The organism is Psychrobacter fulvigenes, assembly GCF_904846155.1.
GTDB lineage: Bacteria > Pseudomonadota > Gammaproteobacteria > Pseudomonadales > Moraxellaceae > Psychrobacter > Psychrobacter fulvigenes.
In genome coordinates, this window is sequence record NZ_CAJGZP010000001.1 from 1,844,720 (window position 1) to 1,902,390 (window position 57,671).

General features: G+C 43.8%; 49 protein-coding genes and 3 pseudogenes (2 of these 52 running past the window's edge). 26 read left to right on the forward strand and 26 right to left on the reverse strand.

All coding sequences use genetic code 11. The features are described from left to right. From JMX03_RS07870 to accC, 3 genes are all read left to right on the forward strand, one after another. Positions 1-1,297: the 3' portion of an MATE family efflux transporter gene (locus JMX03_RS07870; protein ID WP_201595921.1), read on the forward strand. 71 nt of this gene lie to the left of the window's left edge; the window shows 1,297 of its 1,368 coding nt (coding positions 72-1,368); its start codon lies beyond the left edge, outside the window; it ends in the stop codon at positions 1,295-1,297. A 336-nt stretch (positions 1,298-1,633) separates the two neighbouring features. Then, entirely contained in the window at positions 1,634-2,062 is a 429-nt protein-coding gene (accB, locus tag JMX03_RS07875; RefSeq protein WP_201574631.1) for an acetyl-CoA carboxylase biotin carboxyl carrier protein, read from the forward strand. A gap of 115 nt (positions 2,063-2,177) precedes the next feature. Beyond that, a complete protein-coding gene (gene accC, locus JMX03_RS07880) occupies positions 2,178-3,539 on the forward strand; it encodes an acetyl-CoA carboxylase biotin carboxylase subunit (RefSeq protein WP_201574630.1) in 1,362 nt (453 codons plus the stop codon). Between the two features lie 188 nt (positions 3,540-3,727). Here the strand turns inward: accC and JMX03_RS07885 are convergent, their stop codons facing one another. Further along, positions 3,728-4,345 carry a hypothetical protein gene (locus tag JMX03_RS07885; protein ID WP_201595923.1) on the reverse strand — a complete coding sequence of 206 codons (618 nt, stop codon included), beginning with the start codon at positions 4,343-4,345 and terminating at the stop codon, positions 3,728-3,730. A gap of 364 nt (positions 4,346-4,709) precedes the next feature. Further along, complete coding sequence (leuA, locus tag JMX03_RS07890; RefSeq protein WP_201595925.1) at positions 4,710-6,494, reverse strand: 2-isopropylmalate synthase; 1,785 nt, start codon at positions 6,492-6,494, stop codon at positions 4,710-4,712. Positions 6,495-6,698: 204 nt separating this feature from the next. Here leuA and JMX03_RS07895 point away from each other — a divergent pair, with 204 nt between their 5' ends. Next, positions 6,699-7,187 carry an Lrp/AsnC family transcriptional regulator gene (locus tag JMX03_RS07895; protein WP_201595927.1) on the forward strand — a complete coding sequence of 163 codons (489 nt, stop codon included), beginning with the start codon at positions 6,699-6,701 and terminating at the stop codon, positions 7,185-7,187. A 57-nt stretch (positions 7,188-7,244) separates the two neighbouring features. Here JMX03_RS07895 and JMX03_RS07900 read toward each other — a convergent pair whose 3' ends face one another. The 6 genes from JMX03_RS07900 to JMX03_RS07920 form a co-directional block, all read right to left on the reverse strand. Continuing rightward, on the reverse strand, positions 7,245-8,519 hold the full coding sequence (locus JMX03_RS07900; protein WP_201595929.1) for a YbfB/YjiJ family MFS transporter: 1,275 nt from the start codon (positions 8,517-8,519) through the stop codon (positions 7,245-7,247). 90 nt (positions 8,520-8,609) lie between these two features. Continuing rightward, complete coding sequence (locus tag JMX03_RS07905; protein ID WP_201595931.1) at positions 8,610-9,962, reverse strand: ABC1 kinase family protein; 1,353 nt, start codon at positions 9,960-9,962, stop codon at positions 8,610-8,612. Positions 9,963-10,011: 49 nt separating this feature from the next. Next, positions 10,012-10,845 carry a HesA/MoeB/ThiF family protein gene (locus tag JMX03_RS07910; protein ID WP_201595933.1) on the reverse strand — a complete coding sequence of 278 codons (834 nt, stop codon included), beginning with the start codon at positions 10,843-10,845 and terminating at the stop codon, positions 10,012-10,014. A gap of 21 nt (positions 10,846-10,866) precedes the next feature. Further along, positions 10,867-11,766: a peptide chain release factor N(5)-glutamine methyltransferase gene (gene prmC / locus JMX03_RS07915; RefSeq protein WP_201595935.1), complete on the reverse strand. Its 900-nt coding sequence runs from the start codon at positions 11,764-11,766 to the stop codon at positions 10,867-10,869. Between the two features lie 74 nt (positions 11,767-11,840). Then, positions 11,841-12,425, reverse strand: a complete 585-nt coding sequence (locus tag JMX03_RS15325) for an MFS transporter (protein WP_406947697.1) — start codon at positions 12,423-12,425, stop codon at positions 11,841-11,843. Further along, a complete protein-coding gene (locus JMX03_RS07920; protein WP_406947698.1) occupies positions 12,422-13,744 on the reverse strand; it encodes an MFS transporter in 1,323 nt (440 codons plus the stop codon). Before JMX03_RS07920 ends, JMX03_RS15325 begins: the two co-directional genes overlap by 4 nt. Before the next feature lie 464 nt (positions 13,745-14,208). Here JMX03_RS07920 and JMX03_RS07925 point away from each other — a divergent pair, with 464 nt between their 5' ends. From JMX03_RS07925 to JMX03_RS07935, 3 genes are all read left to right on the forward strand, one after another. Continuing rightward, a complete protein-coding gene (locus JMX03_RS07925; protein ID WP_201595937.1) occupies positions 14,209-15,138 on the forward strand; it encodes a LysR substrate-binding domain-containing protein in 930 nt (309 codons plus the stop codon). 339 nt (positions 15,139-15,477) lie between these two features. Continuing rightward, entirely contained in the window at positions 15,478-16,497 is a 1,020-nt protein-coding gene (locus JMX03_RS07930; protein WP_201595939.1) for an LLM class flavin-dependent oxidoreductase, read from the forward strand. 30 nt (positions 16,498-16,527) lie between these two features. Beyond that, positions 16,528-16,683 (forward strand): hypothetical protein, encoded by a 156-nt coding sequence (locus tag JMX03_RS07935; protein WP_201595941.1) that lies wholly within the window; start codon positions 16,528-16,530, stop codon positions 16,681-16,683. A gap of 242 nt (positions 16,684-16,925) precedes the next feature. On the opposite strand, the pseudogene JMX03_RS07940 reads toward JMX03_RS07935, so the two are convergent. From JMX03_RS07940 to ispF, 6 genes and pseudogenes are all read right to left on the reverse strand, one after another. Further along, a pseudogene (locus JMX03_RS07940) lies at positions 16,926-17,954 on the reverse strand (ornithine cyclodeaminase family protein). 151 nt (positions 17,955-18,105) lie between these two features. After that, positions 18,106-19,065, reverse strand: coding sequence for an AEC family transporter (locus tag JMX03_RS07945; RefSeq protein ID WP_201595943.1), 960 nt, complete (start codon positions 19,063-19,065; stop codon positions 18,106-18,108). 160 nt (positions 19,066-19,225) lie between these two features. Further along, a complete protein-coding gene (mnmG, locus tag JMX03_RS07950; RefSeq protein WP_201595945.1) occupies positions 19,226-21,121 on the reverse strand; it encodes a tRNA uridine-5-carboxymethylaminomethyl(34) synthesis enzyme MnmG in 1,896 nt (631 codons plus the stop codon). Between the two features lie 259 nt (positions 21,122-21,380). Beyond that, entirely contained in the window at positions 21,381-21,920 is a 540-nt protein-coding gene (locus JMX03_RS07955) for a hypothetical protein (protein WP_201595947.1), read from the reverse strand. Positions 21,921-22,190: 270 nt separating this feature from the next. Then, positions 22,191-22,541: a Grx4 family monothiol glutaredoxin gene (grxD, locus tag JMX03_RS07960; protein ID WP_201574614.1), complete on the reverse strand. Its 351-nt coding sequence runs from the start codon at positions 22,539-22,541 to the stop codon at positions 22,191-22,193. 172 nt (positions 22,542-22,713) lie between these two features. Next, positions 22,714-23,223: a 2-C-methyl-D-erythritol 2,4-cyclodiphosphate synthase gene (gene ispF / locus JMX03_RS07965; RefSeq protein WP_320158303.1), complete on the reverse strand. Its 510-nt coding sequence runs from the start codon at positions 23,221-23,223 to the stop codon at positions 22,714-22,716. A gap of 132 nt (positions 23,224-23,355) precedes the next feature. Here ispF and mnmA point away from each other — a divergent pair, with 132 nt between their 5' ends. From mnmA to JMX03_RS07980, 3 genes are all read left to right on the forward strand, one after another. Then, positions 23,356-24,558: a tRNA 2-thiouridine(34) synthase MnmA gene (mnmA, locus tag JMX03_RS07970; protein ID WP_227695483.1), complete on the forward strand. Its 1,203-nt coding sequence runs from the start codon at positions 23,356-23,358 to the stop codon at positions 24,556-24,558. 297 nt (positions 24,559-24,855) lie between these two features. Then, entirely contained in the window at positions 24,856-26,259 is a 1,404-nt protein-coding gene (purB, locus tag JMX03_RS07975; protein ID WP_201595951.1) for an adenylosuccinate lyase, read from the forward strand. Positions 26,260-26,286: 27 nt separating this feature from the next. Next, the gene (locus JMX03_RS07980; protein WP_201595953.1) at positions 26,287-26,922 is read left to right on the forward strand and encodes a DUF2238 domain-containing protein; all 636 of its coding nucleotides are present in this window, start codon (positions 26,287-26,289) and stop codon (positions 26,920-26,922) included. On the opposite strand, the gene JMX03_RS07985 is transcribed toward JMX03_RS07980, so the two are convergent. Next, a complete protein-coding gene (locus JMX03_RS07985) occupies positions 26,919-27,104 on the reverse strand; it encodes an NF038104 family lipoprotein (protein ID WP_201595955.1) in 186 nt (61 codons plus the stop codon). The two genes, JMX03_RS07980 and JMX03_RS07985, sit on opposite strands and share 4 nt — an antisense overlap. Before the next feature lie 169 nt (positions 27,105-27,273). Between JMX03_RS07985 and JMX03_RS07990 the strand changes: the two genes are divergently transcribed. From JMX03_RS07990 to JMX03_RS15330, 3 genes and pseudogenes are all read left to right on the forward strand, one after another. Next, complete coding sequence (locus tag JMX03_RS07990; protein WP_201595957.1) at positions 27,274-28,446, forward strand: cupin domain-containing protein; 1,173 nt, start codon at positions 27,274-27,276, stop codon at positions 28,444-28,446. Positions 28,447-28,751: 305 nt separating this feature from the next. Next, positions 28,752-29,498, forward strand: a complete 747-nt coding sequence (locus tag JMX03_RS07995) for a hypothetical protein (RefSeq protein ID WP_201595959.1) — start codon at positions 28,752-28,754, stop codon at positions 29,496-29,498. Between the two features lie 712 nt (positions 29,499-30,210). Beyond that, a pseudogene (locus JMX03_RS15330) lies at positions 30,211-30,984 on the forward strand (carbonic anhydrase). A 146-nt stretch (positions 30,985-31,130) separates the two neighbouring features. Here JMX03_RS15330 and JMX03_RS08010 read toward each other — a convergent pair. Both JMX03_RS08010 and JMX03_RS08015 read right to left on the reverse strand, forming a co-directional pair. Then, positions 31,131-31,655, reverse strand: coding sequence for an Rrf2 family transcriptional regulator (locus JMX03_RS08010; RefSeq protein ID WP_201595963.1), 525 nt, complete (start codon positions 31,653-31,655; stop codon positions 31,131-31,133). A gap of 113 nt (positions 31,656-31,768) precedes the next feature. Next, on the reverse strand, positions 31,769-33,010 hold the full coding sequence (locus JMX03_RS08015) for an NnrS family protein (protein ID WP_201595965.1): 1,242 nt from the start codon (positions 33,008-33,010) through the stop codon (positions 31,769-31,771). A 312-nt stretch (positions 33,011-33,322) separates the two neighbouring features. Between JMX03_RS08015 and JMX03_RS08020 the strand changes: the two genes are divergently transcribed. Continuing rightward, entirely contained in the window at positions 33,323-33,805 is a 483-nt protein-coding gene (locus JMX03_RS08020) for a carboxymuconolactone decarboxylase family protein (protein ID WP_201595967.1), read from the forward strand. Between the two features lie 222 nt (positions 33,806-34,027). Here JMX03_RS08020 and tnpB read toward each other — a convergent pair whose 3' ends face one another. Then, positions 34,028-35,179 carry an IS200/IS605 family element RNA-guided endonuclease TnpB gene (tnpB, locus tag JMX03_RS08025; RefSeq protein WP_201595969.1) on the reverse strand — a complete coding sequence of 384 codons (1,152 nt, stop codon included), beginning with the start codon at positions 35,177-35,179 and terminating at the stop codon, positions 34,028-34,030. A 186-nt stretch (positions 35,180-35,365) separates the two neighbouring features. Between tnpB and JMX03_RS08030 the strand changes: the two genes are divergently transcribed. The 10 genes and pseudogenes from JMX03_RS08030 to JMX03_RS08075 all read left to right on the forward strand — a co-directional run bounded on the left by JMX03_RS08030 (position 35,366) and on the right by JMX03_RS08075 (position 44,490). After that, entirely contained in the window at positions 35,366-35,596 is a 231-nt protein-coding gene (locus tag JMX03_RS08030) for a hypothetical protein (RefSeq protein WP_201595971.1), read from the forward strand. A 130-nt stretch (positions 35,597-35,726) separates the two neighbouring features. Continuing rightward, the gene (locus JMX03_RS08035) at positions 35,727-37,028 is read left to right on the forward strand and encodes an IS4 family transposase (protein ID WP_201597916.1); all 1,302 of its coding nucleotides are present in this window, start codon (positions 35,727-35,729) and stop codon (positions 37,026-37,028) included. Positions 37,029-37,254: 226 nt separating this feature from the next. After that, positions 37,255-37,881: a TetR/AcrR family transcriptional regulator gene (locus JMX03_RS08040; protein ID WP_201595973.1), complete on the forward strand. Its 627-nt coding sequence runs from the start codon at positions 37,255-37,257 to the stop codon at positions 37,879-37,881. Positions 37,882-38,279: 398 nt separating this feature from the next. Continuing rightward, positions 38,280-39,497 carry an iron-containing alcohol dehydrogenase gene (locus JMX03_RS08045; RefSeq protein ID WP_201595975.1) on the forward strand — a complete coding sequence of 406 codons (1,218 nt, stop codon included), beginning with the start codon at positions 38,280-38,282 and terminating at the stop codon, positions 39,495-39,497. A 203-nt stretch (positions 39,498-39,700) separates the two neighbouring features. Next, entirely contained in the window at positions 39,701-40,750 is a 1,050-nt protein-coding gene (locus tag JMX03_RS08050; RefSeq protein ID WP_201595977.1) for an NADP-dependent oxidoreductase, read from the forward strand. A 263-nt stretch (positions 40,751-41,013) separates the two neighbouring features. Continuing rightward, the gene (locus tag JMX03_RS08055) at positions 41,014-41,895 is read left to right on the forward strand and encodes an IS982 family transposase (protein WP_201595979.1); all 882 of its coding nucleotides are present in this window, start codon (positions 41,014-41,016) and stop codon (positions 41,893-41,895) included. A 32-nt stretch (positions 41,896-41,927) separates the two neighbouring features. Then, a complete protein-coding gene (locus JMX03_RS08060) occupies positions 41,928-42,605 on the forward strand; it encodes a type 1 glutamine amidotransferase domain-containing protein (protein ID WP_201595981.1) in 678 nt (225 codons plus the stop codon). 52 nt (positions 42,606-42,657) lie between these two features. Further along, a pseudogene (locus tag JMX03_RS08065) lies at positions 42,658-42,900 on the forward strand (glutathione S-transferase N-terminal domain-containing protein); the annotation flags it as partial. A 57-nt stretch (positions 42,901-42,957) separates the two neighbouring features. Further along, positions 42,958-44,045, forward strand: a protein-coding gene (locus tag JMX03_RS08070) for an IS3 family transposase (RefSeq protein ID WP_201595983.1) whose coding sequence is annotated in 2 segments (ribosomal slippage) — positions 42,958-43,210 and positions 43,210-44,045 — 1,089 coding nt in all. Because the reading frame shifts where the segments join, the coding sequence is not laid out codon by codon here. Between the two features lie 58 nt (positions 44,046-44,103). Beyond that, complete coding sequence (locus JMX03_RS08075; protein ID WP_227695485.1) at positions 44,104-44,490, forward strand: glutathione binding-like protein; 387 nt, start codon at positions 44,104-44,106, stop codon at positions 44,488-44,490. A 124-nt stretch (positions 44,491-44,614) separates the two neighbouring features. Here JMX03_RS08075 and JMX03_RS08080 read toward each other — a convergent pair whose 3' ends face one another. From JMX03_RS08080 to cysS, 7 genes are all read right to left on the reverse strand, one after another. Then, positions 44,615-45,955, reverse strand: coding sequence for a D-arabinono-1,4-lactone oxidase (locus JMX03_RS08080; protein WP_201595985.1), 1,341 nt, complete (start codon positions 45,953-45,955; stop codon positions 44,615-44,617). Beyond that, entirely contained in the window at positions 45,943-47,190 is a 1,248-nt protein-coding gene (locus JMX03_RS08085) for an alanine racemase (RefSeq protein WP_201595987.1), read from the reverse strand. The genes JMX03_RS08080 and JMX03_RS08085 overlap by 13 nt, the downstream gene beginning before the upstream one ends. A gap of 335 nt (positions 47,191-47,525) precedes the next feature. Next, positions 47,526-48,179: a pyridoxamine 5'-phosphate oxidase gene (gene pdxH, locus JMX03_RS08090; protein WP_201577230.1), complete on the reverse strand. Its 654-nt coding sequence runs from the start codon at positions 48,177-48,179 to the stop codon at positions 47,526-47,528. Between the two features lie 47 nt (positions 48,180-48,226). Further along, the gene (gene glmM / locus JMX03_RS08095; protein ID WP_201595989.1) at positions 48,227-49,603 is read right to left on the reverse strand and encodes a phosphoglucosamine mutase; all 1,377 of its coding nucleotides are present in this window, start codon (positions 49,601-49,603) and stop codon (positions 48,227-48,229) included. 192 nt (positions 49,604-49,795) lie between these two features. Next, positions 49,796-51,268, reverse strand: a complete 1,473-nt coding sequence (gene guaB, locus JMX03_RS08100; RefSeq protein WP_201574592.1) for an IMP dehydrogenase — start codon at positions 51,266-51,268, stop codon at positions 49,796-49,798. Between the two features lie 409 nt (positions 51,269-51,677). After that, positions 51,678-53,756, reverse strand: a complete 2,079-nt coding sequence (locus JMX03_RS08105; protein WP_227695487.1) for a mechanosensitive ion channel family protein — start codon at positions 53,754-53,756, stop codon at positions 51,678-51,680. Positions 53,757-53,861: 105 nt separating this feature from the next. Next, positions 53,862-55,322, reverse strand: a complete 1,461-nt coding sequence (gene cysS / locus JMX03_RS08110) for a cysteine--tRNA ligase (protein WP_201595991.1) — start codon at positions 55,320-55,322, stop codon at positions 53,862-53,864. 228 nt (positions 55,323-55,550) lie between these two features. Between cysS and JMX03_RS08115 the strand changes: the two genes are divergently transcribed. Continuing rightward, on the forward strand, positions 55,551-56,210 hold the full coding sequence (locus JMX03_RS08115) for a cob(I)yrinic acid a,c-diamide adenosyltransferase (protein WP_201595993.1): 660 nt from the start codon (positions 55,551-55,553) through the stop codon (positions 56,208-56,210). Between the two features lie 89 nt (positions 56,211-56,299). Here JMX03_RS08115 and JMX03_RS08120 read toward each other — a convergent pair whose 3' ends face one another. Then, entirely contained in the window at positions 56,300-57,253 is a 954-nt protein-coding gene (locus JMX03_RS08120) for a hypothetical protein (protein ID WP_201595995.1), read from the reverse strand. A gap of 325 nt (positions 57,254-57,578) precedes the next feature. Here JMX03_RS08120 and JMX03_RS08125 point away from each other — a divergent pair, with 325 nt between their 5' ends. Next, on the forward strand, positions 57,579-57,671 hold the 5' end (the start) of the coding sequence (locus JMX03_RS08125) for a glycerophosphodiester phosphodiesterase (protein WP_201595997.1). The gene runs 684 nt beyond the window's last position; 93 of the gene's 777 nt are visible here — the first part of the coding sequence; the start codon lies at positions 57,579-57,581; its stop codon lies off the right edge, out of view.

Sequence of the window (57,671 nt, forward strand, 5' to 3'; positions counted from 1 at the left end):
CTTGATTACCCAGTTTTGCCAAGCAGCACTTGGCGTCGTTGATGCCATCATGGCAGGACAAGTCTCAGCACTCGATCTGGCTGCTGTCGCGGTTGGCTCTGGTATTTGGCTGCCGCTATTTTTATTAGCCACAGGCATCTTAATCGCGACCACACCTTTGATTGGTGAGGCGATAGGTCAAAACAAACACAGTCAAGTACCACATATTACCCAACAATCAATCTGGGCGGCTGGAGTCATTGGTATCGCTGGGTTTATCATCGTCAACCTTATGCCAAATGTACTTGGGATTATGGGTGTACCTGACAATATTCGACCCATAGCCTCACAATATTTACATGGGGTATCCTTTGGCTTCCCTGCTATGGCAGTGTATGCAGTGTTACGCAGCTACTGTGAGGCGCTCGGACGACCAGAGCCAGTGACCGTTATCAGTATCATTGGTCTGTTGGCTGACATTCCGCTCAACTATATTTTTATCCATGGCTTATTTGGCATGCCAGAGATGGGCGGCGCTGGTTGCGGCGTAGCAACCGCCATCGTTCTATGGATAAACGTATTGCTTTTGGGCACTTATACTACTTTTACCAAACGTCAGCAGTTTGCCAGTACCCGCTTTTTTTATAGCTTTACCAAACCCAATCGCGAGCAAATCACCAAATTACTGAAGCTAGGCATACCCATTGGCATTTCCATCTTTTTTGAAGCCAGTTTATTTAGCTTAGGGGCGTTGGTTATTAGCCCGTTAGGTGAGCTGGCGACGGCGTCACACCAAGTGGCCTTGTCAGTGACGTCACAGCTGTTTATGATTCCCATATCGGTCGCCATGGCACTGACCATCATGGTCTCTAACCGCTTTGGTGAAAAAAACCTCATGGCCCTGCGCCAAGTACAAGCGACTGGGCTAATATGGACAGTGATTATTGCTGTTGTCTGTATGCTTGGAATTTGGCTATTTAGACCTCAGTTAGCCGCCGCTTTTACTGATAACTTAGAAGTACGATCACAAGCCATGCATTTGCTCATCTTTGCACTTGGTTATCAGCTGTTTGATGGTTGGCAGGTCAACGTCGCGGGTATATTGCGCGGTATGCAGGACACCACTGTGCCTATGTGGGTGACGCTGTTTTGTTATTGGCTCGTCGCTCTGCCACTTGGTATCTATTTAGTGCGCTTTACGGATGTTGGGGCGCAGGGTTTTTGGATGGCATTGATTACGGGTTTGTTCTTATCCTCTATACTCCTGACACTGCGATTACGCTATCAGCAAAAGCGCCTACTAGAGCTATGGGGATAACCTTAGTCAACAAATGCTAGCACTTACTGGCCACATAGACTATGATAAATAATGGCTCTTTTAATGTATGCCTATAATAAATACAATCACCTTTACCCGCTACAGAAATGCAAGGACGCTTTCTTTTTTAAATATAGCTGGCACAGCATCGAAGCTTTAGAAAACATATGAGGTCTTACCAATATGTATGTTTGCGTCAAAAAAATGTAAAATATTCCAGTTAACAACTGTACATTGATTGCTCATTGCAGCAATTATAGGTATCATTAGCAACTAACTAAACAATATTTTGTTACACTATTTCTTTTTAAATTCAGCAGAGGTATAAAAAAAACTATGGATATTGAAAAAATACGCACCCTAATCGCCCTCATGGAAGAAAACGAGCTGGTCAATTTAGAAGTCAGTTCAGACGATGAGCATATTAGTTTAACCCGTCACTATGACGCCCCTGCTCCTACGATGATGGCTGCGCCTGCTGCTGCCGCTCCTATTGCTGCGACCCCTGCCAAAGCAGCTGGCAAAGCTGGTAGTGTAGAGACAGCTCCGATGGTTGGTGTCTTTTATTCTGCTGCTAGTCCTAATGATCCACCGTATGTTAAGGTCGGTCAAAAAGTACAGGCTGGTGATACCTTAGGTATCATTGAAGCAATGAAAATCATGAACCCGCTTGAAGCGACTCAAAGTGGTGTTATTGACGAGATCTTAGTGGACAACTCTGAGGTTGTACAGTTTGGCCAGCCAGTTATACGCTATAAAGCCTAATTGTACTTGCTGTACCTTATTTTGTTATGCTCAATTTATCGCTCATATTCATAGTCAATTATGAGTAAATTGCAGCGATTGAGTTGATCAACACCGCTTTGACAAGGATGACCCCATGATAAAAAAACTGCTCATCGCCAACCGAGGTGAGATTGCCTTACGTATCGTACGTGCGTGTAAAGCGCTAGGTATTGAGACTGTCGGTGTCTATTCCACCGCAGACGCCAACCTCATGCATCTACGCTTCGTTGATGAAGCGATCTGTATCGGCAACCCAAGTGCCAGCGAAAGCTATTTGAATATCAATACCATCTTAACGGCAGCTGAAATCTCTGGTGCTGACGCTATTCATCCTGGTTATGGTTTTTTGGCTGAAAATGCTGAATTTGCTGAACGCATCGAAGAAGCCGGCTTAACCTTCGTGGGACCCACTGCTGATCATATCCGTCTAATGGGCAACAAAGTCTCTGCCATTAATGCCATGAAAAAAGCAGGTGTACCAACTGTGCCTGGATCCGTTGGCGCTGTAACTCTGCACAATGCTGAAGAGCAAGCGCGTAATATCGGCTTTCCGCTTATCATCAAAGCAGCCTCTGGTGGCGGTGGTCGTGGTATGCGCGTCGTAGAACGCTTCGACGAGCTTATCGGTCAAGTACAAGCAGCTAGGCAAGAAGCTGAGCTGTGGTTTGGTGACGATACCGTCTATATGGAGCGCTACTTACAAAACCCGCGCCATGTCGAGATTCAAGTATTGGGTGACGGGAATGGTAATGCCATTCATCTATACGATCGTGACTGCTCCCTGCAGCGTCGCCATCAAAAAGTACTAGAAGAAGCCCCTGCTCCTGATATCCCTGATGATGTTCGTGAGCCGATATTGCAAGCGTGTGTGAAAGCTTGTGAGTTGGTTCAGTATCGCGGTGCTGGGACATTTGAGTTTTTATTTGAAAACAATGAGTTCTTCTTTATTGAAATGAACACAAGGGTGCAAGTCGAGCACACCATCACTGAGATGATCACTGGTATTGATGTGGTCGTTGAGCAGCTCAAGATTGCAGCAGGCTACGGTCTCTCTTATCGTCAAAGTGAAATTGAAGTTCAAGGCCATGCCATCGAGTGTCGTATCAATGCTGAAGATCCAGTGACTTTTGTGCCGTCACCTGGTACGGTCACCCAACTGTTCACGCCTAGTGGTGCGGGAATACGTTTTGACTCACATCTGTATCCCGGTTATGAGATACCATCTTATTATGACTCGTTAATAGGCAAGCTTATTTGTCATGGGCAGACACGCCAGCAAGCAATATCAAAGACACTGCATGCCCTTGATGAGCTGATTATTGAAGGTATTAAGACCAATATACCTATGCATCGTGATGTCATTTTAGCGGATGAAGGTTTTGTTAATGAAGCACAAAACATTCACTATCTAGAAGAAGAGCTGCTCAAGTCTCAAGAGACTAAAACAGCAAAATAGCTAAAACCTTATCCTAGGACATACGCTAATACTTCTCATAACTGAAAAAACCGCTCTCTTAAAGAAAGCGGTTTTTTTGTGCTTGATGGACGATGCAAGACAAATATACAAACATAATAGCGATGTTCACTATCTACTATATTTAGTAGTTTTATTTGCTAGATTTATTTACTAATTTCATTCATTAGCTATGGCAATACTCTATGGAAATTCATATAGCATTCTGCGCCATCAGGATCAGCACACCACTGCATTGTATTGCCTTCATGGTTTAAAAAAGCAATCACTGCTTCACCCGTTTGATCAACTTGGTTGCCTGAGCAGTCGACTTCATTATTATCATAAAGGGTCTTGATGGCTATGATAGGTAAGCCTTCTTCACGGTGCGTCACCAAATAACGTCCATATGTCCATTCTTTTCCACTAACCGACCACATTTCATTATCTGCGCCAAAGTTATATAACTCACGGCATTGATTGGTTGTGGTTGCTGCTTTTATGGGGCTAGTACTCGTAGGTTTAATATTCAAAATGCGTTGTTCATTTTGAGTCAGTACCCCACCTTCTGTACTAGCAGTTATCTTAGGCTCATTGGTTTCGATATTTTGAGTAAGTTCCTGCGCTGCTTGTCTGGCTGCAGCCTCTTTAGTCATGGTCACTTCGCTGTCTAAATCTATCTCCCATTGTCCAGCGATGGCAGGGCTAATATGCGTTTTGATGACCGATTGACTGACTGGCTCGCCATTGGCAGGTAATGATGCCAAAATAGATGCTAAGGTGAATGACGCAAATGAGATAGGTTCCATAATTAACCTTGTATTTTTATTTATAATAATAAGCAATACCATTTTCAAAAATTAGAGTAACGCGGAAAACTTGCGCAAGTACTACATCTAGTAAGCTTAGCGAGTTTGACAACGTTAATCGCACTTTTTGGGTTTGGTATAATGTGCACACATTAGTGTAAGTCTTAGACACCGAACACACAAGTAACATTATGCTATTAGTGCTTGGCTTAAAACAGACATTTATATGTCTAAGAAGCCTTAAAGCATCATAGTCAAGCAATTTTAAAAGTACTCCGACTATACTCCCCCTGCAAACGCAAAATAACGCTATGCATCATAAAGAAACATAGCGTTATCGACATTCAGACTAATCTAATTTAGCTTATGCTGCTACTGTCGTTGGCGCTTGAGCAAAAGCAGACAGTGCACCTTTGAGCATTGCAGATACCGTGCTGCTACAAGTACCGATGCCAGAATACACCTCACCATCGACATTTAACTGAATATAAGCGGCCGCATTGGCGTCGGTCTTATTATCATTATTGTTGCCATCATCGATACCATCGCCGCTATTGTGCTGCGGGTTGATGGCATGTTCAGCATAGTTAATGACATGTATCGACTTACCAGTATACTGTGCAAGCCCATCGATAAATGAAGATAAGGGACCGTTACCTGTGCCATCAAGAGTAATGGCATCGCCATTCATCTGTACTTGGCCATTAAAGAACACTTCACCGCCTTTGTTATTGACACTATAATCAAGAAGCTCAAAGCTACCTTGCTTCAAGTAAGTGTCTTCAAAGGTCTGCAAAATCTCATCGTTTTGTAGTTCTCGTGCAGCCGCTTCAGCTTGTTGCTGAATGACACCACTAAAGTCAATTTGCATCCAGCGTGGTAAGTTGAAGCCGTAATTACGTTGTAAGATATACGCCACACCCCCTTTACCAGACTGGCTATTGATACGTACCACATCTTGGTAACTGCGACCAATGTGCGCAGGATCAATCGGTAGGTAAGCCACGTCCCAGACGTTATTTGTTTCGTCTTGATGCTTCTCATTATAATCAAGAGATTTTTTAATCGCATCTTGATGCGAGCCACTAAAGGCGGTAAATACCAATTCGCCAACATACGGATGACGCGGATGTAATGGCAAGTTATTACACTCGCTAACCACCTGCACAATCTCACTCATGTTGCTAAAATCAAGCTCAGGGTCGATACCTTGACTGAACATATTCATCGCCATGACCATGATATCCATATTACCCGTACGCTCACCGTTACCAAGCAAGGTACCTTCGATACGATCCGCGCCAGCAAGCACACCAAGCTCAGCGGCAGCCACAGCACAGCCACGGTCGTTATGAGTATGTAGGCTGATAGTGACATGTTCACGCTGTGCTAAGTGACGGCAAAAGTATTCTACCTGATCAGCAAAGACATTAGGCATAGAGGCTTCAACAGTGGCTGGTAAGTTAATGATAACCCCCTGCCCTTGCTGTGGCTGCCACACTTCACAGACAGCATCACAAACTTCTACTGCATACTCAGTCTCTGTTTGACTAAAGCTCTCTGGTGAATACTGAAACACCCACTCTGTTTCTGGATACTTGGCGGCATACTGCTGCAACAGCTTGGCACCAGTGATAGCAATCTCTTTGATCTCAGCTTTATCTTTGCCATACACCTTTTCGCGCTGTATCTTACAGGTAGAGTTATAGACGTGCACAATGGCACGTTTGGCACCTTTTAACGACTCAAACGTACGCGCAATGAGATGCTCACGCGCTTGTACCAATACCTGTAATGTGACATCTTCAGGGACATGGTTTTCTTCGATAAGCTGGCGGGCAAAGTCGAATTCAACTTGCGCAGCAGAGGGGAAGCCAATCTCTATCTCTTTAAAACCAACACCAACTAGCGTCTTAAAGAAGCGCATTTTTTGTTCAATGGTCATAGGATCAATGAGCGCCTGATTACCATCTCGCAGATCTACGCTTGCCCATATTGGTGCTTTTTCTAGCGTTTTGCTTGGCCAAGTGCGATCTAGCAGCGACGGTGCAAAAGCAAATGGACGATATTTGCGATAATCAAAAGCGGCATGCTTTGGGGTAATTTTTGCAGGGCGTTTGGCCGCATTTTGTGTGGTATTGTCAGACATAATCAATCCTCTTCGATGATGTGATAGGCTAGGATGTATTTACGAAATATACTTCATCTCATGAGATGATAATTTGTATTATAATAATAGCAAAGTTTATGCGCTAAAAAGCAGCTTTATCAATTAAATTAATGACTAGTTTTAGTGATTAACACTAATATTCAATATATAATTGATATAAACCACTAAAAATCAATAAATTTTATGACTGACAGAGATTTGACTACCCAAAGCGCTCATGTAGTTGATGATATCGATAGACGCCTTTTGCGTCTATTACGGACTGAAGCACGCATGAGTATTACTGAGCTGGCCGAGCACGTTAATCTGTCAGCGACTCCCTGTGCACGCCGTATCAAACGTCTAGAAGATGCAGGTATTATCACAGGTTACCATACCCAAACCGATGCAGAAAAGCTTGGCTATCCTCTGGCAGTGTTCATCGCTGTCAGTATGGATCGCCATACTGCTGAGCGCTTTGAGATGTTTGAACAAAAGGTTCAAAGCTTCGATGAAGTCATTAGCTGTAGCATCGTCACAGGCCGATCTGAAGATTACCTCATTAAGGTGCGAGTACGCGATATGGCGCACTATGAAGAGTTCTTGTTACATAGACTAAATCGCATTGAGGGAGTCGCACAAGTGCATACCAGCTTTGAGCTACGAGAGGTATTTAGCCGTAGTATTGTTTAACAGATGACAACTTCCCTATTTTGCATATCTCAGCCCTTCTTATGAAAGCTCATGTTATCAAAGCTGATGATTTCGTTGCTGACGAAACAATATGATCAGTCCAAGCCCAATCATTAACCCGATAGCAGCGACCAACAGTCCTGCATTAAAGTTGTCGTCCTGCCCTGCCAGCGCCACCGTCACTAATGGCCCGATAAACTGCCCAAGTGCATAAGCCAGTGTGGCAAGCCCTATCAATAAGTTTGAATAAGCAGGATTGATGTTTTTGATGATGGTCAAGGTCATTGAGACCATACCAACAAAGGTTAACCCCAAAATAACCGCATTTGCATATAAGCCAAGCGCACCTTCGAACCATAAAGGCAAAAACATACCAAATGCCTGCAATAAGGTCAAACCCATCAAGGTTTTTATCTCGCCTATGCGTTTGGCAAGTGCGCCCCATAGAGGGTTGGATAGCATCGCAAAAATACCGACCAGCAACCAGATCAGCAATCCAGCATAATTCTGTGTCGTCAGCCTTTGTGCAGCCATCACTGGCAAAAATGTGGCTGAGGTAATATAACCGAACCCTGCTAGCACATAGCTTGCTGACAAGAGCAGAATGGCTTTGGTATGACCAACGATTGCTTCATACAGCGCGCGTTTAAAATTAGTATAAGCTTGAGATATAGATAGTTGCGCAGAATTATGCTTTGAATGTTCCTGTCCTACTTCGCCAGAAGTATCTGCGGCTATGCCTACAGGCCGTAAACCATATAGCAGCCACAGTAGTGGCAAACTACTCACGCCCGCAACCAGCCAAATGATATCAAAGTGGTAGCCAAGCACTAATAACCACCAAGTCAGCACTGCCGAGAGACTGATACCAACACCGATCCCCGCATAATGCAACGCTGAAAGCACAGAGCGGCGCTCGTTACTAAAGCTTTGTATCACCAGTGACGAGCTCAAAATCATCGCGACACCGCTAGCGATACCTGATAGCAGGCGAATGACATACCATAGATTTAATGACATCTCTGGCACGACGAGTAGCATGGTAGTGATCACACTGACAATCGTCCAAAACATCAGCATTTGCCACGTCAATCGCTGCGGCACAAACATAGCAATGAGCGCCCCAATAAAATAACCAATATAATTAACCGACGCCATCCAACCAGCGATGGCAGTCGATAACGATAGTTGAGCCATAATATCGGGTAAGGTGGCGGTAAATAAAAAGCGCCCATAGCCCATTACCACCGCTAGACAGTAGAGTCCTATCCAAGCGATGGCTGCTTCATTAGTAATAATAGGGAATAGGCGGCTTTTGGGAACAGTCGTCATGACAGAGCCAATTTGTGGCAATTAGCACACAATCCTTTGTGTTAGAAAATCTATAAGCAATACTCAAAAGCCGCCATAAATTATTAAAGGCTACGAAACGTCAAGCGCTGGCGTTGCAGATTGCTCTATATCTGGCTGCCCTAATATCTGTACCCGCTGATCACTAAACATATCCATATCAGGGGCGAGCGTGCGCATAAAACGATCGAAATATAATAACTGCTTGGTCAATAAGGCAAAATCACGTGGGAAATGAATACCGTGACGCTTACCGACATCAACGATTTCTAACATCATTTTGTTTAGCTCGTCTGCCTGCTCTTTTGAATTAAAAGGCACGCCGCTGGTAAATGCCATGTCTTCTGCCATGATAGACTTCATCATACGCTGTAAGTCAATTGCTAGTGCAGCTTCGTCTACTTCATGGCGGCCATGTGTCATTTCCATATCTATCATGTGTTTTGCCATTGCTTGATAGTCATTGTCTTGCAAGGCTTGCATCATGCCCATGCACGCACGCCAGCTCTCGGCTTTTAGCTTACCCACGATGCCAAAATCAAGAAACCCAATGCGACCATCGGTCAATAGCATTAAATTACCAGCATGCAAGTCAGCGTGGAAACTATTACACATGATTAAACTTGCAAACCAAGTATTCAGTGTATCTGCTATCACTTGGGCAGGATCGGCACAATACTGTCGCATCGCTGTCTCGTCGATCATAGAGACGCCATACAGCCGGCTCATGGTCAGTACGCGCTTAGTGGTCAGCTCATCGTACACCTGCGGCGCAACCACTCGAGTATTACCCGCTACCAGCAAGAACTGCTGAAAATCACGTATATTTTGCGCTTCAGCAACAAAGTCCGTCTCAGCCAGCATGCGCAAACGAATCTCATCGATGATCGGGGCAATGCTGGCAAACTTCATCGAAGGCATCAGCAGCTCGATCAGTTTGGTGACACCATGCAACACACCCAAATCGGTCTGCATGATGGTCTCGACTTCAGGCTTTTGTACTTTTAATACCACCTCATCGCCATTATGCAAACGCGCCGCATGTACCTGAGCAATAGAAGCTGACGCTAAAGGCTGCTGTTCAATGTGAGCAAACTTGTCGTCTAGCGTTTGCCCATCAACCGCCAGCTCAGCCTTCAGTACCTGTTCTATATAGTCATACGATAGCGGTGTTGTTTGATCCAAACAGTCTTGAAAAGCTTCTACATATTCACGTGGAAACAACGATGGCGTACTGGCGATAAACTGCCCGATTTTTATATAAGTCGTGCCCAACTGCTCAAAAGTTTCTTTTAACAATCTGGCATCAGGCTTTTCGCCTTTTGCCACTCGCAGCGCAGACAAACCGGCAACACTCGCCGTTTGGCGCACACGGTTCACCACATTAAAGGTATGCTTTAATAAATGAGGACGATGAATTTTCATAAACGACAACTATAATTAGTAAAAAGAATAGAGATAAGCAAAAAAATAGCTAAACGGCGCATACAGGGCAATTCTTATCCTGCCGATAACCCATGAGCCGCTGCTGCATCCGACTACCATCCCACAAAAGCAGCTTGGTTGTCAGTGGATTTTTGGTTAGCCCTAAATATTGCAACGCAGCATTGGCCTGCAAGTTACCCATAATACCAGTCGTACTGGCCAGCACCCCTGAGTTGGCACAAGTGCGTTCATCAGCCTCAGTATTAATATCAGTATCAGACCCATTATTAGCACTAGGATCACCGAATACACAGTGGTAACAGCCAGTATGCAACTGCGGCTCGAACAAGGCCAGTTGCCCCTGCATTCCGATCGCTGACGCTGTCAAAAGCGGGATTTGGAAACGCACACTAATGCGATTAATGATGTCACGAGTGGCAAAGTTATCGGTACAATCTAACAGCAGACTCGGCTTGCCTGTCGCCATATCAAGCAGCTCGTAAGCGTTATCTATACTCAGCCGTGCAACTGTACCGCGCGCTGTGATTAATGGGTTGATTTTCTCTAACATCTCGGCAGCAGTCAGCGCCTTGGACTGTCCAATATCTTCAGGTAAAAATAGCGTTTGACGCTGTAAGTTGCTTGCCTCAATCTCATCGTCATCAATAAGATGAACCTGTCCAAGCCCTGCACGCACTAAGGTCTCAGAGGCAGGACAGCCAAGGCCGCCCGCCCCTATCATGACGACACGCGATGATTTTAGCCGTAGCTGAGCATCAATATCCCAGCCCTCAAGCAACACTTGGCGAGAATAGCGAAGTAGCTCAGCGTCTGTTAGTGTCTGATGGTCAATTGAAGCATCAGTGTCTATTAACTGCGTCATATTTATCACCAAATTTAGAAATTAAAGCTGCCCAAGGGTCACTCTATCATTACCCCCAAAGTCTTGCACAGTGTCAACGGACTCAAAGCCATTAGCCAAAAACAGCTGACGAACGGCTGCCCCTTGATCAAAACCATGCTCTATTGCTAAAAGCCCGCCAGCACGCAAGTACTTCGGCGCATATACAACAATATGCTCTATGTCTGCCAAGCCTTGATTGGGCGCACTTAACGCACTGATGGGTTCGGCTTGCAGGCACGCTAAATGCCCATCGGCCTCATCAATATAAGGCGGGTTCGAGACAATCACATCGAGTAACGCTTCAGCATGAGTAGGCAAATTTAGATACCAACTGCTCTGCACAAACTCCATATTGCCAACATTATTCATGGTGGCATTGTGCTGAGCAACCTTCAGTGCTTCTAGCGATAAATCAACTGCCACCACCTGCCATCTCTCTGATGTGCTGCCAATGCTGCTATTATTCAACTCATGCGCCACGCTAATGGCGATACAGCCTGAACCAGTACCCAGATCCAGTAAGCGCTTTGGTTTATCATCATCTGTGCTCTTTGGCTGTGCTTTTATCCAATTTAATACTTGCTCGACCAATACCTCAGTGTCTGGTCTAGGTATTAAAGTATGTGCGTTCACTTTAAAATCAAGTGACCAAAACGCTTGCTGTCCCGTTAGATAGGCGAGCGGCGTGCCAGCCTGCATCTGCTGCACACCAGCATTGAACTGCTCAAGCTCACGATCCGTTAGCTGATAATCGTCATCTGTAATTAGAAATATCGCAGGCTTATCGATAACATACAGCAGCCAGTCACTTAACCAAAATGACGGTAACTTGCTTCCTGAAGCCTCATTTGTCAGTTGCTGGATCTGCTGTTTTATTTGACCGACGGTAGACGCTGCCATAGATAACTCGTAAAAATACTGGATAATGGTTTAAGTAATAACTTTAAGTAACAGCGCGGCTGATATAGTTTTAGCTACTCTGTTGACCGTGGTGGCTCTTTGGTATCGGTCAAACTAGGGTTTACCTTTGTTAATGACGGCTTACCATCACTACTGCTATCATCGTCACCATAAATATCGTCGTTATCGCCAATGACAATGTGTTTATCGACCAGATAAATAAGCAGTAATACCGGAATACCAATAGCGAAAGTGAATAAGAAAAAGAACGGATAACCCATATTATCGACGATACCGCCAGAGTATCCGCCTAACACCTTGGGTGCCAGTGTCATCAATGACGAAAATATTGAATACTGTACCGCTGTAAACCTAATAGAAGTCAAAGCTGATAAAAAGGCAATAAATACCGCACTAGCAAAACCTGCCGCCAAATTGTCTAAAATAACCGCCAGATACATGTGCGGTAAGCTACCTGGATTATAAGTCAATAATACAAATAATAAATTGGTCACACAGGCTAATAATGCGCCCAGCATCATAGCATGCATCAGCCGCATCTTTTGCGCCAATACCCCGCCCAAAAACCCGCCAGCAAGCGCCATTAATACGCCTACTAACTTGACCGCATTGGCAATCTCAACTTTGGTAAAGCTCATATCTTGGTAAAAACGTTGGAGATTACCCCCGCCACGATATCAGAGACTCGGTACAAACCAATAAGTAGCAATAATAATAATGCCTTTTTGCCATAGCGTTTGAAGAAGTCAGCAATAGGATCTATCCACATGGTTTTGGCGACTTCTTTTTTGGCCAGTCCCACATGAGTCAATCCATATCCTACCGCTACGGCTACCACTAAGCTGCCTAGTAACCGTACGGTTTCAGCCACAAAGCTCAATAATACGCTTTCACTATCGTCAAAAAAGCTACCAATAATAATAAAAGCGGCGATAAAGCTGATGACCGTAAAAGCAAACAGCAAGACGATTCTGACGTAATCCTCACTGGTCTCAACCACCAAAGAGACTTTATTGATAATCTTAGGCTGGTTTATGATAAAGAATAAAAGTAGCAGCGGCGCACAAGCAACCAAAGCTAGGAAGTAGAAGTTGACGGCTGGCATGATAGCGAGTGGTATGACATTGATAGTCGTATCTAAAAAATTATTATAGATAATCTCAATCAAACTCAACACACCATAAATCGAGCCAGGTATCACCAATAACCCAGCATAGATAAAAAACAATTTAAGATTGAGTTTTTGCTTTTTAACTTGCAAAATCTCAGCAATAGGCTCGTAACCTGCAAAGGTAGTCAGGATACCAATCGACATCACTGCGGCCATAATATAATAGGTATTACGCCAAGCCTCATAGCTATAAAAGGCTTCGGTAGAACCAAAATAGTCTGCTAAATATAACGCCCCTGCCCCCGCAACAATCATACCTATGCGGTAGCCTGCCACATACATAGCCGCTAAAGTCGGTTGCAAGGTCGGCGGTGCAATCTCAATTCGATAAGCATCGATGACGATATCCTGCGTCGCTGAGGAGAAGCCTAACAGAACTGCCGATGCCGCCATGAACCACAGCACACTTTCACTGACCGGATTGAAGCTTGCCATCAATAAGATAGCGATGACTATGAGCAGCTGTGAAGTGACAATCCACGCACGTCGTCGTCCCAGCCATTTGGTCAAAAAAGGTACCGGAAGAGCGTCAATCAGTGGTGCCCAGATAAACTTAAAAGAATAACCAAGCGCCGCCCAGCTAAACATAGTCACCACACTGCGCTCAATGCCTGCTTCTCGCAGCCACAGTGATAAGCTTGAGAAAATCAGCAAAATGGGAATGCCCGCTGAAAACCCCAGAAATAGCATAATAACAGCACGCGGCTCGAGATAGGCTTTTACCGCCTCGCCCCATGATTTTTTGGGAACAGCAGAATTAGGTGGCACAGATTTGACAGCAGACATAACAACTCACCAACACTTGAGACAAAGAAAACAACTGCGCATAGTTTTTATCGATTATTCGATTTGTATTATTTTGCTTTAGACAAATTTGCTTTAGACAAAATCGATAAAAACTGCTCAACATTGTACAAATACGACCATGACAACAAAATTCAATTATGTTACTTGAGAACGCCTACCTTGACTAGATATTTTTGTATTAACTGATGCATACAGACTCTCACAACTGCTTATGTTTCATTCTAGTAACGTGCTGTGTCAATACCCTGCTTTACTGTGAAAGAAATGGCCTCTTTGTCTCATATTAATTATTTTATATTCCTATTATTCATAAGCTGATAGCTATTTGCTATATTCAAGAATAATAGACTTGATTTACACTGGTCGCTTATTAGTCGGTATTTATACGTTTTTATTTTTTATATACAGACGCGATCTGTATATTTATACAATAGGGTTAAGTTATGGCAATCGATATGGTCGTCAATCAGCGGCATCTACAGATTCAGCTCAAACAGTTGGAGACGGTGTGGCATACGGTAATTAATGGCTATAACTTAAGTCAAGCAGCGACGGTATTACATACCAGTCAGTCAAGCTTGTCAAAACACATCGCGGCACTTGAGAACCAACTCAAAACTGAAGTATTCGTGCGTCAAGGCAAACGCCTGACAGGCCTTACCACCATGGGCACAGCGCTGATGCCGCATATTGAGACTATTTTCGCTGAGATCCGAACGATTGAGAACCTTAGCCTTGATTTTAATGACCCCAACATTGGTACATTAACCATTGCTACTACTCATACACAGGCGCGTTATGTCTTGCCACAAGTGGTTAAAGAGTTCAAAGAGCGCTTTCCTAAAGTTAATTTAATCTTGCAGCAGGCTGACCCCGAGACCATCGCCCAGATGGTCATCCGCGGTCAAGCCGACATCGGTGTGGCAACCGAATCCCTACTTCATAACAACTATCTAAGATGCTACCGTTATTATGACTGGACTCACCGTATTATTGTACCCAGTGATCATGAGCTTGCCGATCAAGAGTCTATAGATCTACCGACGCTTGCCAGCTATCCAATCGTGACCTATCACGGTGGTTTCACTGGTCGCGGAGCCATTGATAAGACCTTTGCTGATGCAGGGCTTGAGCCTGACATTGTCCTAGCAGCACTTGATGCGGATGTGATCAGTACTTATGTCGGCTTGGGTTTAGGTATTGGTATCATCGCGGAGATGGCGTTTGAGCCCAGTCATTATCAAAACCTAGTTGCCATTCCTGTTGATCATTTTGGGCGTTTCACCAGTTGGATGGCGGTACGGGATGACGCAGAAATTCGTCAATATGGCCGTGCTTTTATGGAGCTCTGTCAGCAGCAATTTAGCCAATAAGCCCTCATATGAGTCATTAGAACTTTCTTTATTAGACATAAGCGGCATTGTTATCGATAGATAATAATGCCTTTTTTATTTCCATATTGCTGAAATCCGCCTGCCCATCTCACCTTACATGCGCTCATCACATTATTAAGATTTGTTATCAGCTATAGCCTTGACCTTTATATTCAATATAACTGCCCCATCATATGAGCTATTGAACCATCAAAAAGAACTAAATAAGTGCCATTAAATCAGTCTTTAAAACCGATGGCTTATATCAGCTTATTTTAAAAAACCAAACACAACTATAATAATGTCGTTAAGAGGCGACATCATAAAAACAGGTGACTTATGAGTAATAACATTCCTTTATCTTTCTTAGACCTAGCGCCCGTTCCTGAGGGTAGAAGCATTGCTGAGGGTATCGCCCAGACAGTTGAAACAGCACAGCAAGCAGAAAAAGTCGGTTTAAATCGTTATTGGATGGCTGAGCATCACAATATGCCCGGCATTGCCAGTGCAGCAACCTCAGTGCTGCTATCGCATATCGGCAGTCAAACCGAACGCATACGTATCGGTGCAGGCGGCGTTATGCTACCCAATCATGCCCCGCTCGTCATCGCTGAGCAATTCGGCACCTTGCAGGCGCTATATGGCGACCGTGTAGACTTAGGGTTGGGTCGTGCTCCTGGTACTGATGGCGCCACCTTTCAGGCACTACGTCGGCAGATGAAAGATGCTGAGCGCTTTCCACAAGATGTACAAGAGTTAATGTACTTTTTGGGTGATAGTACAGACGGTAGTCCTGTACAAGCATTCCCTGGTGCCAAATCAAATGTCCCTATTTGGATCTTAGGTTCCTCACTATTTGGTGCAACATTAGCTGCGCACTTAGGACTACCGTATGTGTTCGCTTCTCACTTTGCACCGCAAATGCTGACTCAGGCTATCGCTGCTTATCGAGAGCAGTTCAAGCCCTCCAAGTATTTAGATAAGCCTTATGTAATGTTGGCAGCCAACTTGCTACTTGCTGATGATGATGAGACCGCACAGTATCACTTTACTTCAGCGCAGCAAAGCTTTGTACGTTTGCGCCGTGGTGAAACAGGTCAAATGCCAAAGCCAACTCATGATATGAATAGCCTCTGGAGCCCAACAGAAAAAATGATGGTGGACAGTGCACTATCGGTATCTTTTATTGGCTCTGTAGAAACTGTGCAGCCCAAACTTGCTGAGTTCTTGGCAAAGTATCAACCAGACGAGCTGATTGTCACCGCCAACGTCTATGATCAGGCAGCACGTTTGCGTTCACTTGAACTTACACCCGAGCTAAATTTGTTTACTTTACAATCGGCAGCAGCGCTTGCATAATTATTACTGAACTCTAAAGAGATAACAGTCATGGAAAACTCTACCACTTTTATCGGTTCAGCAATATTTTTATACATTGTCGCATTTATTGCAGTGATGGCAGTTGGTGGGTATCTGACGTATCGTACTAGCCCAAAACGCAAGAAGCGCCGAGAAGACAAGCGTAAAAAAGACAACTTGAATTAAGGTCTATTGAATATACTCTAAACTCAGACAAGCAAATTAATATCAAAGCCCCCTTCTCTTATTCGAAAAGGGGGCTTTTTTGACTGTATTCATAACAAAAAGAGAGAGTACTTATACGATTCCCAAAAATTAGAGTAGCATGGAAGACGAACGCAAGTACTACATCTCGTAAGTTTAGCGAGTTTGACATCGCTAATCGTATTTTTTAGGATTGGTATTACAATTATCCCTGTTATTCAGAGCTACCAATCAACTGATGTTCCAAGGCTCTTTTGCGCTGCTTGCTGCGCGACATATAACGCTACTGCCGCATCAAATCTAGCAGCACCAACGGACTTAAACAGAGTAACACCATCACTGGACTTTGTAATTTTCTCTGTCACTAGCGCTTGCAGATCACCACTAATATCATCCCAAGTCCATGAGCAGTCAGAATTATCGTGGGCTTGTATCAAATCCCCCGCTTCATGACGACCACCAGCCAAGTCATCTATTACCACGATACTACTGCTTTCAATAACATCATCGCTGATCTCTTTCATCGATGGCTGATAGGCACCTACGGCATTAATATGGGCATCAGACTTAATTTTATCGACACTGAACTAGCCTTCGTTAGCGCGAGTTGCTACATTAATCACATCCGCATTACGGATAGCATCATCAATTGCTTCACAAACTTTGATGTCCACATTCCATTGACTATAGTTTTGAGCAAAGCGTTCTTTGAACGTCTCAGCACCTGCATGACTTCTATTCCACAAGTAGACAGTTTTTATCTCAGGGCGTACCGTCAGCACCGCATGCAACTGCTCATAGGCCATACCACCGCACCCAACAACCGCCACACTTGTACAATCAGACTTGGCCATATATTTAGTCGCGATACCCGATAGTGCTGCTGTCCGAACTTGGGTAATATAGATACCATCCATGATGGCCAATATCTCACCCGTATCGTTTTTTGATACTGTAATAATCGCCGTAGTCGTCGGCAGATCGCGACTCGGGTTGTCTGGACAAATAGTAACCAGTTTTACCGCCGTATACTCTTGCTCACTATCATAGATGGTTGCCGGCATCGATAAATGTGACCCTTGACTATTGTTATCATCCTCGCTAAAGGTATCAATAACTAAGCGATCAGGCGACTTAATCCAATTAGGGTTTTTCTCTTGAAGACGTAAAAGCCCTTCAATCGCATCGATAGCAGCTTGCATATTTAGGTGTTCGGCGACTACCGCTTGGTTTAGTAACTGCACTTTGAGCACTCCTTGCTTGTTAGAATTATTACGTTGTAATCGAATTTAGAAATTAGTTTTAGAGACAAATTATCGTTTAATACTTAATTCTTAATAGTTGATAGCCAACTACTCTATCACTCCTTTATCAAACGTATAACACATTCACTGTCATTTTATATTATATCAGCCCTAAAGCACGTAACACTGCCGCCCCAATTGCCATTCCAAACATCCCAACCACAGTGGTGAAGGCTAAAATATTGGCCGCCAATACATCATTGCCACCCATTGCTTTTGCCATGACGTAACTGGCAGCCGCCGTCGGTGACGCTACCATCAAAAACAGCACGCCCAGATGGACACCTGATAAACCAAAAGCCAATCCAACTGCGACAGCTATTAATGGCGCGATAACAATGCGGCCAATACTGGCTTGCATGGACAGTCCGGAAAGATGCAGCATGGCTTTTAAATCAATGCTGGCACCTGCACAGATCAGCGCCAGCGGCAACGCCACCGCTGCTAGCAGGCCTCCTGTGGTATGAATGACACCTGCAAGTGGCGGCAATGGCAATGCCTTGTATGCAAACGCAGCCAGTAATGCCAGAATAAGCGGGTTGGTGAATAATTTTTTGGTAATCATGGTGCTGCGGCTGATCCAAGTGTCTTCAGCACTCTTAGAGACGCGGCTGAGGGTAATGACTGCTAGGATATTAAACAGTATCGTCACCACGCCCATATACACTGCGCCAATACTTAGGCCGTGCTCTCCATAGGCGTTGGCGACAGTCGCCAATCCAATAATGGCCATATTACTGCGAAAGACACCTTGGACAAACACCCCTTGGTCAGCAGGTAGTTTGACAAAGCGATTGGCATACCACTCAGCCCCTATAAACAAAATAAAGGTCACGACAGTACCAGCAGCGATCAAAATCACTTGCTTACTATAATCAACATCGCTATCGACGACACTAAAAAACAGTAGTGCTGGTAGACAGTAATTAAAGACAAAGTAAGAGGCTTGATCGATAAAGGTTTGACTGACTTCACCACGCCGCTGCATAAAAAAACCCAACCCCATCAAGAAGAGGTTGGGCAAAACAATCGTGATAGCAAAAACAATGGCGTCGATCATAAACAGGCTCAAAATAATAAAATGCCCACAAGAGCAGGGGCATTTTTATTGGCAATATAATGGGGTTAGATAAAATGAGTAGTGAGCACTTATACTAGCATTTATATAACAACTCCAGTCAAACACTCTCTATTTATCTCATCCTATTATAAAGTCAAAGCTATGAATTTAACGCGGCCTTGGCTTTTTTGTTCTTTTTTACTGTCATCGCCAATAACTGTATAGCAGCAGGCGTGACACCGCTGACACGACTTGCTTGCGCCAAAGTCGCAGGTCGTACGTGATTGAGCTTTTGCACGATTTCATTAGATAGACCTGACACTATATCGTAATCAAAGTCCATCGGCAGCGCCGTATTCTCTAAACGCTTGATCTGCTCGATATCTTCTTGTTGACGATCGATATAGCCTGCATATTTGACCGAGATCTCTATCTGTTCACCGACTTGTGCGTCGACTTGCGAATCCGTAATCGCTTTGATATCAGCAAAATGTATTTGCGGACGTTTCAGTAAGTCATAAGCAGTTGCTTCTTTGCTGAGCACCTCACCCGTTTGTTCAGTGACTTGCTTGCCTAACGCATTGGCAGGCGTGGCCCACATGTCTTTTAGACGCGCAGATTCGGTGGCGATGGCTTCCATTTTTTGTTGATAGGCCTGCCAGCGTGCGTCTCCGACCAAGCCAAGCTTACGCCCTGTCTCAGTCAAACGTTGATCGGCATTGTCTTCACGCAGCAGTAAGCGATACTCTGCACGGCTGGTAAACATGCGATACGGCTCATTGGTACCATGAGTGATGAGGTCATCAACGAGTACGCCAAGGTAAGCCTCGTCGCGGCGCGGTGTCCAAGTCTCATATTCACTATTATCACAGGTCACGAGTGCCGCATTGGTACCAGCAAGCAGTCCTTGCACGCCTGCTTCTTCATAGCCAGTCGTACCATTGATTTGACCCGCGAAATACAAGCGATCAATCGATTTGGTTTCAAGTGTGGGCTTTAGATTTTGCGGATCAAAGTAATCATATTCAATGGCGTAACCTGGACGAGTAATGTGCGCATTTTCAAGTCCCTTCATACTATGGATAAAGTCTAACTGCACATCAAACGGCAAACTGGTTGAGATACCATTTGGATATAGCTCATGCGTGTTCAGGCCTTCTGGCTCGATAAAGATCTGATGACTGTCTTTATCAGCAAAACGATGGATCTTATCTTCAATAGAGGGGCAATAACGCGGACCAACGCCTTCGATTTTGCCAGAGAACATCGGTGAGCGATCTAGATTTGCACGGATAATGTCATGAGTACGCGCGTTGGTATGCGTAATATAACAGTTAACTTGCTCTGGATGCATAGATACGTCACCCATATAGCTCATGACTGGCAATGGCGTATCACCAGGCTGCGCCGTCATAACACTAAAGTCAACGCTCCGGGCATCGATACGGGCTGGCGTGCCTGTCTTTAGACGACCCACTGGCAACTTAAGCTCACGTAAGCGATCGGCAAGCTTGATAGAAGGTTGATCCCCTGCTCGTCCACCTTTTGAGTTTTCAAGGCCAATATGAATGACCCCGCCTAAGAAGGTTCCTGAGGTTAATACAACGGTTTGCGTATTGAATATAATACCTGTCGATGTCACTACTGCCGTTGCACGGCCGTTTTCAACCAAAATATCATCAGCACCTTGCTGAAATAAATCAAGATTGGGCTGATTCTCAAGCGTTTGACGAATGGCGGCTTTATATAAAATACGATCCGCTTGCGCACGCGTGGCACGGACTGCGGCACCTTTACGGCTGTTCAGTACGCGAAACTGTATCCCTGCTTTATCAGTTGCCAAGGCCATCGCCCCACCCAAGGCATCGATCTCACGTACTAAGTGTGATTTACCAATCCCACCAATCGCAGGATTGCAGCTCATCTGACCGAGCGTCTCTATATTATGTGTCAATAGCAAGGTCTGTGCGCCCATACGTGCAGCAGCCAAAGCAGCTTCCGTACCGGCATGACCGCCGCCGATCACTACCACGTCGTAATTTTTGGGATATTGCATGCATGCCTCACTTGAGTGATGATACCTTGATGACTGTAAGCAAGTGACTGATATAGTAACCGCTTACAATACGATGAATAGGTGTCAAGGATATAAAAATAAATAGCTGCCACTGTCAGCGGCCAAGCGTTAATAGGTAACAGATAATTATAGCAATTTTTTGAAGTTTAAAAAACCATAGCGCAAAAACAGCTGAAATTTCATTCAAAAGCATCTTGGCTGTTTTCGCGTTTTTGCATTGTGTTTTTACATTGTTATGTTAGTTATTAAGATTATTACCAGGGCTTAATGGTACCACTCTATCTGTCTCACTACTGGTTATCAGATGCTGACTCCCATGACCTTCAGGGTTGATTTGTAGATAAGCATTCATTTGCCCAATTGCCTCACCATCATTACTGGCTAAGATTTGTTCTTTTATCATCTCAACAGGCGGTAATGGCAAGTTTTTGAGTAATGCCAAGCGTTGGTGGTTATCACCTTTGTCGATGACCAGTTCGATAAGCTGGCGCGCATCAATCGGCAAATCTGGTGTGCTTTGGGCCAATAATGCGAGATGATAGGCGCCCGCAGCATCTTGATCGGCCACGATACGCTGCTCAATAGCGATATAGGTGCCTTCCGTCGCGCCGCCTGCCACACTCAGCTGATGGATACATTTCAGCGCAGAGTTTGGCTCATTGTCAGCAATGTCACTAATGCGCACTGACTCAGCTTTTAATTTTTCACGGCGTTTTTCGATGGCAGCTTGCTCAAGGGCTTCAGTGGCTTGTTGATTTTCAATGGATTGATTACTCATAAGACTCTCTTTTTTATTCAATATATGGTTATCTTGCACACTATTATGGGGATAAAATTTGTAAAGACAATAAAAGCTCGTTGCAATACTCGTTGCAATAAAAGAGACACACAATAAAAAACTCGAGTAGCCATTGTAGTAGGCCACTCGAGTTTTTATACACCAAACGAGGGTTTATTCATTCAGGTTCATTCAGATCTATTCGGAGTCAGAGCACTGACAGTGCGTAATGCTTAATCTGGCTGACTCTCTGAACAAATAGTATCGTTATTAGGCAGCAGGACTGTTTGCTTCAACCAATGGCTTAAGCTCACCTGATTGATACATTTGCAAGATAATATCTGATCCGCCCATCAATTCGCCATCAATCCATAGCTGTGGAAAGGTTGGCCAATTAGCGACTTTTGGTAAAGTGGCACGAATTTCTGGGTTTTCTAAGATATTGACAAAGGCAAATGGACGGCCAATTTGCGTCAGCACTTCAATAGAACGCGCTGAAAAGCCACACTGCGGGAACTGCGGTGTGCCTTTCATATAAATCAGCACTTTATTGTCTTTGATTTGGTCACGAATCAGCTGTTCAACGTCAGTTGCAGCAGTATTTGGGGTTTGATCACTCATAAAAGCTCCTATTGCTAAAGCAGTTTATTAAAGGTAGGTAATTAAAATATAGGTTTGCTACGTTGCTGATACATGGGGCAACTGCCACTAGATTACAAGCAAATTAATACACTGAATACGCTCTTAACTATTGAACGTCAGATACATTATTAGCCATTAGATACGCTAGGCACTATACGTTGGCACTATATGTTGGTACTAATAGTACCACAGCATTCGCCATGATACCCTCTTGGCGACCGGTAAAGCCAAGCTTTTCGGTAGTCGTGGCTTTTACGCTGATATTACTGACATCCGTTTGCAAGTCACTGGCAATGTTGGCACGCATGGCTTGATTGTGAGGGGCGAGCTTTGGGCGTTCACACATGACGGTAATATCTGCATTACCCAAAGTATAACCAGCCGCTTGAATTTTGCCATACACATAACGTAGTAGTACCCGTGAATCAAGACCAGCATTGGCCGCATCCGTATCTGGAAAATGCTGACCGATGTCTCCAAGTGCCAAAGCGCCAAGCAACGCATCTGCCAGTGCATGTAATACCACGTCGCCATCAGAATGCGCAAGCAGACTGTGCGTGTGTTCAATGGGCACGCCTGCCAATATGACATATTGCTGCTGCTCGCCTGTGTTATGAAAAGCGTGAACGTCGATGCCTTGACCGATTTTTATCATTGTCATTCCAAAATAAGTGAAAGGTAGTTAGAGCGACACCGTAGCAGTTTAAAAGTGTGCTGACTATAGGTCGCCAACAGTTTCAATTAACTGGTATAATATGACGCTTATTTTATCATAAGTTGTTGAGCGATTTTTATGCCAGCTATTTCAGATGCTTTCAGTACCCACCCTCCCTTAAGCCTAACCGATATTGCCAATCCTACGACGACGCGCGTCATCGTGGGTATGTCCGGTGGTGTCGACTCTTCCGTATCAGCCGTTTTGCTGCAGCAAGCAGGCTTTATCGTGGAAGGGCTGTTTATGAAAAACTGGGAAGAAGATGACGGTACCGAATACTGTACGGCGATGGACGACCTAGCGGATGCGCAAGCTGTCTGTGACAAAATCGGCATGAAGCTGCACACTGCCAACTTTGCGATGGAGTACTGGGATCGTGTTTTTGAACACTTCTTAGCGGAATATAAAGCTGGCCGTACGCCCAACCCTGACATCTTGTGTAATAAAGAAATTAAGTTTAAAGCATTTTTAGACTATGCCTTAACACTTGGTGCAGACTATATCGCTACTGGTCACTACACGCGTCGTAGCGTCAATTATACAAACAGCAATGGTGATGAGGTCGCACAGCTATTGCGTGGTCTGGATAATAATAAAGACCAAAGTTACTTCTTACATGCTGTTGGCGGTGATAAAGTTGCCAAGACTCTATTCCCTGTCGGTGAGCTTGAAAAGCCTGTCGTGCGTAAAATCGCTGAAGAACATGACCTGATTACCGCAAAGAAGAAAGACTCTACTGGTATTTGCTTCATTGGTGAGCGTCGCTTTAAAGACTTCTTGCAGCAGTACTTGCCTGCGCAAAAAGGCGACATCGTCACTGACGATCATAAGACCATCGGCACCCATGATGGCTTAATGTATTACACCTTAGGTCAGCGCGGTGGCATCGGTATCGGCGGTGTCAAAGACCGCCCAGAAGAGCCTTGGTTTGTACTCGCCAAAGACTTGGACAAAAACCGCCTAATCGTTGGTCAAGGTCACGAGCATCCCATGCTAATGAGTAATGAGCTGCACGCTTATAAGCTCGATTGGGTCGATGGTTTGCCTCCAGCAGATATTTTTACCGAAGACGGCTTACGCAGCATGTCAAAGTCACGCTATCGTCAGCCTGACCAAGCTTGCCGTGTATTTGCGACAAATACTGATGGCAGCGAAGTACGAGTCGTGTTTGATGAGCCGCAACGCGCCGTGACCCCTGGTCAGTCAGCGGTATTCTATATCGACGAGGTTTGTCTCGGCGGCGGCGTGATTAAGTCGATAGATGCACCGTGTGGCTTCTAGAATACACGCAAAGCGTTAAGTAAATGCCTGTTGTTATAGTTGCTATTTGGCTCTCAATATTATTATTTCTAGTACTTGCAGTTACCGCCTTACCTAAAAAAGGAGAGCCTAAATACTCTGCTATAAAACGTAATGTATTATTGGTATTTTTAGCCATTCATATAGTTTGCTCGTTGGTTTTTATAGTGGTGCTTATCTCAGCAGTTTTTGATGTAAACGCCTCTATTTAATTATGAATAATTTTTCATGTAAAAAAGTCTCACCCACTCAATTCAAAATTGTTATTTAAGGATATTTATGTCTACCTCTTTATCTGCCTTGACCGCACTCTCCCCAATTGATGGCCGTTACGCGTCTAAAGCCGACAGCTTGCGCCCTTATTTATCTGAATTCGGTCTGATAAAAGCGCGTGTCACTGTCGAGATTCGCTGGTTACAGTCATTGGCTGATAATAGCGCGATTGGTGAATTGGCAGCATTTGATGCAGATACCAATGCCTTTTTGAATGCCATTGTTGATAATTTTAGTGAAGCCGATGCGCAAGCGATCAAAGATATTGAAGCGACGACCAACCATGATGTCAAAGCGGTTGAATACTTTATTAAGGATAAGTTCCGCGGTAATGAACAACTAGAAGCCAGTCTAGAGTTTATCCATTTTGCTTGTACCAGTGAAGATATCAACAACTTATCGTATGCGTTAATGCTCAAAGACAGCCGCGAGCTGGTGGTTGCCAAAATGCAGCAAGTCACTGACAGTATCGTTGACTTAGCCATTACTCATGCTGACCAGCCCATGCTGTCACGTACTCACGGTCAGACTGCCAGTCCAACCACGCTAGGTAAAGAGATGGCAAACGTCGCCTATCGCCTTGCTCGCCAAATCAAACAAATCGGTGACGTTGAGCTACTCGGCAAAATCAATGGCGCGGTAGGTAACTACAACGCTCACTTCTCAGCCTATCCAGAGGTTGACTGGCAGACGCATGCAGAGCAGTTCATCACAGAAAGCCTTGAGCTGACCTTCAACCCTTATACCACGCAAATCGAGCCACACGACTATATCGCTGAATTGTTTGATGTGGTCAAACGCTTTAATACCGTATTGATCGATTTTAACCGTGATATTTGGCAGTATATTAGCTTAGGCTATTTTAAGCAGCGCCTAAAAGATGGTGAAGTGGGTTCATCGACCATGCCGCACAAAGTCAATCCTATTGATTTTGAAAACTCTGAAGGTAACTTGGGTGTGGCCAATGCCATGCTCGCACATTTGGGCGAAAAGCTACCGATTTCACGTATGCAGCGTGACTTATCAGACTCAACTGTATTACGCAATACCGGCGTAGGACTGGCACAAAGCATGATTGCTTATGATGCTTGCCTCAAGGGTGTGGGCAAACTAGAAGTCAATCCAGAGCGCCTCAATGACGACCTGCATCAAGCGCAGGAAGTGTTGGCCGAGCCAATTCAAACGGTCATGCGTCGCTATCGCGTTGAAAACCCGTATGAGAAGCTCAAAGCCTTAACTCGTGGTAATGCCATGACCCGCGAAGCCATGCTAACTTTCGTTGACAGTGATGAGCTGTCTGCGGTTTCAGATAGCGACAAAGCACGCCTAAGGGATCTGACGCCTGCCACCTATATCGGTAATGCGGCTGAGCAAGCAAAAACCATCAAAGAGTGGATTGCTAAGCTGTAACAGCTCATCAACAAATGAAACTGGAAAATGAACCGAAGCTTTAAATCAGTGCTTGTCAGTACTGCTGCGGTACTCATCGTAATGGTGCTGGCAAGTATTGAGCCTTTAGAGTGGTCAAGCTACCTACTGCATCAATTAGGCACGCTGCTGTTTTTAGCTCTAATGATAATCGCTTATCGCTACGGCTATATTGGCTCGCGCTCTTATATGCTCGCGGCAGTATTTTTGCTGATTCATATTATAGGCGCACGTTATCTGTACTCGTATGTCCCATATGATGACTGGATGCAGCACCTATTTGGCATCAGCTTAAATGAGTTATTTGGTTGGCAGCGCAATATGTATGACAGGCTGGTACATCTTAGCTATGGTCTGCTGCTGTTCAGTGCTATGTATGAAAGCGCAAAAACTATTTTTAAGATTCAATCTCCCAAGCAGCTGATCGTCATAGCGCTAATGATCAATATGTCATCAAGCCTACTCTACGAGCTATTGGAATGGGGTATTGCTACTACCTTGTCGCCAGAAGCCGCTGAAGCTTATAATGGTCAGCAAGGCGATATCTGGGATGCTCATAGCGATATGGCGCTGGCATTATTGGGCGGTCTTATCAGTGCAGTTATGGTTTTATTGCAAACTCGTAACAACCAAATGAGGCCTTAGTCGTCTTTTTTATCATCATCACTGTCGCCTGGTATGATGGCTTTACCGACAGCGACTGTGCCTTTGACCACGCCTTTAGTGGTTTTATAAGCAACCTTAGTAGGTACGGTCACTATCTTGTGTACACAGGCCTGTAGTAAAAACACGCTAGCGATGATGACGATAAAATGTAATTTTTTCATAAATGTCCTACGATTGAGTGGATGCTCTGATGCTAGCTGCTAGTAACTATTCGTTAGTAGCTATTTGTTAGTAGCCACCAGATAGGCGCTCATCATAAACTATTAAAACCTTCCTATAAAGTATCCTTTATTATTAATCTCATAGCCATTTTCAGATACGGATTTATCAATGACCTCTATACCCCTTTGTTTACCCGACTCTATTAGTCCAGAGCAGTTTCTAAGCGAATACTGGCAAAAAAAGCCCCTATTAATCAAGCAAGGCTTACCGCAATTAATCGGTATGTTTGAGCCAGAGGACATGCTCGGTCTTGCGCTTGAAGAGGACGCTTCAGCGCGCCTACTGACACAAGCAGCAACCAAGCAAGAAGGCCTGCCACAATGGCAGCTTAAAAAAAGCCCGCTAACTGAAGCAGACTTTGATAACTTGCCAGAACAATGGACCGTACTCGTTCAAAACCTTGAACAATGGTCACCAGAGCTTGGTCAATTATGGCAAGCATTTGATTTTATCCCGCAATGGCAGCGTGATGACATTATGGTCTCGTATGCGCCCAAAGGTGGCTCTGTTGGCAAACACTATGACGACTATGATGTGTTTTTAGCGCAAGGGTTTGGGTCCCGGCGTTGGCAGTTGGGCAAGTTCTGTGATAAGCATACTGAGTTTGTCGCCGATGAGCCAATCAGGCTTTTTGATGATATGGGCGAGATTATCTTTGATGAGATACTAGAAGCTGGGGATGTACTCTATGTACCGCCGAAACTCTCACACTTTGGTGTGGCCCAAGATGACTGTCTGACTTTTTCATTTGGCTGCCGTCGTCCAAACTTAATGCAGATCATCGATAGTCTGGCTGATGTTGCCACCAATGATAGCGATTTGTTTATACCAATGTTATTGCCGCAAACCCTACAACCCTCTGGTGAACTGCAAGCGGACAGCATCGTTGCAATTAAAAACCAGTTATTACAAATGCTACAGTCTGAGCGCGGCGACGATATTATTCGTCAAGCAGTCAGTGAGGTGGTAAGCAAGCGTCAGTATGATGCACTGGTACCAGAAGAGGCCTTAAATACTGATGAATTAATACAAGCCTTGGCTGACGGCGCGACGCTACAGGCGGACTATAGCAATCGTCTGTTATATAACCGAACTGACGATGGCATTGCTGTATATGCCAATGGTCAACGCCTTGATGGTGTCGATAAAGCGACAGCAGCGTTACTGATGCGTTTAGCTGATGGTGAGCATCTACAAAGCCACGATGTCACAGAGGTTGACCCCGATGAGTTAATGGAATGGCTAGAAAACGGTTGGATCTGGGTTGATTATGCGGAGTAAGCTTTAACCGGCTATTTAATCAAAGCTAACCTTTAACTTTGCAATCAAGAGCCGATGTTCAAGACAAACTTGGACATCGGCTTTTCGCTGTTAATTTGACTCTATGGCAATACATCGAGGTTCCGCAACTAAAAGACCATAATACCTGACTACATACAAAAGCTTTTTTCTTACATACCTTAACAGCGCTATCAGTCATAATCGAACGATTAAAAATACTAATCGCTAATATCAACCAGCATATTACTCCAAGTATTTTTTTACTTTATAAACATTTACTTTCTAATAATTAAGGATTAGCACCAATGGCAGATAAAATTTATGACTTGGGCGCAGGGTTTTGGAATATTCGTGGATCATTTCGCTTAGGCGGTGTCATCGATATAGGCACGCATTGCTCACTGATAAAATTAGAGTCAGGGCGCTTTATCTTTTTGGACAGCTACACATTAACGGGTGATGTCCGAGATGAAGTCATGGCGCTAACCAATGACGGTCAAGACGTAGAGGCGGTATTAAACGTTCACCCTTTCCACACTGTCAGCTGTGCACAAATGGCCAAAGACTTTCCAAAAGCGACTTTTTATGGCAGTAGCCGTCATAAAGAGCAAGTACCTGAAGTTGAGTGGTCAGAGGATTTGGTAGAAAGTGACGCGGTAGCCAAGCGCTATCCTGAACTTGAGTTTTCTATAGTTGAAGGCATCCACTATATTTCACCTAATGACAAGATTCACGCCGGATCGCTATTGGTATATCACCCTGCCAGCAGAAGCTTGCACGTTGACGATACCTTCATGAGCCCGCCTGCAAAAATTCTTGAGGCAGTATTGCCTGAGCTACTTTTGCACCCTACTACCAAGCATGCGCTCAAAGACGAGCCAAACGTTGGTAAGCAATACTGTGACTGGGCGACCCAACTTGCACACGAGTGGCGTGATACTCACAATTTCTGTGCGGCACATTCTAGCTTGATTACCTTTGAAGTTGGCGGCTTTGAAAAAGCGTTATTAAAAGCCGTAGAAAAGGCGCGTCCAAAGCTTGAAAAGGCTTGAACATGAACTACCCACTACCTAAGAGGTAGGGGTTTCTTGGGTAATACCCGTACTTATTTGCGGTATTTTGCAATAGCGGTTAGGAAAATTTACCGAGCTATCCCCCTCGCACCGAGGGTTAACAATTATTGCTGTTTTCAAGCAATTCGGATACAGGCTAATGCTGATGTTATTAGATTACTCTAAAGGTCTGAAATGCTGTCCTTGAGTAGAACTTACCAACTAAGCGGTAGGCTGTCAAGACGTATTCATCCCACTACCTTAGAGGTAGGGGATTTCTACGGTAAAATGTTAAAAACTCAACTAAAAACATACTAAAAATGGCTGCTGCAAAGGCAGCCTTTTTTATGGCGTTTGGATAATTTATTTGGCTTCAGAAAAACCCTTATATAAACATGGACTTAGTATATATTAAAATTTATTTAACTAATCTATTAATAATACTTAACTAAAGAAACATGTTTCAGTTACTTGTATCTGTTACAACATACGGGTGACTATTAATAGTGCCTAAAACATGATGAATAATACCTAATCAACAAACTTTAATTATTTTAATTGCTTTTCATAGAAGCAGTGAGTATTTAATTGCTCATAAAAATGGATTTGACATGGTGTGTTTTGAATCAAATATAGCAGATTGTTTTCTTATAAAAGGAATTTAAGTATGAAGCGTAATCTTCTCACCGTTGCCATTATAGCCGCTAGTGCCATGGGTTTTAGCGCCTGTTCTAATAGCTATAAAACCGCCGAGCAAGCAACCACCCCAACCAGTCCCGTTGTCGCTGAGTCAAAAAACAAAGACGACCGTCAAGCCAGCTGGTCATATGTTGGCAATACTGGACCTGAGTATTGGGGAGATGTTGAAGGTGCAACCACTTGTGGAATTGGGCAAGAGCAGTCCCCTATTGATATCAAGACGGTAACTGCCAGTGTAAAAGACGCTCCTACTATCAATTATAGCCAATCAGCAAGCCTAAATATCAACGATAATGGTCATACCATGCGTCTTTTACACTGGCAGTTACCGTCTTGATATCAATAGGGGACTGAGCTACAACAATTCCACTACCACACCCCAAGTGAGCATCAGTTTGGTAGCCAGCATTATCTAGCTGAGGTTCATTTTGTGCATGCCAATAGTGAAGGTAATCTTGCAGTGATGGGCGTGATGCTGACACCAGGACAGTCTCATGAAGTTGTGGAGATATTACTCAGCGGCACAAAGGTAAGTGCTCAGAATAAGACTGACTTTATGGCAAATAATATCGATTTGTCAGCAATAATTCCTGCCATGCCAACTTTTTATCATTATGAAGGCTCGCTGACGACCCCGCCTTGCTCAGAGCAAGTACAATGGTATGTAGCCAAAGAGCCAGTAGAGCTTGCACCTACTCAAATTGCTACTATGGCTAGCTTATATGAAGGTAATAACCGTCCTGTACAGCCTCAGAATAATCGTACCGTAGAGCAACTTAGCAATTAATAGCTTAGCAATCACAATCAATATAGCTATGATTTAAATTATAGTTAAGTAAGAAATTAGGCTCAAAACTAGCGATATATTATGGCTAATTTTGAGCTTTTTTAATGTGTGCGAAATATCTATAAAGCACTTATAAAGCATCATCTTCATAAAGACAATAATGTATTCAGCTCATCCTTATTATTAATAATATCCGCTAAGGTATAACGCTCAAGCACGTTAATAAATGCGTTTAATGCTTCAAAAAACACCGCTTTTAACTGGCAAGCAGGGCTAATCACGCAGCCCACTGAAGCGGCGTTTTTTGATTCTTCTATAAGAGTGATTGGCAACCCTTTTTGCGTAGCTTCATTGTTTTGACTGCTGTTATCGTTTGGTAAGGTAGTTGCAAAACACTCAACCAAAGCAAAATCTGGTTCGATCTGCTTGATTAACACCCCAAGATTAATGTCTTTTGGTGCACGTGCTAGCCGAATACCGCCATTTTTACCACGCACGCTATCGATATAACCCAGCTGGCCCAACTGATGAATGATCTTGGTCAAATGGCTCTTGGAGATGTTATAGCTGTCTGCAATATCACTGATATTAGCAAGCGCTTGCGGCGCGGGCTTGACTGCCAAATATATCAACGAACGCAGTGCATAATCAGTGTAATTGGTTAGCCGCATTTGATAATGCTCCTCTATTCTTCCTGTTATTTATTAAACTTCATTACTCAAACCTTACTACCCAAACTGTATCACCCAAACATCATTATCCGAACTTCATCACCCATACTTTATCACCCAAATAGCCCATCTGGTCTCTCACGTGACAGCATCGGCAAATAGCTGATGCAAAACAACACAAAGCAAGCAATCCACGCCCCCTGCGCTATCATCACCCACAACAAATAATCGCTCATATCAACCAAGGGTATAAACACCCGACTGATAAACGCCAACACCATGAGGGCAAATATGGCATTGACCATTTTGGGCGGCTCATGAATACTACGTCCCGTATGTCCAAGTGAGACTCGCGCCATCATCGCCACCGTCATCATACCGATACCAGCAAGCGCCAGCGCGTGCATAGCAATACTATGAGTGAACCCCAGCCACGGTTGCGAAGCATATAGTACAAAGCTGATACACATACCGGCAAAGGCAAGATACAGCGACCACAGTAGCGGCTTTTGCCAAATACGATGATGATACCAACCTTTTAGGCGCACGATATTAACGATTGCCACCCCAAGTGCGGTAATAGTCAGCAAGTACTTATTAGGATAAAATAGATCAACGATAAAAAAGGCCAAAAAGAATAATAAGCTAGCAATATCTTGTGCTTTACTATTGCGCAACTTGATCACGTCTGTCGTCCCTGCGCTCAGGCCACGCTCAATAAAAAACGGCACGACTCGCCTGCCAATGGTCAACACCAAGCCAATAATCAGATAAAACCCCAAGTACATGCCTATTCGAGTCAGGTTCATGTCGTTGCTAAAAACGCCCCAATAGCAGAGCCCATTACCGAGGGTCAATAATGCCAGCTTGGATAATATACCCATCTGTTTATACTGCTTGACCTGTAGCACAGCGTGAAATATCACCCATGCCATCCATGCGACAAACAGCATATCAAATATAGCAGCGATATACAGCAGCGAGGCGCTGCTACCGCCAACGGTCATGCCAAGAGCAAATGCCGCCCAGCATAAACGCGCCAACAACCAACAAACAAAAATACCAAGCAGCTTATAGCCGTGTGGCATCTTGACCCCTGTCCACGTCTGCACTGCGGTCAATAAAAACCCCGCCACAATCGCCAGCGCATAACCATAAATCATCTCATGACCATGCCAATACAGTGGATTGAGCGCCTGCGCATCAATATCCGTGTGACCAGTAAAGACAAACGCCCATAGAGTTATGGTGATAATGGCAAACAGCGCGCCTGCACTAAAAAAAATCCGAAAGCTAAAATTAAGAATGGGATGCGGCGAGGTTGGCGGCTTACTGGGTAAATTGATAGAGTTCATGGTGGTCTTCTTAGCATTGGTTGATAACTGTTTTCTTAAAGATTCATTTTAAATGAATGTTATATTTTATACAACACCTATATATAGGTGTTGATATTGCTACAGATTGACTATACTTGAGGAAAGCACCATTGTTTTTAAAATGAGACACATATGAAATCGTTAGATTCAGTCAGCCAAACCATAGGGTATAAGCGTAAATTTAATTTAAGAGAATTGTATCGGGCGTTTACTTACGTGCCAAAAGCGACCGCCAAACTTGTTTAAAATAGTAACAACACCATAGTCGATAAGCATTTTTTGAAGCGTCTGATGTTAGCGGTAACAGAGGTCAACGGTTGCGCAGCCTGCTCATATCAGCATACTAAAATGGCACTGCGTCAAGGTATGAGTAATGAGGAAATAAGCAGCTTCTTAAGTGGAGATGATACTTTTATTAAATCTGAAGAAGCAAAAGCCATTATGTTTGCGCAGCATTTTGCGGATTCAAAGGGATTACCCGCGCGGTATGCTTATGATGCGGTGGTCAAAGAATACGGTCAAGAGCGCGCCTCTATCATTTTGTCAGCGCTACAAGTCATACTTGCCGGCAATATGTATGGTATTCCATACAGCGCATTTAAATCAAGGCTTCAAGGGCAAACCTATGAGGACAGCTCATTGTCTTATGAGTTAGGCATGCTATCAGGCGGCATTATTTGTCTGCCAATAGCGTTGGTTCATGGGATTGCAAGAGGTTTTATTGAGCCGTCAAATATTAGGTTTGATAAGCGCTTAACAGAGGAGCCCTCGTGATTTGAGACTGTTTGCTCAGCGCTGTGCCAAAAGTCTTGGTAGCGCAAAGTAGTATGCCGAGCAGTGTTATATATACTAGAATTAATAGTTTTTATAATTGCACGGCGGATACGATTAAAGAGACCACCACAAATGAACTACCCACTACCTAAAGAGGTAGGGATTTCTTAGGTAATACCCCTACTTGATACAATGTTTTGTATCAGCGGTTAGGCAAATGGACTAAGCTAACCCCGTCGCACCGACGGTTTTGAGTGTTGCCAGCTTCAATCCTTCGTTTAGGATATTGATACTGGCGTTGATGTCTCTATCATTTTTTTGCTGACAGCTTGGACAACTCCATGATCTCACCTGTAATGGTAGCTCAGCTTTAGTCAGTAAGTGCCCACAGCCTGAGCAGGTCTTAGAAGATGGATACCATCTATCAACCTTGATTAGCGCTTTACCGTACCATTCAGCCTTGTAGTTAAGCATGGTGGTGAAGGTTGACCATGAGCTGTCTGATATGGCTTTAGCAAGCTTTTTGTTCTTAACCATGCCTTTGATGTTTAAGTCCTCAACAGCAATCACATCGTGGTTTTTGATGAGATTGAATGAGAGTTTGTGTAGAAAGTCTTTTCGGGTATTGGTTATTTTTTCATATACCTTAGCGACTTTGATTTTTTGCTTTTGATAGTTGCGGCTGTCAGACAGCTTGCGTTGATCGGCTTTGGCCACTGCTGTACGCTTGGCCAGTATTTTCTGTTCTCGCGTAAGCCTATCTTGCAGTTTCGATAAGAACTTAGGATTAGCCACTTTTGTGCCATCCGACAAGACGATGAAGTCGGTTAACCCTAAATCAAGGCCGATGTTAGAGCCAGTCTTAGGTAATACCTCGACAACCGTTTCAACCAATAAGCTGGCATAGTACTTGCCTGATGGGGTTTTGCTGATGGTGGCACTTTTGATTAGGCCATTTATTTTATTTGGGAACTTAGCGTTGATATGACCAATCTTAGGCAGTTTGACGGTGTTGTTTGTGACCGCTACTGTGCCTTTTTGATTATTGGTAGTGTAGCTGTCACGCTGACCTTTTTTCTTGAACTTAGGGAAGCCAAACCCGCTTTTGAAAAAGGTGCTATAAGCGGCTCTTAAGTTTTGCTGGACGTTAGCCAGTGCCAAGCTATCCACCTCTTTGAGCCATTCAAACTCTTTTTTGTATTGAGCTGGAGTGTTTTTAAGCTCGGTCTTATGCTCGTTGTAATGATCAATCTTGTCACTAAGCATCCTATTCCAGATAAAGCGTGTGCAGCCGAATGATTTGGCAAAGAATATTTGCTGTTCTTCATTAGGGTACAGTCTTATTTTGTAGGCTTTTAGGATTTGCTTTGGCATGACCATATTATATCACTTAGAGGGCTGCTGATTACGTATTCATCCCACTACTTTAGAAGTAGGTGAGTTCTGCGCTGAAATGTTAAACACTCAAGCGTTGCTATATCAACATTGTTTTGATTATTATGATATACATTGACTCAAGTCCATTAGGCTGCTTAAATGGCTCATCCCTAGGAGAATAATATGACTGAAGAAAACACACCAGAAGAAAAACGTAAGATCGTCAATAAGTTTTTGGCAAAGCTTACCAAGGAAGAACCGCAAATGTATTATGCAACGACATCAGAGATCTCTCGTAGCATTCATACGATAATAAAAGAACACACCAATCGTTTGTCAGTAGAAGAGCAAGCACTCGTTAAAAATATTTCTATTGAAGAAATAGAAGCCTTGTTAGGCTTTCATTCTCGATAGGACAGTTTTAGACAGCTCAATTAATACTCACACAAAAGGCCGCCATAAAAGTTAATGCCAGTCAGTTAAGGCAAAAACTCAATAAAAGTAATAAAATAGCCCATCTAATAAGTAGATGGGCTATTTTACTATGAGACTACAAGACGCTATTAATGAGACGCATAAAAGGATTCCAGACACCCTAGAACAATTTAGTGAATTAATAGACCCTGAGTGGATACAGCAAGCTTTAGAGTATACCGGCAAAGCGAGCATTAGAAGGCGTAAGCTACCTGCTGAACATGTCGTTTGGCTAGTCATAGGTACCGCCTTATATAGAAACCGTTCCATCTGGTATATCACAGAGCAGATGCGGCTTAATATAGACTCACAGGCCTGTGTACCCAGTGCAGTCGTACAAGCAAGACAACGCCTCGGGCATGAGCCTCTAAAGCAGCTATTTCATCAACTAAGTGCTCACTACCAAACAGAATCACGAGCCCAGCAGCAAGACTTTATGGGACTTAGCGTCCAAGCTGTAGACGGTGTCGTATACTCACTACCCTATACTGATGAGAACCTTCAGCACTTTAGTTCAAGCAAAGGCAGAACTAAAGAGGCGCCCTATCCCCAAATGCGTTCGGTATGCCTGATCAATACTGACACGCATGAGATCATTGACACAACCCTTGGAGATATGGGTCAAGGAGAGATCACATTAGCCCGTCAGCTAAATATTCAAGACAACAGCATTACGCTCTTTGATAGAGCCTATTTCTCAGCAGACCTACTGATTAGTTGGCAACAAACCCATCCAAACAGTCACTGGCTCATGCGGGCTAAAGATAATCTGCGTTACACTGTGATTGAAACCTTTAGTGAAGGGGACTACTTGATACAAATGCCGGTTTCTCCCCAAGCTCAAAAGAAAAATCCAAACCTACCCGATACTTGGCAAGCTCGATTAATTGAGTGTCGTTATGAGGGTAAGATAAGACGATACATCACCTCTTTAATAGATGATAAACGCTTTACTAAGGATAAAGTGGCACAGCTGTACTTGCAGCGCTGGGAGATCGAGATGGCTTTTAGGGAAATTAAGTCTGATCTACAGCAGGGGCTGTTGTTAAGAAGTAAGCTGCCACAGCTTGTGTTACAAGAGTTCTGGGGGCTTATGATTGCTTATAATCTGATAAGACGTTTGATGCGATATATGGCAGTTAGAGCTAAGGTTAGCCCTCTACGAATTAGCTTTCATATGGTGTCTATTACGATTGTTGATCTTTTACGGTTTGCGCCTTTACAGGCTGCAGGACTCTTCCCTAAGTTGTTAGATGCAGTTTTAGAGGAAGGAAAATTGTTTGTCATTCCTGAACGCAGAAAGCGATCTTGCCCGAGGGTGGTTAAGGGTAAACCACAAAAATATCCCAAAAAAAATACCAGTCAGCCTTAACTGACTGGCATTAGCCATAAAAGTGGTCTTTTTTTATGAGCATGTCTAGCAACTTTAAATACACTTTGCATAAAAACTTGAATAAAAATTATAGCGTGTCAAAACCTAACTTGATAGACGACTGGTCTAATGGTACTATGCATTATAGTGTTCAACGATGACTTACACCTTATTTATTAAAATAACTATAATAATCAAACATTGTTCCAAGGAGAACTTGACTGTTATGTCTAAAACTACAGCTTCATCAAGTAGCGAACCTTTAAGTACCACGCCAACAGACACAAAGGCACATCTACTAGCGATAGGTTACCAACTGATTGCGCAGAAGGGCTTCACTGCTGTCGGTATCAAGCAGATACTAGACACGGCAGGCGTCCCTAAAGGTTCTTTCTATCATTACTTTGCTTCAAAAGAAGCGTTTGGTGAAGCTATTATCAATCATTACTTTACCAAGTATAAGAATCGCCTTGAGACTATTGGCGCACAAGATATTAGCGCGCAGCAAAAGCTTTATGACTATTTTCAAAGCTGGTATGACACTCAACAAAACGGCTGTGATCACGAAAAATGCTTGGTCGTTAAGCTTAGTGCTGAGGTTGCCGATATGTCAGAGCCCATGCGTAAAGTACTCTATGCGGGTTACCAACAAACTATCAGTTGGCTTGCCGAACAAATCAAAGCTGGCTGGGCAGATAACTCTGTACCGCAACTCGATAATATCGCTGCAGAAAGTGTGGCGAAGCGTTGGTACTTTGCATGGCTTGGTGCCAGCTTGATTGCTAAAATTAGTCAAACCAATACACCACTTGCCGAAGTATGGCAGATGACCACCACAGAGATGGGCCGCTAATAGCGGCTCTTTGCTCTATACCTAGCTCTTTTCTACACTTAACCTCAATTTTGTAAAAGTATTTTTAAGATTTACTATCTTTTGATAGTTTTCTTTATTTGTCTCCGGTCACCTAACTCTAGTTCTAACTAAGCCACTCTCAAAATAATCTAAGTAGCGCTTAACAGCATATGTGCTACTAGGTTCGCACCCTAAGTTCTGCGCGAAGATTTTCGCCTTCTCATTTTTATAATCAGTTTCACATAAATTATAAATATACGAGAGTTTTGTAAATAGCACTAGACGACCGGTCTAATTACTGTACAATGCCCACATACACAAAAACGAACTGGATAATTTTCCAATTCGCTTTTGCAAACTATACGCACAATCCATACCCAATTAATTTCAGGAATCTTATGAAGAACTTTCAATATTACAATCCAGTACGTATCGTCTTCGGTGAAGGTCAAATCGAAAAATTATCAAATCTAGTGCCTAACGATGCAAAAGTACTTATTACTTATGGTGGCGGTTCGGCTGAACGCACAGGTACTCTAGACGAAGTCAGAAAAGCATTATCAGCAAGTGGAAATCGCGAAGTCTTTGAGTTTGGCGGCATCGAGCCAAACCCAGAATTTAATACTCTGCTTAAAGCAGCTGATATGGTTAATGAGCATAACATTGACTTTCTATTAGCGGTTGGCGGTGGTTCAGTTATTGATGGCAGTAAGTTTGTCGCGCTCGTGTCTTCACTTAACGAAGACGACAGCACTGTCTCACGTGAGAAAGCATGGGATGCACTGCTTAGTGGTTGTGCAAACATTGATAATGCCATCGATTTAGGGGTGGTACTCACTATTCCAGCGACTGGTTCTGAGATGAATAATGGCGGTGTCGTCAACCATAGCGAACGTCAAGCCAAACTCCCTTTTCGTAGTCCACTGGTCTTCCCTAAGTTCTCAATTCTAGATCCTACTAAGACGCTAACCTTGCCTGAACGTCAGGTAATGAATGGGGTTGCGGATGCCTTTGTACACGTCATGGAACAATACCTGACTTATCCAGTCAATGCAAAAGTGCAAGATACCTTTGCTGAAAGTTTACTGAAGATTTTGATTGAAGAAGGTGCAGCGGTCAAAGCAGATCCAGATAATCTAGAAACACGTCAGAACATTATGTGGAGCGCAACGATGGCACTTAACGGCTTAATTGGCTCGGGCGTGCCGCAAGATTGGACAACACACATGATCGGCCATGAATTAACGTCATTACATAGCATTGATCATGCTCGCACTTTAACCATATTATTACCCTCAGTTATGCGTGAGCTGAAAGACAGCAAAAAAGACAAGTTACTTCAATATGCCCGTAACGTTTGGGCTCTCGATAGCAATACTGATACAAAACAAGACGACGACAGCATCATCGAGACTGCTATCGTATATACTGAGAACTTCTTCCGTAGCCTTGGCCTACCAGTTAGCTTAGCAGATGCTGAATTAGATGAGTCAGCGATTGACCCAATTATCAAGCAGCTTGAAGCGCATAACATGGTAAAACTGGGCGAACACGGTAACAATGACTTAGAAATATCACGTCTTATCTTAGAGCGTTCGTTAACCAGTGTGGCTTAACAGTCGTAGAGTCTTTTAGAAGCTGTAATCTGAGAATATAAGCCAATAAAAATAATAACTTTATATAAAACAGCAGCTTTGCGTATTTTTTTATTATTAGTAGCCATTCACTGTTGAGTGGCCGCTAACTTTAAAACCTATACTCTAAAACCAAACCTATACTTTAAAACTATAAACCAATAAATAAAATAAGGATTATTAAAATGAGCTTTAATAAACAACAAAACCAAGAAACAAACCGTCAAATTAAACTGGCAAGCCGCCCTCATGGTGAACCGAAAGCTGAAAACTTTGACATGACCACCAGCGATATCCCAACGCCAAATGGCAATGAGATGCTGCTACGTACCGTCTATTTATCATTAGACCCGTATATGCGCGGACGTATGAGCGATGCAAAAAGCTATGCTGACCCACTAGAAGTTGGTGATGTAATGATGGGCGCAACGGTTGCTCAAGTCGTTGAATCTAACCTTGATAAATTTGCCGTCGGTGATTTGGTTGTATCAAATTCAGGTTGGCAAGACTATAGCGTCAGTGATGGCGAAGGCGTGCTGAAACTAGATAAAGATATGCCAAACCCCTCTTATGGTTTAGGCGTATTGGGTATGCCCGGCTTTACTGGTTATATGGGTTTGACTGATATCGGTAAACCACAAAAAGGTGAGACGCTGGTCGTCGCTGCTGCAACCGGCCCTGTTGGCGCAACCGTTGGTCAAGTTGGTAATCAATATGGCGTACGCACCGTTGGTATCGCAGGCGGTAAAGAGAAATGTGACTTTGCAGTGAATGAGCTTGGCTTTGATGTCTGTATTGACCATAAAGCCGATGATTTCGCTGAACAATTAAAAGCCGCTTGCCCAGATGGTATCGATATCTATTACGAAAACGTCGGCGGTAAAGTATTTGACGCAGTGATACCATTACTAAATGCTCATGCACGTATCCCAGTATGTGGTCTGGTCTCACAATACAACGCCACTGAACTGCCTGATGGCAAAGATCGTTTAGGTATGCTAATGGGTCAAGTATTGGCCAACCGTCTAACCATCAAAGGCTTTATCATCTTTGAAGAGTATGGTGATCATTTTCCAGAGTTCCTCAAAACCATGAGCAAATGGGTTGAGTCAGGTGCTGTGAAGACTAAAGAATCTATCGCTGAAGGCTTAGACGATGCACCAAATGCTTTCGTTCGTATGCTAAATGGCGATAACTTCGGTAAAACAGTGGTTAAAGTGGCTGACGTTAAATAACGACTTAACAACACAACTGGTTAAGACAACTACTGAAAGTGACACACTAACCATGAATACTATTGGCAGTCATCATTAATGACGATATTAAGTTAATTTAGTACGAACAATTAGCTCAGTACGAATAGTTAAAAATGACTGCTAACCATCAATCATTTAAAAATAATATTAACAACCCCACTCTCAACTTCGAAAGTGATTGAAAAAATAAGAGCACCTCACTAATCTATTGTTTTCGACCAAGAATACAATGGAGTCATGAGATGCCCATAGACGAATTTATCATCAATATCTATTTAATGGTAGAGCAATATTACAAAATAGTCGTCACCAAACCCTTGCGAAGTGCAGGTTACGCGCCAAAGCTAAGTGATCCTGAGGTTATTTGCATGGAGATGGTCGGTGAATTTTTACACCTTGATCAAGACAAACAAATTTGGCAATACTTTACCCAGCATTGGCAAGACTGGTTTCCAGCCATCGGCTCATACCCTAACTTCGCAAAGCACTGCGCCAATCTGTGGCAAGTCAAACAGCAGATACAAGATAAAGTCAGTGAACTTGAGGGCCGTGACAACATTCATTTTATGGATGGTTTTCCGATACCCGTCTGTCATTATGGACGCGCTTATCGGCATAAAAACTATCAAGACTTAGCGGCTTTTAGCTACTGTGCGGCTAAGCAAGAGAGGTACTATGGCTTTGAAGGACATTTGCTTGTTAACTTATCGGGCATGATTAAAGGCTTTACCTTTGCTCCTGCCAATGTTGATGAAAGAGCGGTTGCCCCAGAAATCACCACTCATATTCATGGGCTACTTGGCGCTGATAAAGGGTATATCAGCCCTAGTCTGACATCGTACTACGACGCTCAAGGCGTGGATTTACAAACGCCACTCAGAGCCAACATGAAAGAGGATAGACCCAAACCTGTGGTAAGACGGCTGATGAAAGCCCGCCGTATCGTTGAAACAGTCATTGGTCAGTTATCAGAACGATTTAATATACAAAAGGTACGAGCAAGAGATTTATGGCATTTGTCTCATCGATTGATTCGTAAGATTCTGTCGCATAATCTGTGCTTTGTACTCAATAAAAAACTTGGTAACCCGCCTCTTCAGTTTGATTTGCTTATTTCAAGTTGAGAGTGGGGTATTAACAATAAATAAGGACAATTATGAATATTTTAATGGTACTAACCTCACACGATAAATTGGGCGATACTGGTAAAAAAACTGGCTTTTGGCTAGAAGAATTCGCGGCACCTTACTATGCGTTTTTGGATGCTGGTGTCAATGTAACTCTCGCCTCTCCTGCTGGCGGTCAGCCACCTCTTGACCCTAGTAGCGATACTGAAGACGCGCAAACAAAAGATACTAAGCGTTTTAAAGAAGACAGCGATGCGCAAAAGCATCTTGCCAACACCAAAAAGCTTGCTAATATGAAAGCGGAAGACTTTGATTCAGTATTCTACCCTGGTGGCCATGGTCCTTTATGGGATTTGGCCGTTGATGAAAACTCAATCAATTTGATTGAAACCTTTGTCAAGCAAGATAAGCCTGTTGCTTTTGTTTGTCACTCTCCTGCCGCCCTTAAAAATGTCAAGATCGATGGCGAGTACTTAGTAAAAGGTAAGACCGTTACTGGCTTTACTAACACTGAAGAAGAAGCAGTTGGCCTTACCGATGTCGTGCCATTCCTAGTGGAAGATGCGCTGATGGCCAATGGTGGCAACTATGAAAAAGCTGCTGATTGGGAATCGTTTGTGGTCGAAGATGGTTTATTGATTACGGGTCAAAATCCAGCCTCATCAGAAGCAGCAGCCAAGCGTTTGATTGCTAAGCTTAAAGGCTAATGGCATTCGATTGATGAATAACACAACATACTAAGCAAAAAAGGCTAATATTATGATTCGTTTACATCATCTTAATCAATCGCGCTCGCTACGTACGCTTTGGCTCTTAGAAGAGCTTGGCGAACCTTATGAGATTGTCAGCTATCAACGTGACGCCAAAACCAATTTGGCACCAGACAGTCTCAAAGAAGTACACCCACTGGGTAAATCACCAGTTATCGAAATAGATGGGATGATGTACGCAGAATCAGGAGCGATCACCCAACTATTAATTGAACGGGTAATCCCCCCAATAAATAAGAACACTTACAAATAGAGATTAACTGCTAAAATACACCAGCAGGAGAATCCTATGAAAAAGACACGCTTTAGCGACAACCAAATCGTCAACATCCTAAAACAAGCCGAACAAGGCGTCCCTATTACCGAGCTCTGCCGTGAGCATAACATCAGCCAAAGTACCTTCTACAACTGGCGATCTAAATATGGTGGTATGGACGCCACACTTATCAGCCGTCTTAAAGAGCTTGAAGTTGAAAATGCCCGCTTAAAGAAGATGTACGCTGATGAATGTCTTAAGTCCGACATCCTACAGGATGCCATGTCAAAAAAGTGGTAGCGCCCCAAAGGCGCAAAGCGTTGGTTTGTCACTACATTGAAGATCGTGGTATTGGTATCCGCAGAGCTTGTAGCATCTTTAACATCAGCGTCACCTGTTATTATCACAAGTCGGTGGTAACAGATGAGAACCAGCAAATAGCGGACTTACTTATCAAACTGACTGATGAGAACAAGAACTGGGGCTTTGGCTTGTGCTTTTTAACCTTGCGTAATGTGCTAGGACTGCCGTACAACCATAAGCGGGTATATCGCATCTACTGCGAGCTTGAACTCAACCTTAGAATCAAACCTAAGCGTCGCATTAAACGTGCTAAACCAATACCATTAGCAGTACCTGATAGGATTAACCAAAGCTGGAGCATGGACTTTATGCACGACGGCTTAACTGATGGCCGCGGCTTTAGACTGTTCAATGTCATTGATGATTACAACCGTGAGGCACTCACCGTTGAAGTCGACTTCTCGCTACCGGCCGGGAGGGTCATACGCAGTCTTAATCAGCTTATTGAGTACCGAGGCAAACCTGTGCAGATAAGATGCGATAACGGCCCTGAATACATCAGCAATGCGCTCAAAGACTGGGCTGAGCAGCAAGGCATCATCTTAAGCTATATTGAACCTGGCAATCCACAGCAAAATGCGTATGTAGAGCGCTTTAACAGAACCATGAGATATGATTGGTTAAATCAGGAGCTGTTTGATAATCTAGAGCAGGTACGCGCACAAGCAGAAAACTGGTTATACCATTATAATCATAAGCGCCCAAACATGGGCAATGGCGGTTTTACACCGATACAGAAACTCAATCAGGCAGCTTAATTCTATTTATTAGGTGTCTTAAGTTTGGGAGGGTTACCAACGCTTTGCACCTGATAGTTTGCGCCCTGCCATAGATAGCAGTGACTATGGGCATTACCTACAGTGGATTGATTTTGCTGAAAGCTCGCTTATGGTGCCTTTGTTGCTTGAGTTGTTTACTAATAAAGCTGGCATCACTGACAATGAGTTTTTGAATGGCTACATCGCTGCTGAAAAGCACAAACTGTTAAGCTATCTAAACGATGAAGTCGAAGGTAAGTCATTTATCGTTGGCAACAAGCTAAGTGGTGCTGACTTTATGCTGTCGTTTGACTTGATTATGCTGGCTAAGCGTGAAGCATTGGAAGATTATCCACATATCAAGCAGTATGCGTTGCAATTAGCCAGTCTTGATAGCTACCAGCGCAGTATGCGTTTGGAAGCGAATCATGACCAATCTATTTAATGTCTTAGTCTAACTACTGATTGTCTAAGTTTTAAATAATTATTGGATGTATAAAAAACAGCCCTAACAAGAGCTGTTTTTTTATGCGCGTAACAGAAGCATATTGGTTGTCGATTTGGAGAACCTAAAAGCTCTGATTTAAAAACTTCTGTTCAAGCCAGCTATTCATAAACACATTATCAGGATCGTACTCACGGCGAATTTCTAAAAACCGATTAAGCTTGGGATATAGATGCTGTAGCTCAACATGATTGAGTTTATTGACTTTACCCCAGTGTGGACGACCCTGCCATTTTTTCATGTACTCATACAGCCATTTAAATAGTGGTTCGCATTCCATGCCCTTATACACATGAAAGGATAATACCGCACAGTCCTCACCTTGAGTCGGGCTTAGCATACCAGTCTCGCCTTTATGCGTGCGCACCTCTATCGGAAAGTGCGAGCCTTTATTGTCTGCTAATAAGATACGATTGACCTCGGTGATACATTCATCAAAATCTGACAGCTTAATAAAATACTCTGATTCGTTAAACTTCACGCCACGCGGTGTCGGAAACACTTCATAGCTATACCCTTCTCGCTTGGTGTTTGGAATGGAATTGGCTGATATTTCACTGACCTTTTTTGTCAATGATGGTTTCATCCGCGCCAATTCACATAACACATAAAAAGCACCGTTAAGCGTGACCGCGCTATCAAACTTATCTTTGGCTTTTTGTACGCTACTCATCGGTTTTGGTTCGATCACTGATAGGGTTTTTTGCTGCAACTTATTGGTTCCTGGAAATAAAAACCATTCTAAATGCCGATGAGCATGAGCAGTATCATAAAACCTTGCTAACCCTTCTTCAAAATCTAACACTTCGTTGCGTTCTTGCAGCCCGTATAACTCAACAACTTTTAGTGTTAACTTGGTAAATACACCCAACATACCAAGGCTCACATGTAAGGCATTGCCCAGATCATCTGTCTTTGGGTCGCCCCGATGATGAGTATGTATCTGCCCGCGCCCATCCACCCATTCCCAAGCCACAACTTGACTGGCAATAGAGCCCAAGGTAATCCCTGTACCATGAGTGGCAGTACTGGCAGCGCCTGCGATGGTCTGTGCTTGTACGTCACCCATATTTTCTAATGCCAGACCGTGCTCTTTTAACGCTTCGCCAATTTCGTGTAAATAGGTGCCGGCATGTAAAGTCGCCAGCTTGGCCTCAGCATCCACTGAGATAATCCCGCGCATATTATGCAAACTAACAGCAATCTCTTCAGGCTTGCCGCAGCCACTAAAAGAATGTGCAGCACCTGTCACTCTCACGCGCTTTTTATTAGCTCGTGCATTCTTAATGATATCTTGTAGCTCTTCTAGCGATGAAGGCGTGAGTTTTTGCTCAGGTTCCGCGGTCACATAACCTACCCAATTTTGCCAATCACTATTCCTTTGCCATTGTCTTAATGAAAACATTTGCCCTCTCCTCGGTAAGTTGTCATGGTTTGGACAACTTCCTCACTAGCGATAGCCTCCTCATTATTTAAATTATCTGCATACTTGCTAGAGCTTCGATAACATATAAGCGCATTAAAGTGCTCACATAGCTCGCCCGCTTTGGCGTGTCGGCACCAGACAGCATCGCCAATCTTTAGCTCACTTTCACCCTTAGTCGTTTTGTTACTAACTTTAGCAACCGTCATGGGTGTTTGCACTTCCCCAAAACCTTCGTCATTTAATATAGATAAATTAGAGGGGTAATGCACAATAGGTGCCTTATCTACCCCTATCGCACCCGAGGCGATAAAGCCACCACCGTGACAAGTAATCACGCCTTTTTCAGGCTGGCGCGTGACAGGCAATACAAATCCAGCAGCTGGCTGAAAATCATTCATACTCCCCATATAGTCAAAATACGCAGGTTTGTAGTACGCTGACCCTACCGTGATTTCGGTAACCTCAGGCTGACTACAGGTAAAGTCCATACTACCGCTACCACCACCATTGACGAGCTGTAACTGATAGCCTTGTCTTTTTAGCCAATTTACAATTGAACCACGGCGCTGACTGACTTGCTTTTGCGAGCGTTTTTTTAATAGTTTGATGGCAGGTGTTAATAGCGCTTTACCTGGTAAATGTTCAGACAAGCCAGCAATTTGCGCCTCATAACCCATGGCAGCACAGACATTGACGTTAGATGATTTTTTGATGTGCTTAAGTAGTTTTTTCACATCCTTTTTACTCAGCAATGCGGAGCGCTTGGTACCAAAATACAGCTTTGGCAGTGGCATCGACATATTAATATCTAGGCAGATATCAATAACCACATCATTCTCTTTAGCGACTTGATTCAGAACATCTACATGCTCAGGGCGATCAACCATCCAAATCATGGTTGCGCCTTGTTTGGTATGTTCAAACGTTTTTACGACGCTGATCATATCTAGTGTTGGATAAGCGCAAAGAATATTATCAAACCCACTCTCAAGCAGATGCACTGACTCGTCGGCGGCATAGGACATAAGGCCGATAAAATTGGGAGAATGGTCTTTTATATAATGCAAAACATCGACAGAGCGAATAGATTTGGTGGCCAAACGCAGACTAACGGCTTGGGTCTTTTGATTGACGAGCGCGATATTATGATCGAGGGCATCCATGTCGAGCCACGCACTCGGCGTTGTAGGTGGAACGATTTGCGCAAAATCCATTTTGCTCTCCGTATAAATGGTTCAGCACAGGACTGTGCTTATTTATTCTTATTTTAATTGCCTATTATTAATTGATAGAAACCAATCATTCAGCTTCATAGTTTGACCCGAGTTATCAGGAGCGTCAAGCACAGCCTCTGTAAAACAGCGTACTTATCAGACACTTAATATTGTTGGTAATTGAGTAATATGCCCGTTAACACCCAAATAAAAAGCCCAAGATAAACTTGGGCTTTGTAATTCGCTACTACATTTTAGAAGAAAATACTCTAGCAGCACTATATCGATTTTAAACCAGTTTGAATATAGTTGGTGTATATTAGCTAACCTATGACTTATGGCAACAAACGTTTGGTTATCCAGCTGTCTGTATCAGCACTACCATCCTGCGTATAAACAATTCGATCATGCATGCGGCTGGCACGCCCTTGCCAAAATTCAATACGCTCAATCGTAATCTCATACCCACCCCAAAACTCTGGCGTTGGCACTTGGCTATTTTCTGGATAGTCGTTTTGCAAATCTACAAACGTTTGTTCCATTACCTCACGATTGGCGACTTCACCACTTTGTGGTTGGCTCACCCACGCCCCCACTTGGCTATCATGCGGACGTTTTTGAAAGTATGCCGCAGATTTACCAGCATCTATTTTAGCGATATGTCCGCTGATACGAATCTGACGCTCAAGCTCATGCCAAAAGAAGAGTACTTCTGCATTTGGGTTTTCTGCGATATCTTGCCCTTTGGCACTTTCATAATTGGTATAAAAGACAACACCAGTCTCTGTAATCTCACGCAGCAACACAATACGCACACTGGGTTTGTTGTCTGCGCCACAAGTGGCTAAGCTCATCGCATAAGGCTCTTGCACTTGCTGCTCTATTGCTTCATTCATCCAAGCGCTTAACAGCTCAAATGGTGACGCTGGTACTGACTGTTGATCAAGCTCGCCTTTCTCATATGAGCGACGTTGATCGCTGAAATCCATGCTCATCGTGATTCCTCATTTGTATCCTATTTTCATATTAAATGCTATTAGCCCAATACTGCTTTAATATGATCGGCTAAGTCATTTGCCATTACATCACACTCTATCTCATCATCTGACTCAACCATCACACGAATCATTGGCTCTGTACCCGACTGACGAATCAGTAGACGGCCTCGACCCTCTAGCGTCGCCTGTGCTTTGTCAAAAGCAGCAACCAACTCTTCATGCTCAAAAGGATCTTGCATCTTATTCAAACGCACATTGACCAGCTTTTGAGGCAACACTTCAAAACCTTCCATCAATACACTTAGGGCTTTACCTTGAGCTTGCATCACTGCCAACACTTGTAGCCCTGCGATAATCGCATCCCCTGTACGGCTCTTGTCTAAACACAAGATATGACCCGATGGCTCTCCGCCAAGTATCCAACCATTGGCTTCTAGGTCTTGCATCACATAGCGATCGCCTACTTTTGCACGGGTAAACTCAATGTCAGCCGCTTTGAGTGCCAGTTCCAGTCCCATGTTACTCATGAGCGTTCCAACGACCCCTTCCGTACGATCCTGACTTTGAGTAGCAAGCACATAGAGAATACCATCGCCATCAACCAGTTTGCCGGCCTCATCAACCATCACGATACGATCACCATCGCCATCTAAGGCAATCCCAACATCAGCGTTATGCTCTAACACTGCCTGTTGCAAGCTTTCAGGGTTCGTTGAACCACAATTAGCATTGATGTTGATGCCGTCAGGTTTATTATGGATGGCTATCACATTGGCACCAAGCTCACGCATGACACGCGGTGCCACGCTATAACCTGCACCATTGGCACAGTCTACTACTACGGTAAGACCGCCTAAGTCATACTGATAAGGAAAACTGCCTTTACAGAATTCAATATAACGACCTTTGGCATCATCAATACGATGGTTTTTACCTAACTGTGCTGGATCAATTATAGGCATTAGTAGACCGTCTGCATCTTCGTCCTCTACTCCACTCATGATCGCTTTTAGCTTATCATTAATGGCGTTTTGCATCTCATCGGTAAGTTTTTTGCCATCACCTGAAAACAGTTTAATGCCGTTATCGTAATAAGGGTTATGCGAGGCTGAAATAACAATGCCAGCATCCGCATGGAAACTGCGAGTCAAATGTGCAATCGCAGGGGTTGGCAATGGCCCTAGCATATGAACGTCAACACCAGCGGCATTAAAACCTGCTTGCAATGCACCCTCAATCACATAGCCTGAAAGACGAGTATCTTTACCAATAACCACACTGGGTCTGCGTGCAGGATTGTCGTTATTTTCTATCAGTACGCGGCCAGTCACATAGCCTAGTTTCAAAATAAAATCAGGGGTGATCGGAAGCTCACCAAATTTTCCACGAATACCATCGGTGCCAAAATAGCTCATTATTTTTATATCCTTATGCTAGCCACTAAGAGTAAGAGATTAAATCCATCCTATCTGTAAGGCGAATTATTGATGTCCTATTTTACAAAAAAAACAGCCAACAACACACGAGCATTGTTGGCTGTTTGTATCTTATGACATAATATACCAAATACTAATCATCTAAGACTATTATTTAATCAACGCGCCAGTCTAGTCAACTCGATAGTTTGGCGCTTCTTTAGTGATTTGCACATCATGGACATGCGACTCTTTCATGCCAGCCGACGTGACCTTAATGAACTGCGGCTTGCTGCGCATCTCTTCGATGGTCGCAGAACCGGTATAACCCATTGATGAGCGCAGACCGCCAACCAACTGATTGACGATACCAGCGACTGGCCCTTTATAAGGAACGCGACCTTCGATACCTTCTGGCACCAGTTTTTCTATGCCATCTTTGGCATCTTGGAAATAACGATCTGATGAACCGTTTGAGCCTGACATGGCGCCAAGACTACCCATACCGCGATAAGCCTTGTAGTAACGACCTTGGAACAGCTCAACTTCACCTGGTGCCTCTTCGGTACCAGCCATGAGTGAGCCTACCATGATGCACGACGCACCAGCGGCTATGGCTTTTGCCATATCGCCTGAATAGCGAATACCACCATCAGCAATCAGTGGAATGCTGTCTTGTAGGGCGCTGGCAACGTTATCAATGGCTGAAATTTGCGGCACACCGATACCAGCAATGATGCGAGTGGTACAAATAGAGCCAGGACCAATGCCCACTTTTACCGCGTCCGCACCAGCGTCACGTAAGGCTTTGGCAGCATCACCCGTTGCGATATTACCGCCGATTACCTGTACATTTGGATAGTGCTTTTTAATCCAAGATACTTTGTCAATCACGCCTTTTGAGTGACCGTGAGCTGTATCAACGACGATAATGTCGACATCAGCATCGATTAATGCTTCAACACGTGCTTGCGTATCTGCACCAGTACCGACCGCTGCGCCTACACGGAGGCGACCTTTTTCATCTTTACAAGCGTTTGGATTGTTTTCAGCTTTTGTAAAGTCATTAACCGTGATAAGACCTTTTAAACGGAAGTCATCATCAATGACGATCACTTTTTCGATACGATATTCGTGGAGCAATCTTTTGATATTCTCATTGCTCTCACCTTCATGTACCGTGACCAGCTGGTCTTTTGGTGTCATGATTTGACTAACTGGCAGTGATAAATTGGTCTCAAAACGCCAATCTCTGTGGGTCACGATGCCCACGACTTTATCCGTGCCTTTTTCGACCACAGGTACGCCTGAGATATTGTTGTCTTCGGTCAACTGTATTAAGTCACCAATAGTCATCTCAGGATGTACAGTGATAGGATCGACTACCGTACCTGCTTCAAACTTCTTGACGCGGCGTACTTGGGTAGCTTGCTTGGCGATATCCATGCTCTTATGTAAGATGCCCATGCCACCTAACTGCGCCATCGTGATCGCCATTTCAGATTCAGTCACCGTATCCATAGCTGCAGAGATAAGCGGAAGATTGAGTGTGATGTTTTTAGTCAGGCGGGTAGACAGATCGGCAGTTTTTGGCAGGACTTCAGAATAGGCTGGTAACAATAAAACGTCATCAAAGGTTAAGGCTTCATCGACAATGCGCAACATACATACCCCTAGTGGTGGTTATCTTGATGGGTGGGTAATGCAGCATTAAGTGGATAAATTAAATCTGCGCTAGCACCATAAAATCAAACAATAAGTGATAGCTTTCAAACGCTGACGATAAACGTTCGTTATTAACTTATCAGCAGTAATTAACCTAGTAGAAATATAGACTCACAAATATAGCGTATCTAAACTCTCCAAACACTTAATCACATAAACGCTTAATAACTGAATTAACCCTTAAAAATAACGCCATATTATAACAAATAAGCTGACTGACCGCATGATATATTTATCAGCTTATTTTATAACCTCACTCCCAAAATTAGTTGACACTTTTGAGATGAAATACCATTCATAAGAAAAGCCAGATACCTTAATATCTGGCTTCTTTTGAACGCATCAATTCCTAGTCCCTTTTTTCTTTAAGACTTGCATCTTTATAGATAATGCGTTCAGCTGGCAAATACTCTTTTTGTTCATGATAGAGATATTTCAGCATCTGCTCACGTACCTGACACTCCAAATCAAAAGCACTTATCGGACCATCAGATGCCAAGCTACCACGCAGCTTAATCGCATCTTCACTGACAGATACCACCAAAAGCTCAGGCTCAGTCTCACCATCCCATAACGTATTTGCTTTGACCAGCTCAATATACTTTTGACGAATGGCATCAATATCAGCACCATAATCAACGTGCAGATAAACGACACAGGTTTGATGTACTTCGGTATGTGACCAATTCTCTATCACCTCACTGATCAAGTAGCGCATTGGCACGATTAATCGCCGCTCATCCCAAGTCTTTAACACCGCATAGGTATAGCGCAAATCTTCAATCGTCGTCCAATCCCCCTCCATTATTACTGTATCGCCAATACGAATTGGCTGAGTAACAGCTACCTGCACACCGGCGATAATATTACCCAATATAGGCTGCGCGGCAATACCGATGACCACGCCAGCAATACCAGCCGAAGTCAATAATGTCTTGCCTAGCCCCTCCATGTTGGCAAACTCACTGAGACCTATCCAGATACTGCCCAGAATCATGACAAATATGAATACCCGGCGAAAAATAGATACATAAGTACGGCGACGGCGTTCTTTATCGAAATGTTCTTCAGCGAGGTTTTCGATTTGCAGGTTTTGGTAACGATTGGCAAAAAAGTTAATCACTCGTATGCCTAGCCACATGGTACTGAATACCAAGCCAACCCAAATGATTGGGCGAGTTGATGATGCCACGGCATCTAGATAGGGAAACCCACCTGATACCAAAGTAAAAACCAGCGAAAAACTGATGCTAAATGTCAAAGGGACGGTCAGCTTACTGACTAAATCTGCCACACCATGCGTACTGCCGACATAAGCGCTGTACTTTTCAGTATCAATATAACGGCTGATGATTTTTTCAGTACCTTTACTGAGCAGCCAACCTATGCCCATGGTCATTAAGAAAAACAATCCTAATGCTAAGAACTCCCATAGGGCAATGCTAAAAAACTTAAGCTTCATCCATGTGGGCAAGTAACGCTCAAACTCTGCTGGATGATATTGTTCATACAGATTGTCGATATTACCAACCGTTTGCGCCGAAAACACCCATTGAGGCGCATTATCCTCAACCCGTACTCGCTCCAAGTAAATAGGTACACGGCGTTCACGATAATCGATATAGCCAAGCTGAATAGAACGCCTAGGAATACCCATCACACTACTGGTATTGCCTAAAGGTGGCTCAATCAACCCATCTGGACGATCAGGCAAGTCATCAAAGACATAAAGCTCTTTTTTGGATAATAAAAAATCCAGACGCTTAGACAGCTCAAGCGCACGACTGCGCTGAGTATTACTATCTATCAAATTCATATTGAGCGCATAAGCAGCCAAATCAAACTGCTGCTTCATCACTGCCGACTGAAAAAACTCTAAAGTAGCCAGTGGCGTTGACAAGTTTGGCGGTTCAGATAATGTTGGCAGACCTGTATTGAGCTCGGTCAATGGGTAGTAATTTTGTTTGTACTCCCCTGTCAGTCCTGAATCACCTTGTAAATTGCCAGCTTGCTCTACTGCCTTGCGCTCGATAGGATCGAACATTTCATCAGCAATCTCAGACGCACTGATACCCTCTTCTGTGATCGTATTGACCTTTTGTTCAACATAATCAATTAAATTATCTGGTTTATCAGTCTCTTGATGCGCTTGCGTCTGCTCGTCATTGTTCTGACTGCTGCCTTGCTCATTGATGCTTTGCTGGTCAGCATTGATTGCAGCATGAGCAGGTATATAAATAAAGCTGAGTACAATGACGAAGCAGCCAAGGATTAATTGCAGAGTATTATGACGCTGAAAACAGCGCACACCAATGACATCAGCGCTCTTTATCGCGCTCTCTCTATGAGTACGGTTTTGAGTCTGATGAGCAGTGTTCTTATTTGAGAGTTGAGGAGGCGTTTGCATACGATTAAAAGTCTCTGCCATGATATTAAGTTAACCTAAAGTAGTCTGCAAAAAAAAGCCAGCGCAACGCTGACTTAATTTATTACCGTTTGTATATGGTGCAGCTTGCTGCTAAGTATGACGCCACTAAGCACGGCGCCATGTCGTACCTGCGCGGCTATCTTCAAGCTCAATCCCCGCCTCTTTCAACTGATCGCGTATCTCATCTGCACGCGCAAAGTTTTTGTCGGCTTTGGCATCGTTACGCTCGGTGATTAACGCATCGATATCTGCATCTGTCAGACTTCCCTCTTGCTCACCGCCAATCGCAGCTTGCAAGAACTTCTGTACTGGCTGCTGCAGTATATTCAGCACTTGTGCCAATGCTTTTAGCTGCTGCGCCAACTGCCATGCCGTATCCACCTCTTCGGCTTTAATGGCTTTATTGATGTCACGTGCCAGCCCAAATAATACGCTGATGGCTGTTGAGCTATTGAAGTCATCATTCATGGCTTTGATAAAATCTTGCCCCGCAGTGCTGCTGTAAGCCTCATTTATCAGTTCATCATTGATTGTTAGCGTCTGACCTTTTTGCTGCTCAGCCAGTTTTAAAGCATTATATAGTCTGCTTAGGCTATTATGCGACTCATCCAAGGCACTATCAGAGAAGTTTACTTGACTACGATAATGGCTTAATAATAAGAAAAAACGCACCGTTTCTGGCAGATATTTTGCTGTCACATCACGAATGGTAAAAAAGTTGCCAAGTGACTTAGACATCTTTTCGCCATCGACATTGATAAAGCCGACATGCATCCAGTTGCGTGCGTACTCACAGCCAGTCGCTGCCTCAGACTGGGCTATCTCGTTTTCGTGATGCGGAAACTGCAAGTCATGACCACCGCCATGAATATCAAAAGTATTGCCCAAGCACTTGGTCGACATCGCAGAGCATTCAATATGCCAGCCTGGACGCCCTTGGCCCCATGGTGATGCCCACTGCGGCTCACCAGGTTTTGCCGCTTTCCATAATACAAAGTCAAAGGGGTTGCGCTTGTCAGTTTCGACATCTACCCGCGAGCCTGCTTGCATATCATCCAGATTACGCTTGGATAACTTGCCATAGTCCTTGAAACTATCGACAGCATAATAAACATCACCATTATTGCCTGCATAAGCGTACTCGCCTGTGACCAAGGTCTCAATCATCTGCTGCATCTCGTCGATATGATCGGTGGCGCGAGGTTCAGCGTTTGGCATTAGGCAACCGAGCGCATCCGCATCTTCGTGCATTGCGCCAATAAAACGCTGAGTAAGCTGACCAATATCTTCGCCATTTTCGGCAGCACGCGTGATGATTTTGTCATCGATATCGGTAATATTACGGATATAATTGACGTCATAACCTAGCTTGGTTAGCCAGCGCACCACCATATCAAAGGCAACCATGACCCGTGCGTGTCCGATATGACAATAGTCGTAGACGGTCATTCCGCACACGTACATACCTACCTTCCCTGCTTTGAGCGGCTCAAACTGGCGTTTACCGCCAGTGAGTGAATCATAAATGGTAAGCTGAGACATAGCGTCTGCAAGTGGTGTGGTCATAATAAAATAGCCCTGTGATTAAAAATACAATGGATACAATGAGGTTCTAAAAACATCAAAAATGCTTGAGTGATAAATAAAAACGTTTATGCAATATTTTGTGCTAGCCATAAATACAGCTACACTATAAAACTTAACCCATTATCTTAGCGAAAACCGCCGTAAAATACTACAATGAGCGCGAAACTAACACTATTGAACGATAAAACCGTTAAGGATTTAGAAATTATGGGCAATCGCTTAAGCAAGATATATACGCGCACTGGAGATGATGGCAGTACAGGGATGGCAGATGGCAGCCGAGTGAGCAAAGCTGATAACTTATTCAGCGTCATGGGTGATATTGATGAACTCAACTCTCATATCGGTCTGGTTCGCTCCCATCTTACCCAAGCGGTGACGACCGCTAGCACTGATCAACCTGCTCAGAAAAAACTGTCTGAGTGTTTAGATCCTAAGTGTTTAGAGCAAGGCGATCTGGACTTTGCACAAGCCTTAGTCATCATTCAGCATTTATTATTTAATATCGGTGGTGAGCTTGCGATGCCAGAATATGAAGGCGTGAATGCAACTCACATCGAATGGTTAGAACAGCAGATTGATGCGATGAATACGACCCTGCCACCACTAAAAGACTTTATTTTGCCGACAGGCTCAGTATTGGTCAGCCAACTCCATGTGGCCAGAAGTGTTTGCCGCCGCGCTGAGCGCCAAGCGGTGCTACTACAGCAGCAACGCCCAGAAGCCATTCGTAGTACGGCCATCAGCTTTATCAATCGCCTGTCTGACTGGCTATTTGTAGCGGCACGCTTTTGTACCGATCCAGAGCAAGTCTCAGAAGTACTGTGGGACAGTCAAGTCTTACAGAAGTTTGCCAAGGATCAATAATCCATATATGCACATAAAAAAACCAGCCCATTATTTAAATGATAGGCTGGTTTTTCTTATGATAGTAGTTATAACTAATGCTTTTCTGATTAATAAGTAGCGCTTTCGTCTTCGATGATGACCATATCGATACTGTCATCTTTTGGTACAGCCTTAGGTACTGCTGGCGTGACTGGTGCCGCAGCATTGGCGCTAGGCGTCACTGCCGTGTTACTTTGATTAATAGTCGGCGGCGTAGCAGGTTCAGCGGGACGTACTGGCTGAGCAGGTGTCACAGCACTTGGCTGACGATTGGCCTGATTTTCGCGTTCTTTTTGAGCCGCGGCGCGGCGACGAGCAGCCTCTTGCGCACGGCGTTCGGCTTCTGCAGCTTGACGCTTAGCTTGCTCTTCATCCATGACCGACTTAAATGCAGAGCCTGCCATCACATCTGCAACGATAGCGATTAGTGCTGGTTGGCCTGCGATACGAGCCTGAACCTGTCCACCTTGAGCTCCTGCCACGTAAGTAAAGGCATCATCGACCAGCATGTTGTTGTTGATACGGATGTTATTTTGCGCCAAACGAGTTTGCAAGCTCGGCTGATTGTTTGCAGCATGTACTTGGCTAGCTTGATACAGATCCTCACTTGGCAATGTCATGCTGACGCTTGCTTGACACGTCGTCATACCGTTGGCATTCGCTGCTTGTAATACCGCTGCGTTTTGCACATCAATCATAATGCCATTGACTTTGTCACTGACAGCGCCACTGCTTAGACTGACTTCTGCCTCGTTAGCATAGTTGGCAGCCAGCGTTTGTGCTTGTTGATTGAGCGTGTTTTTTAGAGCAGTTTTGAGACGATCTTGTACCATAGCGTCATCACAACTGACAGAGGTTGCTGCCGCATTTTCACTGGCAGTTGGCTGTTCTGTTAATTCTGCATTTTCAGTCGCTGCATCCTCTTTTTCTGAGCGATCACAGCCTGCAAGGGCTAAACCACATACCATGCTGATTCCGGCAACCTTTTGCCACTTGCTCCAACGTTTATTTGCTACGCTCATATCTGCCTTGCTCCTAATTTACTGATTCATACCGTCAGCGATGGACTGTATCATCTATATTGCTATTTTAGCGTTATAAGTTTGTGTCACTGACAATGAAAAGTTGTATACCACGAAGAATAAAATTACGCTATTATACGGAGTTTGCAAGCCTTGTTCATCAATGAAGACCGTTGATATACAAATAAATCTCATCGACTCACTCAAAGCCTGCCTTTGGTTGCAAAACCATAACAAAGTTATGTGTTCAATAAGGCATATCCTTAATCTGAACGATAAATTCTAAATTGATTGAAAAACAACTGATCATGAAAATATATGCTCTATGATAAAACTTGGAAATACGCGCCTTCTCGGACATCGCGGTGCCCGTAATGAAGCACCAGAAAACACTTTGTTTGGCTTTCATCATGCTCAG

Coding starts and splice junctions, on each gene's coding strand:
- accB (WP_201574631.1), top strand. CDS start 1,634: ATGGATATTGAAAAAATACGCACCCTAATCGCCCTCATGGAAGAAAAC.
- accC (WP_201574630.1), top strand. CDS start 2,178: ATGATAAAAAAACTGCTCATCGCCAACCGAGGTGAGATTGCCTTACGT.
- JMX03_RS07885 (WP_201595923.1), bottom strand. CDS start 4,345: ATGGAACCTATCTCATTTGCGTCATTCACCTTAGCATCTATTTTGGCA.
- leuA (WP_201595925.1), bottom strand. CDS start 6,494: ATGTCTGACAATACCACACAAAATGCGGCCAAACGCCCTGCAAAAATT.
- JMX03_RS07895 (WP_201595927.1), top strand. CDS start 6,699: ATGACTGACAGAGATTTGACTACCCAAAGCGCTCATGTAGTTGATGAT.
- JMX03_RS07900 (WP_201595929.1), bottom strand. CDS start 8,519: ATGACGACTGTTCCCAAAAGCCGCCTATTCCCTATTATTACTAATGAA.
- JMX03_RS07905 (WP_201595931.1), bottom strand. CDS start 9,962: ATGAAAATTCATCGTCCTCATTTATTAAAGCATACCTTTAATGTGGTG.
- JMX03_RS07910 (WP_201595933.1), bottom strand. CDS start 10,845: ATGACGCAGTTAATAGACACTGATGCTTCAATTGACCATCAGACACTA.
- prmC (WP_201595935.1), bottom strand. CDS start 11,766: ATGGCAGCGTCTACCGTCGGTCAAATAAAACAGCAGATCCAGCAACTG.
- JMX03_RS15325 (WP_406947697.1), bottom strand. CDS start 12,425: ATGAGCTTTACCAAAGTTGAGATTGCCAATGCGGTCAAGTTAGTAGGC.
- JMX03_RS07920 (WP_406947698.1), bottom strand. CDS start 13,744: ATGTCTGCTGTCAAATCTGTGCCACCTAATTCTGCTGTTCCCAAAAAA.
- JMX03_RS07925 (WP_201595937.1), top strand. CDS start 14,209: ATGGCAATCGATATGGTCGTCAATCAGCGGCATCTACAGATTCAGCTC.
- JMX03_RS07930 (WP_201595939.1), top strand. CDS start 15,478: ATGAGTAATAACATTCCTTTATCTTTCTTAGACCTAGCGCCCGTTCCT.
- JMX03_RS07935 (WP_201595941.1), top strand. CDS start 16,528: ATGGAAAACTCTACCACTTTTATCGGTTCAGCAATATTTTTATACATT.
- JMX03_RS07945 (WP_201595943.1), bottom strand. CDS start 19,065: ATGATCGACGCCATTGTTTTTGCTATCACGATTGTTTTGCCCAACCTC.
- mnmG (WP_201595945.1), bottom strand. CDS start 21,121: ATGCAATATCCCAAAAATTACGACGTGGTAGTGATCGGCGGCGGTCAT.
- JMX03_RS07955 (WP_201595947.1), bottom strand. CDS start 21,920: ATGAGTAATCAATCCATTGAAAATCAACAAGCCACTGAAGCCCTTGAG.
- grxD (WP_201574614.1), bottom strand. CDS start 22,541: ATGAGTGATCAAACCCCAAATACTGCTGCAACTGACGTTGAACAGCTG.
- ispF (WP_320158303.1), bottom strand. CDS start 23,223: ATGACAATGATAAAAATCGGTCAAGGCATCGACGTTCACGCTTTTCAT.
- mnmA (WP_227695483.1), top strand. CDS start 23,356: ATGCCAGCTATTTCAGATGCTTTCAGTACCCACCCTCCCTTAAGCCTA.
- purB (WP_201595951.1), top strand. CDS start 24,856: ATGTCTACCTCTTTATCTGCCTTGACCGCACTCTCCCCAATTGATGGC.
- JMX03_RS07980 (WP_201595953.1), top strand. CDS start 26,287: ATGAACCGAAGCTTTAAATCAGTGCTTGTCAGTACTGCTGCGGTACTC.
- JMX03_RS07985 (WP_201595955.1), bottom strand. CDS start 27,104: ATGAAAAAATTACATTTTATCGTCATCATCGCTAGCGTGTTTTTACTA.
- JMX03_RS07990 (WP_201595957.1), top strand. CDS start 27,274: ATGACCTCTATACCCCTTTGTTTACCCGACTCTATTAGTCCAGAGCAG.
- JMX03_RS07995 (WP_201595959.1), top strand. CDS start 28,752: ATGGCAGATAAAATTTATGACTTGGGCGCAGGGTTTTGGAATATTCGT.
- JMX03_RS08010 (WP_201595963.1), bottom strand. CDS start 31,655: ATGCGGCTAACCAATTACACTGATTATGCACTGCGTTCGTTGATATAT.
- JMX03_RS08015 (WP_201595965.1), bottom strand. CDS start 33,010: ATGAACTCTATCAATTTACCCAGTAAGCCGCCAACCTCGCCGCATCCC.
- JMX03_RS08020 (WP_201595967.1), top strand. CDS start 33,323: ATGTTAGCGGTAACAGAGGTCAACGGTTGCGCAGCCTGCTCATATCAG.
- tnpB (WP_201595969.1), bottom strand. CDS start 35,179: ATGCCAAAGCAAATCCTAAAAGCCTACAAAATAAGACTGTACCCTAAT.
- JMX03_RS08030 (WP_201595971.1), top strand. CDS start 35,366: ATGACTGAAGAAAACACACCAGAAGAAAAACGTAAGATCGTCAATAAG.
- JMX03_RS08035 (WP_201597916.1), top strand. CDS start 35,727: ATGAGACTACAAGACGCTATTAATGAGACGCATAAAAGGATTCCAGAC.
- JMX03_RS08040 (WP_201595973.1), top strand. CDS start 37,255: ATGTCTAAAACTACAGCTTCATCAAGTAGCGAACCTTTAAGTACCACG.
- JMX03_RS08045 (WP_201595975.1), top strand. CDS start 38,280: ATGAAGAACTTTCAATATTACAATCCAGTACGTATCGTCTTCGGTGAA.
- JMX03_RS08050 (WP_201595977.1), top strand. CDS start 39,701: ATGAGCTTTAATAAACAACAAAACCAAGAAACAAACCGTCAAATTAAA.
- JMX03_RS08055 (WP_201595979.1), top strand. CDS start 41,014: ATGCCCATAGACGAATTTATCATCAATATCTATTTAATGGTAGAGCAA.
- JMX03_RS08060 (WP_201595981.1), top strand. CDS start 41,928: ATGAATATTTTAATGGTACTAACCTCACACGATAAATTGGGCGATACT.
- JMX03_RS08080 (WP_201595985.1), bottom strand. CDS start 45,955: ATGTTTTCATTAAGACAATGGCAAAGGAATAGTGATTGGCAAAATTGG.
- JMX03_RS08085 (WP_201595987.1), bottom strand. CDS start 47,190: ATGGATTTTGCGCAAATCGTTCCACCTACAACGCCGAGTGCGTGGCTC.
- pdxH (WP_201577230.1), bottom strand. CDS start 48,179: ATGGATTTCAGCGATCAACGTCGCTCATATGAGAAAGGCGAGCTTGAT.
- glmM (WP_201595989.1), bottom strand. CDS start 49,603: ATGAGCTATTTTGGCACCGATGGTATTCGTGGAAAATTTGGTGAGCTT.
- guaB (WP_201574592.1), bottom strand. CDS start 51,268: ATGTTGCGCATTGTCGATGAAGCCTTAACCTTTGATGACGTTTTATTG.
- JMX03_RS08105 (WP_227695487.1), bottom strand. CDS start 53,756: ATGGCAGAGACTTTTAATCGTATGCAAACGCCTCCTCAACTCTCAAAT.
- cysS (WP_201595991.1), bottom strand. CDS start 55,322: ATGACCACACCACTTGCAGACGCTATGTCTCAGCTTACCATTTATGAT.
- JMX03_RS08115 (WP_201595993.1), top strand. CDS start 55,551: ATGGGCAATCGCTTAAGCAAGATATATACGCGCACTGGAGATGATGGC.
- JMX03_RS08120 (WP_201595995.1), bottom strand. CDS start 57,253: ATGAGCGTAGCAAATAAACGTTGGAGCAAGTGGCAAAAGGTTGCCGGA.